Here is a 43,936-nt window from a genome sequence, read left to right as displayed (position 1 = left end):
GGGCCGGCCCGCGCCGTTCCGCGGTGTCAGGAGTGCCCGAGGTCCGGGGCCAGGGGGTCCGTGGTGAGGACCGAGCCGGAGTCGGGGGAGGGACGCAGGTGGAACTCGTCCGAGGCCATCGAGTCCAGGACGGGCGGCGCCGGCCTGGGCGGCTTCGGCATGACCGCGGCCTCCGAGTGGCCTCCGCAGCCGTAGGACAGGGAGACCAGCCGGCCGTCGGCCGGTCCGAACTCGTTCGCGCAGATGCCGAAGGCCTGGCCCAGCGAGCCGCCGATGGCGACGAGGAAGCCGCAGGAGACGCACGAGGCCGGGGCCGCCTGCGCCATCGGGGTCTTCGCGCCGAAGGACTCGTCCCAGCGGTCGGCCGCACTGTGCAGCCCGTAGCGCGAGAGCACCCGCGCCCGGCGCATGCCCAGCTCCTCCGCCACCGAGGTGATGGAGCCGCGTACGGGCACCACCGCGCGGTCGGTGACGTCGGCGTCCTCCGCCTCGACCAGTTCGGCCATCTCGGTGGACACCACCGAGTTCGGCGGCGGGGCGTCCTCGCCCGACCAGCCGGCCTCCAGCCGCAGGTCCTCAGCGTCCGTGGGGAGCAGGTCGCCCGGACCCATGTCGCCCGGCCGCAGCCGCTCGCTCCACGGCACCCACTCGGGGGCCAGCAGGGCGTCGTCGCCCGGGAGCAGCACCGTTTCGTCGAGGGTGACGTTCTTCGCGCGGGACGCACGGGTCACCGTCACGGCCCAGCGCCAGCCGCGGTACCCGGGGTCCTTGCACTCGAAGAAGTGCGTGACGACCCTGTCGCCTTCCGAGATGGCAGCGGTGTGCTCGCCCACCACTCCGGGGTAGGCGGCTTCTTCGGCCGCCGCCCTGGCGAGGGCTACCGCCTCGACGCACTGGCGGTCGGGGGTACGGCTTCGCGTCGTCGCAGCACTCACAGGTCTCGTTCTCTCCTACGCCGTCTCACGAGTGCGCCGTCCGTACTTGTCGTCCACAACGACCCGTCGGCTGTCCCTACGTAGCGCGGGCGGAGCGGACCAGGGGGCCGCGTCGACGTCCGCGCCCGATCGGGTTCCAGGGCGCACCTACCTGCGATCCATTCTGCGGGATCGCGAAGAGGCGCGCGGCCAGGAGCAACCGCCGGTGGCGCGCTACGCACGCTACCTCCTCCGGCGCCTTCGGCCCACATGCAAGGTCCGATTCGCGGACACCCACAGCCAACCCACGGCCAACCCGGGGCGCGGGCCGGGTCCCCGCGACGCGCCGGGAAGGGTCCCGGGGGGCCGAGTGGGGCACTATGGCCACGTGGCACCCGTACGGTCGTCCGATGACGGCTCGGGACCGGCCAGGCGGGCCGGCCGGGCCGTCGGGCGTGCCCTGCACCTGCCCTTCACCGGTACGGCGCGCGGGATCCGGCGGGCCACGCACGCGCACGGGGCGGGCGAATCGGGCCTCGGCAAACTGATCGAGCTGCACGCGATCAACGGCGCGGGTGATGTGATGATCACAGTCGCGCTCGCCTCCACCGTCTTCTTCTCCGTCCCCACGGACGAGGCACGCGGCCGAGTGGCCCTGTACCTCGCGATCACGATGGCCCCCTTCACCCTGCTGGCCCCGGTGATCGGCCCCCTGCTGGACCGGCTGCCGCACGGGCGGCGGGCCGCGATGGCCGGCGCGATGCTCACCCGGGCCCTGCTGGCGGTGATGATGTCGGGCGCGGTGGCCACCGGCGGCCTGGAGCTGTACCCGGCCGCCCTCGGGGTCCTCGTCGCCTCCAAGGCCTACGGGGTGGTGCGCAGCGCGGTCGTCCCCCGACTCCTCCCACCGGGGTTCTCCCTGGTCAAGGCGAACTCCCGGGTGACCCTGGCCGGCCTGCTGGCCACCGGCGCCGCCGCACCCGTGGGCGCCGCCCTGCACACGATCGGCCCGCCGTGGCCGCTCTACGGGGCGTGCGCGATCTTCATCTGGGGCACCTTCGCGGCGTTCACGCTGCCGCACAAGGTCGACGAGGCCAAGGGCGAACGCCGGGCCCGGCTCTCCACCCACGAGGCGCACTCGAAGCGGCCGGGGCTGCGGACGGTCAGCCGGCCGGTGCTGTGCGGGCTGCTCGCGAACGCGTCGATGCGCGGGCTGTCGGGGTTCCTGATCTTCTTCCTGGCGTTCCTGCTGCGCGAGCACCCGCTCGCCGGGCAGAGCGCAGCGGTGTCGCTGGGCATCGTCGGCGTCTCGGCGGGCGTCGGCAACGCCTGCGGGACCGCCGTCGGGGCCTGGCTCCGGGCCCGCGCACCCGAGGCGATCATCGCCGCCGTCCTGTCCCTGACCCTCGCGGTGGCCGTCCTCGCGGCGGTCTTCTTCAGCGGGGTGTTCATGGCCGTCCTGGGCGCGACGGCCGGTTTCTGCCAGGCCCTCGCGAAGCTGTCGCTGGACGCGATGATCCAGCGCGACGTGCCCGAGGCAGTGCGTACCTCGGCCTTCGCCCGCTCGGAGACCCTGCTCCAGGTGGCCTGGGTCCTGGGCGGCTCGATCGGCATCGCCCTCCCCCTCAACGGCGTCCTCGGCATGTCGGTGGCCGCCACGGTGGTGGCCCTGGGCACGACGATGGCCCTGCGCGGCTTCCTCACGTCCCCGCGGCACCAGCACCCGACGTCATCCCGACCGCGGGTGGCGTAGCCCTTCACCACCGGGGCCGGGCGTCGGCCGAAGCCAGCCCCGCCTGCGTTCGAGGAACGGGGTCCGGGGCGGAGCCCCGGAAGGCCCGGCGCAGCCGGGGGCGCTTGCGCCACGGCGCCGCACCCGGTCCCGCCTGCGCAGCACGCCGCACCGGAGGACCCCGTGCAGCAGCGCAGCGTACGGGCCCGATAGCCTTCGGCTCATGACCGCACCGCTTTTCTCGGGTAGGGCCCGCCGCAGCGTCGCGGCCCTCGGAGCCGTTTCCGCCGGCCTCCTCCTCCTCTCCGCCTGTGACAAGCCGACGCCGCTGGCGACCGTGACGGTCGGCACCTCGTCGGTGTCCGCCGAAGCCGCCTGCAGCGACGCCAAGGAACTCACGGGCGAAAAGGTCCAGGAGTGCTTCACCGACCTGAAGCACGCCAAGACCATCGACTACGGCCGCGGCGACACGCTGCGCCTCGGTGTCGAGCCGGACGTCGTCGAGGACGGCAAGAAGTGGCAGCTGGTCCTGGACGGACAGCAGATCACCGAGCCGACCTCCAACACCTACGACAGCTTCCCGGGCGCCGACATCTTCGCCACCGGCGGCCAGGGCGGCGAGCCCCCGGCCTCCAAGAAGCTCAACATCGTCCAGGTCTCCGAGGACGGCAAGCCCCTCGCCGTCTGGGCCTTCACCCTCAAGCTCAAGTAGTCACGCACCCACCATGCGCGCGCTCATCGTGACCGCGGTGACGGCGGAGGCCGACTCCGTCGTCCGAGGCCTGTCCGGTCCGGTCCCTCATCCGGACCACACCCCCGGCCCGGACCACGCCCCCGGCAGCGAACCGCCGCGCACCCTCCCCGGCGGTTACCTCATCCACCGCCGGGGAGCCTTCGACGTGCTGGTCGCCGGAGTCGGCCCGGCGGCCGCGGCCGCCGGTACCGCGACCGCCCTGGCGCTCGCGGCAGCCCCCGGCTACGGCCTCGTCGTCTCCGCCGGCATCGGCGGCGGGTTCGCGCCCGCCGCCCCGATCGGCTCCCTCGTGGTCGCCGACGCGATCGTCGCCGCCGACCTCGGCGCCGAGACCCCGCAGGGGTTCCTCACCGTCACCGAACTCGGCTTCGGCCGCAGCGTGCACCTGCCTCCCGCAGAGCTCGCCGCGCGCGCCGCCGAGGCGACCGGGGCGCTGCTCGCGCCCGTCCTGACCGTCTCCACCGTCACCGGCACGGCCGCCCGTACGGCCGCCCTCGCCGCCCGGCACCCGCTCGCCGGGGCCGAGGCCATGGAGGGCTTCGGGGTCGCCGAGGCCGCCGCCGCCCACGGGCTGCCCGTACTGGAGGTCCGTGCCGTCTCCAACGCCGTGGGCCCCCGGGACCGCGACGCCTGGCGGATCGGCGAGGCGCTGACGGCGCTGGCCGGCGGCTTCCGGGCCCTGCGGCCCGTACTCGCTTCCTGGGGAGGACCTTCATGACCGGAACAGACGCCGATCTCGCACGGCCCGTACGGATCGCGTACTCGCCCTGCCCGAACGACACCTTCGTCTTCGACGCCTGGGCCCACGGCCGGGTCTCCGGCGCGCCCGCCCTCGACGTCACCTTCGCCGACATCGACATCACCAACGGCATGGCCGAGCGCGGCGAGCTGGACGTCCTGAAGGTCTCCTACGCCGTCCTGCCCTGGGTCCTGGAGGAGTACGCGCTCCTCCCCTGCGGCGGCGCGCTGGGCCGCGGCTGCGGACCTCTGGTCCTCACCCGGGAGCCGGGCCTGGACCTGACCGGCAAGACGGTCGCGGTCCCGAGCGAACGCTCCACCGCCTACCTGCTGTTCCGGCTGTGGGCCGCCGACGTACTGCCCGAGGGCGTCGGCAAGGTGGTCGTCCTCCCCTTCCACGAGATCATGCCCGCCGTGCGCGACGGCCGCGTGGACGCCGGACTGGTCATCCACGAGGCCCGGTTCACCTACCGGGACTACGGACTGCACTGCCTGGCCGACATGGGCGAGCACTGGGAGTCCACGACCGGTCTGCCGATCCCGCTCGGCGCGATCATCGCCAAGCGCTCCCTGGGCGCGGACGCGCTGCGCGCGCTCGCCGAGTCGGCCCGTACCTCGGTCCGGATGGCCTGGGCCGACCCGGAGGCGTCCCGGCCCTACGTACGGGCGCACGCGCAGGAGCTGGACCCGGCCGTCGCCGACCAGCACATCGGGCTGTACGTCAACGAGTTCACCGCCGACCTCGGCGAAGCCGGCTACGCGGCCGTGCGCGGGCTGCTGACCCGGGCGGCCGCGGAGGGTCTGGTTCCGGCCATCGCAGCCGACGCACTGGCCTTCCCGTAGACCTTCCCGCAGGCATGAGCGTGCCCCGCGGCCCTGGTGGGCGGCGGGGCACGGTCGTACGGGGGACTCAGACGTCGAGCTGATCGGCCACCGCGCGCAGCATGCCGGCGATCTTCCCGCCCTGCGCCTTGTCGGGGTAACGGCCCCGCTCCAGCGACTGCGTGACGTTCTCCAGCACGGTCGTGAGGTCCTGCACGATGGAGGCGAGCTCGTCGGGCTTGCGCCGCTGCGCGGCCGCGACGGAAGGTGCCGGATCCAGGACGATCACCGAAAGTGCCTGGTCACCGCGCTGCCCCGCGACAACACCGAACTCGACGCGCTGGCCGGGCTTGAGCGCGTCCAGCCCGTCGGGGAGCACCGACGAGTGGACGAACACGTCGCCGCCGTCGTCGCGGGAGAGGAAGCCGAAGCCCTTCTCACTGTTGAACCATTTGACCTTGCCGGTAGGCACGTCCGTCCTCTGTCCTTGCGTTCGTCGGGTGGGAAGCGGACCGCAGGCCCGCACCTCTCAGGCTAGTTGCCCCTCTCCGGGTGACAAGACGTTCCCCGGTCCTTCGCGGGTGACCGCTCCGGCCAGGGAACTACCCTGGTCGAGTGACTGTTACTCCTCAGCCCGAGCCCGACGCGACCCGCCCCGGCGACGCGCTCGTCAAGGCCGGCGGCATCGTCTTCATCGTCGGTGCCGTGGCCACGCTCGCCACGATGGCCCCGCTCTTCCTCGACGTGGACCCGTTCCCCTCGTACGCATGGGCGGTGTGCATGCTCATGGGCGTCGGCTTCGCGATCTCCGCGGCGGGCGTCCTGCGCTCGGCCGCCGCGCAGCGCACGGCGGCCCGCGCCTCGCAGGCGTAGCCGCGGTCACACGGTCCGCGTGCGCTCGTACTCCGCGAGCCAGGCCGGCAGCTCCGTGAGGTCGGTCAGGACCACGTCCGCGCCCGCCGCCCGAAGTTCCGGCTCCGGGCACGGGCCGGTCGGGACCGTCACCGACACCGCGCCGGCCGTACGGGCGCCGCGGACGTCGCCGACGTGGTCGCCGACGTAGACCTGGGCCGCGTACTCGCGCAGGGCGACCGCCTTGGCCTCCGCCCACAGCGAGCCGATGACCGCGTCGGGCTTGATGCCCAGGTGGTCCAGGTGCAGGCGGGCGTTGGGTTCGTGCTTGGCGGTGACGACGATCGCGCGGCCGCCGAGGGCCCGGACCGCTTCGACGGCCTCGCGGGCGCCGGGCATCGCCGGGGTCGGCACGATGGCGTGTGTGGGATAGATCTCCCGGTAGCGGTCGGCCACGGCGGGGATCTCCGCCTCCGGGAACCAGTACGCGAGCTCCTGGTCCAGCGGCGGACCGAGGCGGGAAACGGTCTGCTCGGTGTCGATGAACGTGCCCGTCTCGGCCGAAAGCGCCTCGAAGGCCGCCTTGATGCCCGGCCGGGAGTCGATGAGGGTCATGTCGAGGTCGAATCCGACGGTCAGCTGCGTCTCGGGGCTCATGCCTCCATTGTGCCGAGGTGGACCCCGCCCACAGGAACACAGCCTGAGCCCCGGCTTACCGGACAGTGAAATGTGCGGACATGTCAGGCCCTGCGGGGCGAGGTCCCCTACCCGCCCTTCCACCGTTCCCAGGGCCGGCCCTGACCCGGTCCTCAAACGCCGGACGGGCTGAAGAACAGGGCCCCGGGCTGCGCCCGGACCCCTGGGGCTCCGCCCCAGACCCCGGTCCTCAAACGCCGGACGGCTGGAATGGCGCGGGCGGTCTGAAAGCCCCACCCCCGGACGGGAGCGGGAGGGGCGGCCCGGGTCGGGGACGGGGGCGGGGTGGGGTGTCGGCCTGGACGTAAAGCGTGATTTGTGGCGCTGGAAGAGGCCGCGCCCTGTCGGAGTAGAGCAGAGGGCGCCTAAATCATGCAGTCCAGGCCGACACCCCACCCCGCCCCCGGCACCGGCCCCCACCCGCAGCCACACCCACCCACGAACAGGAGTTCCACCATGACCCCCATCCCGGAGGACGAAGTCCTCCACCGCTTCGAGAGCGGCGTCTCCTGGATCACACTGAACCGCCCCGAGGCCATGAACGCCGTCACCTGGGACCAGCGCGAGCGCGTCATCGCACTGCTCGCCGAAGCCTCCGCCGACCCAGACGTCCGCGCCGTCGTCATCACCGCCACCGGCAAGGGCTTCTGCGCGGGCGCCGACCTGCGCGGAGCCCCGGCCGCCCCCGCGGAGCGGGTCGTCGGGGACGTGGCCCGCATGATCCGGCTCGGCGCGCAGCGCCTGATCACGGCCGTGCTCGACTGCGAGAAGCCGGTCATCGCCGCCGTGAACGGCACCGCGGCCGGCATCGGCGCTCACCTCGCGCTCGCCTGCGACCTGGTCATCGCCGCCGAACCGGCCCGTTTCATCGAGGTGTTCGTCCGCCGCGGCCTGGTCCCCGACGGCGGCGGCGCGTACCTGCTCCCCCGCCTCCTCGGCCCGCAGAAGGCGAAGGAGCTGATGTTCTTCGGCGACGCCGTCCCGGCCGCCGAGGCGGAGCGGCTCGGCCTGGTGAACAAGGTGGTGCCCGCCGAGGCGCTGGAGGAGACCGCCCGGGAGTGGGCGGAGCGCCTCGCGCAGGGCCCCACCCGCGCCCTGGCCCTGACGAAGCAGCTGGTCAACGCCTCCCTGGACGGTGACCGGGCAACATCGCTCGCCGCCGAGGCCACCGCCCAGGAGCTCAACATGACCACGGCCGACGCGAACGAGGGGGTCGCCAGCTTCGTGGAGCGCCGCACCCCGAAGTACCTCGGCCGGTAGGCGAAAGAGGCCGTTAGGCGAAAGAGACCGATCGGCGCTACATCTGCGGGTCCGGCGTGAGCAGCGCGAACACCGCTCCCGCCGGGTCCGCGGTCCACGCCATCCGGCCGACCTCCGGGACATCGGCGGCGGGCATCAGGACCGAGCCCCCGCTGCCCCGGACGGCGGCTACGGTCGCGTCCACGTCTGCGACGTTGAAGTACGGAACCCAGCGCGGGACTTCGTTCGCACCGGCGCCCTGGCCCGCGCCGTCGCCCTGAGGTGCGACCCCGCCGAAGGAGCCGTCCTCCTGGTCCCCGTCGGCGATGCTCAGCACCCGGTACGTCATCCCGGGTGCCTCCATCTCGGCGGAGCGCCACCCGAAGAGCCCGGCGTAGAACTCGACGGCCGCGACCGGGTCGGGGGCGTGCAGTTCCGCCCAGACCAGGCTTCTCACCTCGGAGGTCCGCCCCAGTCCCGCGGTCTTCCCCGGCTGCCAGCAGGCGAACTCCGCGCCCTGCGGGTCGGTGAACTGCGCCAGCCAGCCCTCGCCCATGACGTCCCCGGGCTCCATGCGCACCACTCCGCCGCCCGCCCTGACGGCAGCCGTCGTCTCCTGGATGTCGGGGGTGTTGAAGTGCAGCATCCACGCCGAGGTGGCACCCTCCTCGGTGAGCGGCCCCAGCGCGGCGACGGTCTTCCCGTCGACCTGGAAGAAGCCGTAGCCGCCCGCCTCCGGGCCGAGGGAGAGGAACTCCCAGCCGAAGACTCCGGTGTAGAACGAGACGGCCGCGTCGGTGTCGGGGCTCCCGAGGTCGAGCCAGTTGGGCGATCCCTTGCGGAAGTCGGTGCCGAGCATGAGGTTCCTCCTGTGCGTGCGCCGCTGCTGCGGCAGGGTCCTGTCTCCGGGTCTCCGGTCCCCCGCCACGATGCCGAGCCCGTCCGTGGCCCGCGCCCCGGGGGACTCCGCACGGCGATGGATTCACCCGTACGGCCGTGCCGATCTCGCCCCCGTGTCCGTATCTGTGGGATGTGTGGCCCGATGGCCATGGCGGGAGGCCGCACGGGCCCCGAAGACTGGAGTCGACCCGCGGGGAGCCCGAAGAAGGAGCAGAACATGACAGTGGTGCCGGACTCACGACTGGCGAAGGAAGCGACCGAGCTCGTCCGGGACAGCGTGGGCGAGCTACTCTACGACCACTCCCGCCGCGTGTTCCTCTTCGGCAGCCTCCAGGGCCGGCGCCTCGGCATCGCGGCCGATCCCGAACTGCTCTACGTGGCCGCGATGTTCCACGACCTCGGCCTCACCGAGCCCTTCCGTTCCAGCGGCCGCCGCTTCGAGGTGGACGGCGCCGACGAGGCCGCCCGGTTCCTGCGGAGCCACCAGGTTCCCGAGGATTCGGTGCGCCGGGTGTGGACGGCGATCGCCCTGCACACCACCCCGGGCATCCCGGAGCACATGGAGCCCGAGGTGGCGCTGGTGACGGCGGGCGTGGAGTACGACGTGCTGGGCATCGGCTACCACGACCTCGCCGAGGCGGACCGCGCGGCGGTCGTGGCCCTGCACCCGCGGCCCCGGTTCAAGGAGCGCATCCTGCGCGCCTTCGCGGACGGCGTCGCGCCCAAGCCCGGTACCGCCTTCGGCAACGTCAAGGCCGACGTCCTCGCGCACCACGTCCCCGGTTTCGCGCGTACGGACTTCGTACGCCTGGTCCTGGACTCCCCGTGGGCCGAGTAGCCGCGCACCCCGGGGCGCGGGCGGCCCCGCACCCCGTCGTCATCGTCGCCTTCGACGGCGTGCAGCTGCTCGATGTCACCGGCCCCGCCGAGGTGTTCGGTACGGCCAACCTCCACGGCGCCCGCTACGAGGTCCGGATCGTCTCCCCGGACGGGGCCGACGTCCGCACCTCCTCGGGCGTACGCATCGGCGCGGACGGCGGCCCCGGCGGCCTGCCGGCCCGGCCCGGGACGCTCGTCGTCCCCGGCCGGAGCGACTGGCGGCGGGCCGTCGCCGATCCCGCGCTGACGGGCCTGGTCGCCGAGCTCGTGCGCCGTTCGCGCCGGGTCACCTCGGTGTGCGCCGGGGCCTTCGTACTGGCGGAGACCGGGGTGCTCGACGGGCGGCGGGCGGTCACGCACTGGCGGCTCGCGGCGCAGCTCGCGGCGGCGTACCCGCTGGTGCGCGTGGAGGCGGATCCGCTGTTCGTCCAGGACGGGCACGTGGTCACCTCGGCCGGGGTGACCTCGGGCATCGACCTGGCGCTGTCGCTGGTCGAGGAGGACCACGGGCCGGCCGTGGCCCGGGAGGTCGCGCGGGAGCTGGTGGTCTTCATGGCCAGGCCCGGCGGCCAGTCCCAGTACAGCGCCCGCCTGACCCCGCGCGAGGCCGGGCATCCGGTCCTGCGCATGGTCATGGACGCCATCGGGGCCGACCCCCGGCTCACGCCGGCCGAGGTCACCCGGGGCGCCGGGGTCAGCGGCCGCCACCTCGCCCGGCTGTTCCGTGCGGAGACCGGGATGACGCCCGGCCGGTACGTGGAGTCCGTGCGGCTCGAGGCGGCGCAGGCCCTCCTCGAAGCGGGCGACGATCCGGTGGACGCGGTGGCCGAGCAGTCAGGCTTCGGTTCCGCCGAGACCATGCGCCGGGTGTTCCAGCAGGCCCTGGGCCTCGCTCCGAGCGCCTACCGCGCCCGCTTCCGCAGTACGCGCACGTCCCCGCCGTCCGGGTCGCCGATCAGCACGAACAGCTGAGGCGCCTGCACCGTGCCCGCCAGCTCCCACGTCAGCGAGGCCTCCTTGCACTCCGGCACGGTGAGGACCACGCCCGCCCGGTTGAGGCGGTCCGCCTCGCGGGGCTTCCATGTGCCGAGTCCCGAGCAGCGGTCGACCACCTCGAACCCGTCGTCGACCAGAAGCTTCTCCGCCATCGCTACGCCCTGTGCGTCGAGTTCCAGCCGGACACCGTCGCCGGTCCACACGCCGATGTAATCGGTGTGCGCCAGGACCGGCGGTTCGTACGGCGGCCAGGCGAACGCGGCGACGACCGCGGCGAACATCGCGATCACCGCCGGTCCCAGCGTCCAGCGCCGTACCGAGGCCTTCGTCTTCTGCCGCATCCGCGCGTACACCGACACGACCGTGGGGAGCACCCCGGCGGCCGCCGTCCAGCCCCAGGTGCCGACATACGAGCTGCCGGTCAGCAGGGCGATCGGCGCGGCGTACACGGCTGCGAGCAGCCCTGCCGCCGGCAGGGCCCACCAGGGTGCGGGGATCCGGGTGCGCACGCCCACGGAGTTCGAGAGTTCCATCACCGGCGTGGTGAACAGGGCACTGTGGACCACGCCGACCCCGAGCATCAGCGCCGGCTGGAGGGTGCACATCACAGCCAGGCTGAAGAGCACCCCGATGCCGCCCCCGTAGCCCCGGCCGTAGGGCTCCTCCGTGAACTGGACCAACTGCCAGAACACCGCCGCGGCCTGGAACTGCCCCGCCGCGACGGTCTCCGCACCCGGTGCGATACCGCCCCAGTCGCGGCCCTTCGCCTGCGCCACGGCCACGCCGTTCCACGTGCCAGTCCCCACGGCGATCCCCCCGAGATCACTAATTGAACACGTTCAATCCATGGTGGACCCTACACTCCCCTTCCCATCTGACGAACCGTCAGCTTCAATCGGTGATGTGATGGGACACGCAGGGATGGCGGCCACCGTCGTCCGATACCTCAGATCAGTCGGCTCCCTCCCCTCCGCCGTCGCGGAGCCCGGGGCCGAGCCCGTCGAAGCACTGCCCCGCCCCGATCTGCGGGCCGTCGGCGAGGACGAGCGCGCGCCCGTCAGCCCGGCCGAGTTCCGTGCCGTACTGGGGAACTTCGCCAGCGGGGTCACGATCATCACCTCCCCGCCCGGCGAGGACGAGGACAGCCCGGCCGGCTTCGCCTGCCAGTCCTTCGCCTCGCTCTCCCTCGACCCGCCGCTGGTCACCTTCATGGTGGCCCGTACGTCGACCACCTGGCCCCGCATCGCGCGCACCGGGGTGTTCTGCGTGAACATCCTCGGCGCCGAACAGGGCGCGCTGTGCCGGGCCTTCGCCGTCAGCGGCGCCGACAAGTTCGCCGGAGTCGCCCACACCCCGGCCCCCGCCACGGGCTCGCCGCAGCTCGACGCGGTGCCCGCCTGGATCGACTGCCGGATCCACGCCGTGCACACCGGCGGGGACCACCTCATCGTGGTGGGCAAGGTCGAGGCCATGGGAGCGGCCGGCGAGGGCGAGCCCCTCCTCTTCCACAAGGGCCGCTTCGGCCGCTTCACCGGTTGACCCGGGCCGGTGGTCTCACACCACGAGAGGGGCCCCGGCCGCAACGGCCGGGGCCCCTCTCGCGTCCGCGCCCCCGATGTCAGAACGTGAGGACCCCCCGGGCCACCCGCCCGTGGTGGGCGTCGTCCGCGGCCTTGTCGAAGTCCTCGACCGGGTAGACCTCCGTCACCAGCTCGTCGAGCAGCAGCTTGCCCTGCCGGTAGAGCTCCGCGTAGAGCGCGATGTCCCGCTGCGGGCGCGAGGACCCGTACCGGCAACCCATGATCGTCTTGTCCAGGTACATCGACGAGACCTGGAAGGCCGCCTCCTCCTGGAAGCCGGGCACGCCGAGCAGGACCGCCTGTCCGTGCCGGTCCAGCAGGTCGATCGCCTGCCGGATCAGCTTGACGTTGCCCACGCATTCGAAGGCGTGGTCCGCGCCCGTCGGCAGGATCTCCTTCGCGGCCGCCGAGGAATCCGCCACCGCCGAGGCGTCGATGAAGTGCGTGGCGCCGAACTGCCGGGCCACCGCCTCCTTCGCCGGGTTCGCGTCGATCGCCACGATGGTGGTGGCGCCCGCGATCCGCGCGCCCTGGAGCACGTTGAGCCCGATGCCGCCGGTGCCGATGACGACCACCGTCTCGCCCCGGTCCACCTTGGCCCGGTTCAGCACGGCGCCCACGCCCGTCAGGACCCCGCAGCCGATCAGCGCGGCCGAGGTCAGCGGGATGTCCTTGGGGATCTTCACCGCCTGCACGGCCTTGACGATCGTCCGCTCCGCGAAGGCCGAGTTGGACGCGAACTGGTAGATCGGCTTGCCGCCCCGCGAGAACGGCTGCCCCGGCATCCCGATCGCCTTGCGGCACATCGTCGGCCGGCCGCGGTCGCAGTCCGCGCACGCCCCGCAGTTGGCCAGCGTGGACAGCGAGACGTGGTCGCCGGGCACCACGTGCGTGACCCCGGACCCGACCGCCTCCACCACGCCCGCGCCCTCGTGCCCGAGCACCACCGGCGGCGGGAACGGGATCGTCCCGTCGATCACCGACAGATCGCTGTGACACAGCCCGGCCGCCGCTATCGCGACCAGCACCTCCCCCGGCCCCGGGTCCCGGATCTCCAGATCGTCGACCACCTGGGCCTGCTTGCCGTCGAATACGACGCCTCTCACCTGGACTCCTTAGGCAGGCCGAGCACGCGCTCGGCGATGATGTTGCGCTGGATCTCGTCCGAGCCGCCGTAGATGGTGTCGGCACGGGTGAACAGGAACAGCCGCTGCTCCTCGTCGAGTCCGAGTTCGTACGGGGTCCCCTGCGACCAGTGCCCCGGCCCGGCCGTGGCCACCGCGCCCCGGACCTCCACCGCCAGCTCCCCGAGCCGCCGGTGCCAGCCGCCCCACAGCAGCTTGGCCACGCTGGGCGCGCCGGGGTCCCCGCCCGAGCCGCCCGCGGCGCCCAGCGTCCGCAGCGCGTTCCACCGCATCGTGCGCAGCTCGGCCCACTGCCGTACGAGGCGTTCGCGCAGGACCGGGTCGCCGGAGCCTGCGTCCACGTACGCCCGGACCACCCGCTCCAGTTCGGCCGCGAAGCCGATCTGCTGGACGAGCGTGGAGACCCCGCGCTCCAGCGCGAGCAGTCCCATGGCCACGGACCAGCCGTTGCCCTCCCCGCCCACCACCTCGGCGGCGACGGCCCCGTCGAAGAACACCTCGTTGAACTCGGAGGTCCCCGACATCTGCCGGATCGGCCGGACCTCGACCTTCCCCGGCTGGTCCATGCGGACCAGGAGGAAGGACAGCCCGCGGTGCCGCTCGGAACCGGCCCCGGTGCGCGCCAGGACGAAGCACCAGTCGGCGTCCTGGGCGAGCGAGGTCCAGATCTTCTGCCCGGTGACCCGGTACAGGCCGTCGGCCGCGTCCCGTACCGCCGTCGTACGGATTCCCGCGAGGTCGGAGCCGGCGCCCGGTTCGGAGTACCCCTGGCACCACAGCTCCTCGCCGCGGGCGATGCCGGGGAGGAAGCGGGCCCGCTGCTCCGGGGAGCCGTAGGCGATCAGCGTCGGCGCGAGGAGGTTCTCGCCGATGTGGCCGACCCGGGCCGGGGCGCGCGCGGCCGCGTACTCCTCGGCCCACACCACCTGCCCGGTGAGGGACAGGCGCCGGTTGCCGTAGGCGCCTGCTTCAGCGTCGCCCTCCCCCGTCTCCCAGCCCTGGCCGATCCAGCCGCCGCGCCCCAACTCGCGCTCCCAGGCCCTGCGGACCTCGACCCCCTCGTGCTCACTGCCCGGCCCGCCGAGGCCGATGGCCTCCTCGTACGGGCCCACGAGGTGCTCCGCCAGCCACGCCCGGGCGTGACCGCGCAGCTCCTCGTCCTCCTCGTCGAAGCGGAAGTCCATGGTCGGTGCCCCCCTTGGGTCCTGTCCGGCCGCTGGGCCGGTCTCTCGTGCCTTGGCACGCGTACGCGCCGGTCCGACGGCCGGGCCATCGGGGCCACCCCGAACGCCCGGCGACGGCCTAGGCGTTGGGGCGGTCCTTGGCGGCCGCCGCCTTCGCCATGGCTTCGAGCTGGGCGAGCATCGGCATCGGGTCGGTGCCGACGGTCCCGGGCAGGAAGTCGGCGATCTTCTCGGGGGTCCAGGAGCCCTCGGCGTAGCCGGCGCGCAGTTCGCGGGGCTGCGCCCAGACGGCGATCTTCGGGCCGGCGATCGTGTAGACCTGCCCGGTGATCTTCTCGCCGCCGACGGCCACGGCCTTGTCGGAGAGCAGGTAGGTGACGAGCGCCGCCACGTCCTCGGGCTCGCCGATCTCCTTGAGCTCCATCGGAACGTTGGCCGACATCCGGGTGCGCGCCACGGGTGCGACGGCGTTGGAGGTGACCCCGTACTTGGCCAGGCCCAGCGCGGCGGAGCGGACGAGCGAGATGATCCCGCCCTTGGCGGCGCTGTAGTTGGCCTGGGCCACCGAGCCCTGGTGGTTGCCGCTGGTGAAGCCGATCAGCGTGCCGGTGCCCTGGCGCCGCATGACGGCGGAGGCGGCGCGGAAGACGGTGAAAGTGCCCTTGAGGTGGGTGGCGACCACGGGGTCCCACTCCTCCTCGGACATGTTGAACAGCATCCGCTCGCGCAGGATGCCGGCGACGCAGACGACTCCGTCGATGCGTCCGTACTGGGCGAGCGCGGTGTCGACTATGCGCTGGCCGCCCGCCATGGTCGAGATGTCGTCGGCGACGGCCACGGCCTCGCCGCCCGCGGCGAGGATCTCCTTCACCACCGCTTCGGCGATCTCGCTGGTGGGCTCGTTGCCCTCCATGCCCACGCCGTAGTCGTTGACGACGACCTTGGCACCTTCGGCGGCCGCGGCGAGTGCCACGGCCCGCCCGATGCCCCGGCCGGCGCCTGTGACGGCGACGACTTTGCCTGCCAAGAAGTTCCCCACGTCCGGCCCCTTCCCGCGTTTTCTGACGGTCCGTTAGATTCTATGGGCAGTCGGATGCGCCAGCACAAGCCCCAGTTCGCCACCGCCGTTCATTTCGCTACGAGGAGCTGATGAGATCCATGGCCATGCCCGCCGAGTTCCACGACATCGCCAAGCGCGTCAACAACTGGGGCCGGTGGGGCGCCGAAGACGAGATCGGCACCCTCAACCTCATCACCGACGAGGTGGTCCGCGCGGCAGCGGCCGAGATCCGCACGGGGCGCCGCATCCCCCTGGCCCTCCCACTCAAGGAGGACGGGGTGCAGTCCGGCATGATCCCCGGCCGCATCAACCCGCTGCACACGATGGTGCAGATCAACCAGGAGCTCTTCGGGCCGGGCACGGTGGCGTGCAGCGACGACGCGGTGACCTTCGGGCTCCAGGCGGGCACGCACTGGGACGCGCTCACGCACGTCTCGCACTCGGGGAAGATCTACAACGACCGCCCCGCCGACACCATCACGGCGCACGGCCGGGCCGAGTTCAGCGGCATCGACAAGGCCGGGCACATCGTCTCGCGCGGGGTCCTGCTGGACGTCGCCCGCGCCAAAGGCCTGGACCGGCTCCCCGGCGGCCACCCGGTCACCCCGGAGGACCTGGAGCAGGCCGAGGAGTTCGGCGGGGTCACCGTCCGCGCGGGCGACATCGTCCTGGTCCGCACCGGCCAGGTGCAGGTCTACCTGGCGGGCGACAAGCACGGCTACGGCTACCCGTCGCCCGGCCTGTCCGTCCGTACGCCCGAGTGGTTCCACGCGCGGGACGTGGCGGCCGTCGCGAACGACACCCTGACCTTCGAGATCTTCCCGCCGGAGATAGAGAACCTGTGGCTGCCGGTGCACGCCCTGGACCTGGTCGAGATGGGCATGCACCAGGGCCAGAACTGGAACCTCGAAAAGTTGTCCACAGCCTGTGCGGAAGAGTCCCGCTACTCGTTCCTCCTCTCCGCCATGCCGGAACCCTTCGTCGGCGCGGTCGGCACCCCGGTGGCCCCGGTCGCCATCCTCTGAACGCCTACGCGGGCGTCTACGCGGGCGCCTGCGCGGGCGCCTGCGGTCGACCGCCCACGGCTCAGCCCTTGGCGCAGATCACGTCGTACGGACGGCCCACCGCCATGGTCAGCCGCATCGGCTCGGTGGTCCCGGACGGGCACTCGGCCTTCGTCTTGACCAGGGCGAGCACCTTGTACGCGCCCGAACCGCCCGAGGCGCACGGCACTTCCTGCGCCTGGTCGGTCACGCAGTCGCCCTGCACCAGCTGGCCGCCGCCGGCGCCCGCGTCACCGGGGTGCTCGCCGGTCAGGTTGCGGCCGCAGACGGTGTTGGTGGGGATGCCGCCCGACTTCGCGGAGCCGTAGGAAATGCTCACCTGGATCATCAGGTCGGTGCCGGGCGGGCACTGGATCGCGCCCGGCAGGATGCTGGCGTCCTTGATGTCGATCGCCTTGAAGGTGGCGCCGGACGCGGAGCACTTCTGCGGCCGGTAGCCGTCGGGCCGGTTGTCCGGGTCGGGGCCGCCACAGTCGCCCACCGCCCACGTGCTCGACGTGTCGGAGGAGGACTCCGGGTTCCCGGGGTCCTTGGACGGCTTGGCGGAGGCCGACGCGGAAGCGGACGCGGATGCCTTGGAGTCGCTCGCGCCGCCGTCGTCGCCGAGCCACTGGGAGGCTCCGTAGACGCCGGCGGCGACCAGGACGAGAGCGAGGAAGCCGGGGAGTTTGCTCCCGCGGCGCCTCGGGGCGGGCGGAGGCGTCGCCTCGTACGGGTTTGCCATGCTGTGCTCCTGCTGCGGTGAGGGTGGACCTTCGGGGCGGGACGACGCACCACGGACAGCGATGCGGATACGTCATGTACACCTCATGATTCCACGCGGACCACGAGCACCCGGCCCCGGGCCGGAACGCACGTGGAGACGCTCAGCGGCAGGGCGGCGGTTCGACCACCAAGGGGCGGAAGACGAACGCGGGGCCCGCGCCGTCACGGAGGAAGTGCGCCTCGACCGCCGAGACGAGCACCATCGTGCCCGCCGTGTACGGGTCGCCCCAGAGAGCCGTGTCCAGGGCCTCCTCGGGCACTTCCGGCTCGGCGCGCCACCAGCGGCCGGCGAACTTCGTGTACCGGATCCCGCAGTGCACGTACAGCTCGTGCGGGTACGGGACCCCGAGCGCCGGGCCGGTGGGATCGGCCGGCGCGCTCGGCGGTCCCTCCGACGCGGCGGGCGGGGCCGCCGTCCGGGACCCGCCGTCCGGCGACCACGGCGGGGCGAGCACGGCCAGCGCCGCGACGGCCGCCACCACCCCGGCGCCGACCGCCCTGCGGCGCCGGCGGATACGGGCGGCCTCCCGGACGACACCCTCTGGCGCGGGCACCGCCACGGGCACCGCCGGCCGGTCCGCCAGCGCGTGCAGGGCGCGGCGCAGCTCTTCTTCGGGGTACCCGTTCATCGCGCCTCCGCCTCGCTCTCGCTCGTACCCGCACTCGCACTCGCACTCGCACCGTCGCCCGGCCAGAGCTCGGGGTGGGACCGCAGACGGGTCAGCGCCCGTGCGGCCAGACTGGTCACCGTGCCGTTCGGGCAGCCCAGGATCTGCGCCGTCTGCTCGACGGTGAGGTCCTGGTAGTAGCGCAGCACCAGGACGGCCCGCTGGCGCCGCGGCAGGCTAAGCAGGGCCCGTTCGAGCAGGTCCGAGGCGGCGACCGCCTCGGCGGCGGGCTCGACGGAGCCGCCGGCGGCATCGGGCAGGGCCGCGTGGGGAAGCTCGTGGTGCCAGCGCCTGCGGCGCCACGTGCAGTACGTGGTGACCATGACCTTGTGCGCGTAGCCGATCGGCGCGTCGTACCGGCCCGCGCGGCCCCAGCGGTCGTACACCTTGGCCAGGGTCACCTGCACCAGGTCCTGCCCCAGATGCCAGTCGCCCGTCAGCAGCCGCGCGGTGCGGAGCAACGGGAGTCCTGCTGCCGCGACGAACTCCGCAAACGTTTCTTCGGATGGCTCCACCCGGCCACACCCCCTCACCCTCAAGACGACCCGGGGGCGCCATCGCATTGCAGGGCGGCGGCACCAACTTCAGGGCGGCGCCGCGGCATCGACGGACGGAGTCCGGCGCAGCGGCGCGAGGCCGGTAGGGCCCGCCAGGGCCGCACCGCGCGAGCGGCGCGTCAGGAAGGGAAGGTTCTGCGGGTGGCGGCGGCGCGCATGCACGCCCCGAGCGCGGCACGGCGGCCGCCACCCCACGACCCGCACTCGTCAAGGCAGGACTGACCCTTGGCGTCCCCTCGCGACGAATCGTTCAACACAAGAGTGATCACCAGTTGACGAACCGTCAACACCTCGTTAGAGGTACACGTGCGGTTCCCGGATCGCGCCCTGGATTTCCGGCCCGCCCGAAGCGCCGTCCGCGGCCTTCCCGACAGCCTTCTCCGCGACCCCGACCGCGATCCCCTCCGCGATCTTCTCGGCCCGGTCGATCTCGCACCAGATCCGCTTCCCGGCGCCCTCGCGCTGCCAGCCCCAGCGGTCCGCCAGACCGTCCACCAGCTCCAGACCGCGGCCGCCCGTGTCGTCCCCTGCGGCCTGCCGCGGGGACGGCGCCCGGTCGCTCGCGTCCGCGACCTCCACCCGCACCCCCGGCTCCCCGAAGAGCATGCGCAGCACGGCCGGACAGCCGGTGTGCACCACGGCGTTGGTGACCAGCTCGGAGATCAGCAGGATCAGCGTCTCGGCGAGCGGCTCGTCATCCCCTATGCCGCAGCCCGCGAGCCGGGAGCGGGCCCATCGGCGGGCCCGGCCGACCTCGGCGGGGTCCGGTCCTACCTCCAGCTGAACCTGAAGCACCTGCACCGCTCACACCATCCGAACCGGCGGACACTTCGCCTCGCGACAGGACGGGGTCACCCAGTGTGACCCCCTTGCGGAGCAGCATGGTTGACCTACAGTCACCACAACAAGCGCTTCGGGCATATTCCAGCGTGAAGGAGTAGGCGTGGTGCATACTGTGCGGCGCTCGCGCCGCTCAACCGCTCGCATTCCCGGGAGCGTACCGGAGCGGCCCCCCGCCTCCGGGCCGCAATGGGGCGGGCGAAGGACACAAACCGATATCAACTCTCCGTAATCGGACATGCGTCCCGCGCCGTCCCTCCCGCACCCCTCGCGCCCCCGTCCGTCACAGCGAGCGAGCGAGCAGCCGCGCCCGGCCGACCTGCCGGGCGACCTGCCGGGCGACCTACTCCACCGCCGCCAGCAGCTCCGCCGCCAGCGCCTCCTCCGCCTGCGCCGCGGTCCGCCACTGCTCCGCCCGCACCCACGCCCGCTTCAAGTGCAGGTGCACGTCCGCCTCCCAGGTGAAGCCCATCCCGCCGTGCACCTGCAGACAGTCCCGGGCATTGCGCACGGCCGCCTCGTCGGCCAGCAGCTTGGCCCCGGCCACCTCTGCCGGATCGGCCGTCACGGCGGCCGCGTAGACCGCCGTACGGGCCACCTCCGCCCGCACCAGCATCTGCGCGCACAGGTGCTTGACCGCCTGGAACGCACCGATCGGCTGCCCGAACTGCTCGCGCTCCTTGGCGTACCGCACCGCCAGCTCCACCGTGCGCAGCGCGCTGCCGAGTTGCAGCGCCGCCGTCAGCAGCGCCCCCGCGTCCCGGTACGCGCCGGCCGCCACCGGCCGCCCCGGTACGGACACCCGCGCCAGCGGGGTCAGCGGGTCCGCCGAGCGCACCGGGTCCCCGGCGCCGGCCGGGGCCGGCTTCCCGTCCGCGCCGAGCACGGCGTCCGCCTCGCCGAGGTGGGCCACCAGCGGGCCCTCCAGGTCGAAGGCCGTCACCACCGCCTCCCCCTCCGCGGCCCCCGCGACCAGCCCGGCGGCCAAGTGGGTGGCGACCAGCGGTCCCGGCAGCAGCGCCCGCCCGGCCTCCTCGAAGACGAGCACGGCCTCCGGCAGCCCGAGCCCGACCCCGCCCTCGTCCTCCGGGAGCCGCAGCGAGAAGAACCCGGCCTCGCCGAGCTCCCGCCACAGTTCGCGGTCCACGGACCGGCCGGTGGCGGCCGCCCGGTCGACCGAGGCCCGCAGCTCCTCGCGCCCGTACCGGCCCGCCAGGAGGTCCCGTACGCCTGCCCGCAGGTCCCGCTGGTCCTGCGTCGGCTGGAAGTCCACGGAACGCTCACCTGCCCTTCGGAAGGCCGAGGATCCGCTCGGCCACGATGTTCTGCTGGATCTGCGAGGTGCCCGCCGCGATCGTGTACGAGAGCGAGGAGAGCCGGTCCAGGGTCCACTCCTCCTCCAGCGAGAGGGAGCCGGCCCCCAGCACCTCGGCGGCCGTGTCGTACAGCTCCTGGCGCGCGTGCGAGTACGCCAGTTTGAAGACGCTGCCGCCGATGCCGGGGACCCCGCCCGAGCGTGTCGACTCGCTGACGTTCCACTGGGTGAGCCGCCACAGGGCGCCGAACTCCCCGTACAGCCGGCCCAGCCGGCGCCGCAGCACCGGGTCGTCCCAGCGGCCGTTGGCCTTCGCGGTGCGCGCCAGCTCGCCCAGGGTGCGCCGGCAGGCGACGACCTCGCCGACGAAGGCGGTGCCGCGCTCGAAGGACAGGGTCACCATCGTGACCCGCCAGCCGTCGTTCTCCGCGCCGACCCGGTTGGCGACCGGGACCCGTACCTCGTCGAGGAACATCTCGGCGAACTCCGTGGACCCGGCCAGCGTGCGCAGCGGCCGGATCGTCACCCCGGGCGCGTCCATCGGCATGGCCAGCCAGGAGATCCCCCGGTGCTTGGGGGCGTCCCCGTCGGTCCGGACCAGCAATTCGCACCAGTCGGCGACCTCCGCGTGCGAGGTCCATATCTTCGAGCCGGTGATCACGTACTCGTCGCCGTCGCGGACGGCGCGGGTGCGCAGCGAGGCCAGGTCGGAGCCGGCGTCCGGCTCGCTGAAGCCCTGGCACCACACCTCGTCGCCGCGCAGGACGGGCGGCAGCCAGCGCGCGCGCTGCTCCGCGGTGCCCTCGGCGGCGATGGTCGGGCCGGCGTGCAGCAGCCCGACGAAGTTCGCGCCGACGTACGGGGCTCCCGCGCGCTCGGTCTCCTCCAGGAAGATCAGGTGCTGCGTGGGGGTGGCCCCGCGGCCGCCGGCGTCCACCGGCCAGTGCAGTCCGGCGTACCCGGCGTCGTACAGCCTGCGCTGCCAGCCGGCGTCGTAGGCGCGGCGGCCCGGCCAGTCGTCGGGCGAGGGCTTGGGAGGCAGCCCGGGGAGCTCCTTGGCGAGCCAGGCGCGCAGCCGTCCGCGGAACTCCTGTTCCTCCTCGGTGTAGGTGAGGTCCACTGCGCCTACCGTCCCGTCCGCCGGTCCTTGTCGAAGTCGAGACCGAGCATGCGGATGGCGTTTCCGCGCATGAGCTTGTAGACGGTCTCCTCGTCGAGGCCCTTGACGTGGTCGAGGGCGACCTCCTTGGTGTGCGGGAAGGTCGAGTCCACGTGCGGGTAGTCGGTTTCGAAGGTGGCGTTGTCGCGGCCGACGACGTCGAGCGAGGCGATCCCGTGCTTGTCGCGGAAGAAGCAGCAGAAGATCTGCCGGTAGTAGTACGTGGACGGCGGCTCGGGGATCAGGTCCTTGACCCCGCCCCAGGCACGGTGCTCCTGCCAGACGTCGTCGGCGCGCTCCAGGGCGTACGGGATCCAGCCCATCTGGCCCTCGCTGTACGCCAGTTTCAGCGTCGGGAACTTGACCAGCACCCCGCTGAACAGGAAGTCCATCATCGAGGCCATGGCGTTGTTGAAGCTGAGCGCGGCCTGCACGGCGGGCGGGGCGTCGGGAGAGGCGGCGGGCATCTGGGAGCTGGACCCGATGTGCATGTTGACGACGGTGCCGGTCTCCTGGCAGACGGCGAAGAAGGGGTCCCAGTAGCCGGAGTGGATGGACGGCAGGCCGAGGTGGGTGGGGATCTCGGAGAAGGTCACGGCCCGCACCCCGCGGGCGGCGTTGCGGCGGATCTCGGCGACGGCCAGGTCGATGTCCCAGAGCGGGATGATGCAGAGCGGGATGAGCCGGCCGCCGCTGTCCCCGCACCACTCCTCGACCATCCAGTCGTTGTAGGCGCGCACGCAGGCCAGGGCGACCTCCTTGTCGTGCGCCTCGGCGAAGGTCTGCCCGCAGAAGCGCGGGAAGGTCGGGAAGCAGAGCGAGGCCTCGACGTGGTTGAGGTCCATGTCGAGCAGCCGCGCCTTGGGGTCCCAGCAGCCGCGCCGCATCTCCTCGCGGGTGATGCCCTCCAGGGTCATCTCGTCCCGGTCGAAGCCGACGGCGGCGATGTTGCGCTTGTACGGGAACTTCAGGTCCTCGTAGATCCACCAGTCGGTGGGCGGGCCGTCGGGGTCCATGGTGATTACGTACTTGCCGCCGGTGTAGGCGAGCTCCCCGATGCCGGCCGTGAGCGCTTTGGGCCCGCGGTCGCGGTACTTGGCGGGCAGCCAGACGTCGAAGAGGTGGGCCGGTTCGATGACGTGGTCGTCGACGCTGATGATCCGAGGCAGTTCCATGGTGTCCCCTCGCCGCATGCCGAATGGATCCGTCGCTCCGATCCGCCGCCCGGGCAAATCTGATGGAGCGTCAGAAATCTGGAACCAAGCTAGCTCCCCGCCTCTGGACCGACAAGCGTCCGCGCCCTACGCTCTGCGCTTGATCTGACTATCCGTCAGGTCATGTCGGCCAGGGGAGGTCGGTCCGGGATGACGGACAGCACCGCAGTCGAACTCAGCCGGTCCCGGACGCTCTGGGACCTGATCACCCGCCGGGCCGCCATGACCCCCGACGCACCCGTCCTCATCGAGGCCGCCGAGGATCCCGCCGACGACCGCCGGCTGACCTTCGCGGAACTGCGCGACCGCTCCGAGCAGGTCGCGGCAGGCCTCCACGACATGGGCGTGCGCCCCGGCACGGTGGTCGCCTGGCAGCTCCCCACCCGCATCGAGACCGTGCTGCTCTCGGTGGCCCTCGCCCGGATCGGCGCCGTCCAGACGCCCGTCATCCCCTTCTACCGGGACCGCGAGGTCGGCTTCGCCCTGCGCGAGTCGAAGGCCGAGTTCTTCGCAGTCCCCGGCGTCTGGCGGGGCTTCGACCACACGGCGATGGCGCACCGCCTCGGCGCGCACGGCGTCTTCGAGGCCTACGAGTCCCTCCCCACCGGCGACCCGGCGGTGCTCCCCCCGCCCCCCGAGGAGGGCGTCTCGGTCCGGTGGATCTACTGGACCTCGGGCACCACCTCCGACCCCAAGGGCGTCCTGCACACGGACCGCTCCCTCATCGCGGGCGGCTCCTGCCTGGCCCACGCCCTGCACCTGTCACCGGACGACGTCGGCTCGATGGCCTTCCCGTTCGCCCACATCGCCGGCCCCGACTACACGGTGATGCTGCTGCTCTACGGGTTCCCGGCGGTCCTGTTCGAGAAGTTCGCGATGCCCGGCGCCCTGGACGGCTACCGGCGCCACGGGGTCACCGTCGCCGGCGGCTCCACGGCCTTCTACTCGATGTTCCTCACCGAGCAGCGCAAGGACCCGTCCGCCCAACTCATCCCCACCCTCCGCCTCCTCGCGGGTGGCGGCGCCCCCAAGCCCCCGGAGATCTACCACGCGGTCGTCCGCGAGCTGGGCTGCCAGCTCACGCACGGCTACGGAATGACGGAGGTCCCCATGATCACGATGGGCGCCCCGGACGACACCGCGGAGAACCTCGCCACCACCGAGGGCCGGCCCCCGCGGGGCATGTCCATCCGCATCACGACCCCCGAGGGCGCGCTCCTCCCGCCGGACACCGACGGCGAGGTCCGGCTCCGCGGCGAGGCGGTCTGCCAGGGATACCTCAACCGCGACCAGAACACCGGGGTCTTCGACGCCGACGGCTACCTGATCACCGGCGACCTCGGCCACCTCACCGAGGACGGCTACCTGGTCCTGACGGGCCGCAGCAAGGACGTCATCATCCGCAAGGGCGAGAACATCTCGGCGAAGGAGATCGAGGACCTGCTCCACCAGCTCCCCGCCGTCGCCGACGTCGCCGTCATAGGCCTGCCGGACCCGGAGCGCGGCGAACGCGTCTGCGCGGTCGTCGAACAGCCCCCGGGCGCGGCCCCCCTGACCCTGGCCGACGTGACCTCGCACCTCCGCACGGAGGGCCTCTCCACCCACAAGCTCCCGGAACAACTGGAACTGGTCGAGGCGCTCCCCCGCAACGACGCCCTGCGCAAGGTCCTCAAGTACAAACTCCGCGAACGCTTCGCGTAGACCCTGGCCCCTGTCGGGCAGGCGCGGCTCACGGGCGCGGCGGGGCTGCGGGACTCCGGCCCCGCCTCCCCGCTCCCGCCCTGCCAGGGCCTACGCGTCCGGCGCCGCCACCCCGCAGTAGCCGGCGAAGGCCGCCAGGATCTCGTCCTCCGAGATGCGGCCGTCGCCGTCCGCGTCCAGGGCCGCCGCGACCGGGCCCGCCAGTTCCTCCGGGGTGCCCAGCACGCGCAGGACGCGCGCCGTCGCCGCCGGGGTCGCGCCGCGGGCGGCGTCCTCGGCGGGGCTCGCCACCGCGATCACCGCCCGCAGGAAGGGCCGCGCGATCTCCGCAAACCGGTGCGGGTTGTCCCGCAGCCGCTTCGCCGCGCCCGTGACGAACTCCTCGCGGGACACCCGCTGGTCCCCGTCCACGTCCGCGATGCCGGCCATGCCCTGCCAGAAGGCCTCCGCGCCCGCGAACACCGCCTGCCCCCTGTCGGACCGGGCCGCCACGGCGAATTCGGCCAGGACCGCCTTGGCCGCCGTACTGAAGTCCTCCCGGTCGATATAGCCCGACCCGTCCTGGTCGAAGGTGGCGAATCGGGCGGCGATCTTGCGCTCGTATTCTGCGCTGTCCATGTTCGGCGTTCCGCCTTCACGTATGCGGTGGGGTCAGTTCAAGACAGGACAGGAGCGTAAGGCCTACGTGGCCTGCGCGTTAAGCGAAGCGGGCAAGGAGGTGGCCGCATCGAACCAGCGCACGAGGAGCGCGGCGGGGCGCGTACGCCTGTACCCATGTGCCCGGCCGCACTACCCCGTTCACACCGAGCTACGCCCCTATCACGCAGGGCGCGCTTCCGGAACGAGGTTCTGGCAAAACGGGCGCGGACCGCTGCATGCCCACTACATTCGAGTGGTCGACACACGGCTGCGAAACCGGGAACGCCGGCTGGGGGCACGATGCCGAAGGACGCACCACCGCGCTGGGACCGCCGCATGCAGCAACGCCTGGCCCGCGGCGAGGCCGCCGCGCTCGGAGAGCTGTACGACCGCTTCGCCTCGCTCGTGCACAGCCTCGCCCACCGGGTCCTCAATGACGAGAAGGCCGCCGACCGGGTCACCCGCGAGGTCTTCGGCTACATCTGGGAGAACCCGGACGCCTACGACCCCAAACAGGGCTCCATGCGCTCCTGGGTCGCCCGCATCACCCAGGGGCAGGCCGTGGCCCGCCTGCGCCAGGCCGAACTGGGCAACGGCTCCCGCGAGGAACTGGAACAGAAGGTGCGCAGAGCCAACGCGGCGGCCCGCGCCGACTTCATCGTCACCTCCATGCCCGCACCCCTGCGGGCCGCGCTCGAACTCGCCTACTTCAAGCGCCGCGACTACCGGCAGGCCGCCGCCGACCTGCAGATCAGCGAGGACGAGGCCCGGCGCCGGCTGCGCCTGGGCCTGCAACTCCTGTCCACGGCCAACGCCGTTCCGCGCGAGGACACCGTCCCGCCCGGCTACGGCCCCTCCGGATTTGGAACGCCCCGATGACGATGCCGCCGCCGAGCCCCTTCGGCGAAGATGACGGCGAAGAGTACGAACGGCCCCCGAACCCCGGCGGCCCGGCGCGCATACCGGGCCCGCGCGGGGCCGCCGACGACCTCGACAACCTCGACGACCTGACCGTCCTCGACGACGCGGAGTACCCGGAGTACACCGACATCTCCGACTTCCCCGCCGTCCCGGTGCCCGCCGAACCCGAACCCGAGCCCGTCCCGGTCGCGCCGCCGCCCACGCACGGCGTACTGAAGTCCCTGCTCGGCGCCTGGGCCCTGGCGGCCTGCTCCGCGGAGGAGACCCAGGCCGTCGAGGACCACCTCACCGAGTGCGCGCCGTGCGCCGAGGAGGCGCTGCGGCTGCGCGACGCCGTGGGGCTGCTGCACCCGGAGGACAGCCTCGACCTCAAGCCGCTGCTGCGCTCGCGCGTGCTGGAGGACTGCCTCGGCAAGCGCCCGGCCCGCATCCCGGTCCCGGTGTGGGCGAACCCGTACGACACCGAGACGGCCCGGCTGGACGCGCTGCTGCGGGACTTCGGGGACTCGGAGTGGCACACCCCGGTCCGGCTGAAGTGGTTCGAGGAGGAGCGCCGCCAGACGCGCCGGACCACGGTGGCCGGGGTCATCGGGCACCTGCTGGCGGTGGACGGCCTCGTGGCGGCCGCGCTGGGCCTGGACGACCCGCTGGGCCGGGACGCGCCCGCGGGCACCCCGACCGAGCGCACGGAGCGGTTCTGGGAGGACTCCCCGTACCCGACCACCCGCCGGGTCCGCGAGCCGTGGCGCGAGCAGGGCCACACCCTGGTCCGCACGGTGTCCTTCGCCGGCCGCGGCGTCGCCGAACTGGACGTGGAGTACGGCGCCTTCGCCCTGCCCCTCGGGGACGCCTTCCTGGAACGGGCCTTCGAGTGCTGGGTCCACGCCGTGGACATCGCGGAGGCGGTGGACTACCCGTACGACCCGCCGTCCGCGCCGCACCTGAACCGGATGATCGACCTGGCGGCCCGGCTCCTGCCGGCGGCCCTGGCCGGGCGCCGGCGGGCGGGGCTGGCGGCGCCGCCGCGCGGGCTGGTCGCGGCGGGGGCGCCGGGCCGGACCCTGCACCTGGAGATCGAGGGTGCGGGAGGCGGCGGCTGGGACATCGCCCTGGACTCCCCCGCGGCGAAACCCTCACCGGACCACACCGTGGCCCGGATCGCCCTGGACGGCGCCGAATTCTGCCAGCTCGCCGCGGGCCACATCTCCCCGGAGGAGGCCGCGGTCGGCCAGAACGGCGACCGCGAGGCCATCCGCGACGTCCTCTTCGCGGCGGCCTCGCTCAGCCGGATGTAGGCCCCACCGGGCCGCCACGCGACCTGCACGGGCCTGGGCGGCTCGCGCGGCCTGCGCAGCCTGCGTCCGGGCCTAGTGCTGTGACCGGGAAGGTTCACCGGGTCGCGACGCCCGGCACGGCACCTCGCCGCGTTGTCGGACCACGGAAGTACGTCCAGTACGAGCCGCGGTCCTCCGCCTTGCGATGCACCGCACCGGACGCCGCGACCCGGCAAACCTTCCCGGCCACAGCACTAGGTGAAGACGACCGTGCGGGTCCCGTTCAGCAGGACCCGGTGCTCGCTGTGCCACTTCACGGCCCGCGCCAGCGCCTGGCACTCCACGTCCCGCCCGATCGCCACGAGCTGGTCCGGGGTGACCTCGTGCCCCACCCGCTCGACCTCCTGCTCGATGATCGGGCCCTCGTCCAGGTCCGCCGTCACGTAGTGCGCGGTCGCGCCGATCAGCTTCACGCCCCGCGCGTGGGCCTGGTGGTACGGCTTCGCGCCCTTGAAGCTCGGCAGGAACGAGTGGTGGATGTTGATGATCCGCCCGCTCAGCTCCTTGCACAGGGTGTCCGACAGCACCTGCATGTACCGCGCGAGCACGACGAGGTCGACGTTCTCCTCCCGCACCAGCTCCAGCAGCCGGGCCTCCGCCGCCGCCTTCGTGTCCTTCGTCACCGGGATGTGCACGAACGGCACCCCGTACGAGCCGACCAGCTCCTCGAAGTCGGTGTGGTTCGAGACCACCGCCGCGATCTCCACGGGCAGCGCGCCGATCCGGTGGCGGAAGAGCAGGTCGTTGAGGCAGTGCCCGAACTTCGACACCATCAGCACGATCCGCATGCGCTCGTCGGAGCGGTGGATCTGCCAGTCCATCCGGAAGGAGTCGCCGATCGCGGCGAAGCTGGCCCGCAGCTTCTCCACGGTCACCGGAGCGTCGGCCGCGAAGTGGACCCGCATGAAGAAGAGGCCGGTGTCGCGGTCGCCGAACTGCTGACTGTCCTCGATGTTGCACCCGGTCATGAACAGGTAGCTGGACACGGCGTGCACGATGCCCTGCTTGTCCGGGCATGAGAGGGTCAGTACGTACTGCTGCGGGGCCTGGGGCTGCGGGTCGTCGCTCATGACCCCACAGCCTTCCACATCACACCGCGCGCGTGAGGATCCTCAGGACGTCCAGCGAGCACGGCCGCGCGTCCGGGTCGTCCCCGTCCGCCGTCGCGAGCCGTACGTGGGCTTCGCGCGCGGCCCGTACCGCCTCCGGCCAGGCGTGATGCTCCAGGTAACCGGAGACCGGGGCGTCGGCGCCTATCTGGTGCATGATCCGCAGCACGCGCAGCACGGCGAGGTCCACCAGGGCCGCCTCCTGCGAGTCGCGGAAGATCGTGCCGACGTACTTCTCGGCGGACCAGCTGTCGAGCCAGGTGTCCTCGACGAGCCGGTACACGGCGTCGGTGACGTCCCCGTACCCCTCGGCGCCGGCCAGCCAGGTGTCCTCCTGGAACGCGGGGTCGGAAAGCATGTGCAGCGCCGAGCGCACGTTGCTGCGCCAGCGCCACCACGGCATGTCGTTGAGGGGCATGCCGCCCATGGTGGAGGAGCGGCCGCCGCGGCGGGAAGAGTTCTTCGAACCTTGGGCGAATGTCACGCTTTCGATCGTACGTTCCCGTCCGGCGTGATCTTCAGGCGCCCGGACCCGGGGGCCCGGATCCGCCCGGCGCTCACTCAGCGTGTGGGTGACACCCGTAATTCACCTCGACGTCACCCGATGTTGCACGCACCTCACACCTCAGTTACCCCTGACGCGGAATGGTGCATGCACATGACCACCCGGCGATGCGCAGCAGCACTCTCCCGCACCTTTCTGGCCCGGACCACGGCCATGGCGATGGGCGCGTTTCTCGTCGCCGGCTGCGGGGTGCTCCCCGGGGGCTCGGGGGGCCCCGGGGGCACCGACACCCTCACCGTCATGACCTTCGCCCCGGAGGACTCCAAGGCGACCAACATGCCGGGCATGCCGGGCATGGCCAAGGCCTACGAGCGCTGGGTCAACTCCAAGGGTGGCATCAACGGGCGCAAGCTCCGCGTCCTGACCTGCAACGAGCGCAACACGCCCACCGGCGCCGCCGACTGCTCCCGCAAGGCGGTCGCCGAGAAGGCCGTCGCCGTCATCGGCTCCTACAGCCAGCACGGACGCGCCTTCCTGGCCCCGCTGGAAGCCGAGGGCATCCCCTTCATCGGCGGGTACGGAGTCTCCTCCGAGGAGTTCCAGTCCCCGCTCTCCTACCCCGTCAACGGCGGCCAGCCCGTCCTCATGGCCGGAGCCGGCCACCAGCTGGGGCGCACCTGCGCCAAGGTCGCCCTGGTCCGCCCCGACACCCTCGCCGGCGATTCCCTGCCCATGCAGCTCAACGCCGGCCTCAAGGCCAATCAGATGCCCGAGGCCAGCGACATCCGGGCCGCCGAGGACTCCGCCGACCTCTCCGTCCAGGCCGGCGAGGCACTGGCGGCCTCCTCCCCCGGGAAGGGCGGCGCCTCCTCGGCGAGGGACGGCAAGGACGGCAAGGAGAAGGGCTGCGTGGCCGCCGTCCTCGGCGCCCGCACCGAGACCTTCTTCGACGCCTTCCGCCGCGCCGACTCCCAGAACCGCAAACCGCAGGTCTCCTCGGTGCTGGGCTCGGTCAGCCAGGCCCTGGTCGACCGCACCGGCGGCAAGGAGAGCCCCTTCGAGGGCGCGTACGTCACGAGCTGGTACCCGGTCGCCGCCGATCCCCTGTGGACGCAGATGCGCAACGTGATCTCCGACCACGCCTTCGGCGACAACGCCGTGGACCCCGACGACAGCGGCGCCCAGACCACCTGGATCGCGTACACGGTGTTCAGCGAGACGGTGAAGCGGTTCAAGGAGGACGAGAAGCTCACCGGCCGCGCCCTCACGCGCAAGCTCAACCAGTCCGACCCCGTCACGACCGGCGGCCTGACCCCCGACCTCAGCTGGCGCTACCAGGACATGCGCGCAGTCTCCGGCTTCCCCCGCATGGTCAACGGCCGGGTCACCTTCCAAGTCGTCCAGCAGGGACGCCTGGTGGCCCAGCCGGGCGGCGAGCCGTCCATGGACATGACCAAGACCCTGGAACAGGCCCCCCGTTCGAGCTAGGGCCTGTCCCAGGGCCTGGCCTAGTACAGGTCCCAGGGCCCGTCCTAGAGCTGACTCTTGTCACGCTTGGTGAGGCCGTACTTGCCGGCGATGGAGTTCCACAGGCCCGCCGCGGTCTCCTTCGCCCGGGTCGCGTCGCCGCTCGCCTTGTTGCCTTCGGAGGCGTTGCGGGTCGTCCTGGCCTTGCCGTCCTTGCACTTGTCGTCGGACTTCACGTCGTCCGCCCAGTCCGCGTAGCTGTTGTCGGCCTCGGCGGAGGCCTTCCACGCCTTGGTGAGGGCCGCGGTCAGCTTCGCGTCGTTCGGGAGCTGGTCCACCTTGAGCTCCTGGAGCCGGGTCACCAACTCCTCGCGCTGCCGGGCCGCGTCACGCAGGTCGTTGGCCGCCCCGCCCAGGTTGCTGCAGCTCTTGATGTCCTCGACGGCCTTGATCACCGAGGCCCGGCTGTCGTTGCTGTCCGCGAGGAGCTTGTCGAGCTGGACCGCCTGCGGCTGCGCGGGATCCAGCGGGGCCTCCCCCTTGTCCGCGGCGGAACTGCCGGGGGTGGGGGTGGGCGCCGTGGCGGCCGGATCGTTGTTCTGCGCCTTGCCGTCACCGAGCATCGCACCGACCCCGAGCCCGACGACGGCCAGGCCGATGACGACGGCGCCGATGATCGCGGGCGAGACCCTGCGCGGGGCGGGGGCGAGCGGCTGCTCCTGATAGTGCGGAGGCTGCTGCTGGTACTGCTGCGGCGGCGGCGCGTACTGCTGGTGCTGGGGCTGGCGCTGCTGCGCGTACTGCGGGTGCTGCTGCGGCTGGGGCTGGGGCTGGGGCCGGCGTGGCTGCTGGGGGAGCACCGGCTCCTCGATGGGGGGCAGCAGCTGCGTGTCCCCCCGGAACATCTCGTCGAACCCGGCGGCGGGATCGGCGGGCGCGGCCGGAACCGGCGCGATGTACTGCGTCGCGGCCTCGTCATGGGAGGGGGCCGCCGGAACGGGCGCGATGTACTGGGTCGCGGCCTCGCCGTACGCGGGGGCCGCCGGGACCGGCGCGATGTACTGGGTCGCGGCCTCGCCGTGCGCGGGGGCCGCCGGGACCGGCGCGATGTACTGGGTCGCCGCCTCGCCGTGCGCGGGGGCCGCGGGGACCGGCGCGATGTACTGGGTCGCCGCCTCGCCGTACGCGGGGACCGGCGGTATGTACTGCCCCGCCGCCTCGCCGTGCGCGGGAGCCGCGGGGACCGGCGGAATGTACTGGGTGGCGGCCTCCGGCAGCGGCGGATAACCGTAGCCGTGCGGGTCTCCGGGGCCCTCGTAGCCGGGGCCGACCACATGACCCTGCGGGTAGCCGTAGGAGGGTCCGCCGGGTGCGGGGTAGCCGTAGGAGGGCGGGCCCTGCACGTACTCCGGCTCCCCGCCGGGCTGCGCGGGCGGCTCCGCCGGCGGCTGTGCGGGCCGGCCCCACGGCGCGCCTGCCTGCGGGCTGCCGCCCTGTCCGCTCTCCGTCACCGGAACTCCCTCTCCGACCTGTCCGCGTCCGCGGAACCGTCGGCTCACGCTACCCGGTCACCCCCCTCCCCCGGCAGGCCCGCCCCCGCCGAAGATCATCCCCGGCCCGGTCCGCGGCAGCGGCGCCGGGGACGGTCAGCCCACCGGCTCCAGGCGGGCCGTGAACTCCCGAGCGGCCGGTTCCTCCCGGTACGGGTCCAGCCGGCTGCGGAAGTCCTCCAGGTACACCGCACCGCGGTGGGAGCGGATGCCCGACAGCAGCTCCGCCGCCTGCGTCGCCGTCTGACAGGCCGCCTCCACCTCACGCTGCTGCACCCGCGCCGCCGCCAAGAGCAGCAGTCCGATCGCCCGGCGCCGCGCCTTCCCCGCCGGAAGGTCCCGCAGAGCCTCCTCCGCACGCTTCGCCGCCGCGTCGGCCTGCCCCAGGTCCCGGTGGCAGTGCGCCAGTTCGTCCGCGAGGTACGCCCCGTCGAAGTGCCGGATCCACTCCGGGTCGTCCCCCGACTCCGGTTCCGCCCGCTCCAGCGCGGTGACCGCCCGCGAGGACAGCACCGCCGTCGACCGCGCGTCACCGAGCAGCGCGTGCCCCCGCGCCTCCGCCGCGTAGAACATGGCCTCCACCCGGGGGGTGACCTGGCCCCGCGTGCCCTCCTGTGCCGCTCTCGCGAGCTGCGCGATCTCCCTCGGGTTGCCCAGCTCCGCCGCCAGGTGACTCATCGCCGCCGCCAGGACGTAGCCCCCGTACGCCCGGTCTCCGGCCGCCTGCGCGAGCCGCAGGGCCTGGATGTAGTACCGCTGCGCCAGGCCCGGCTGGCCCGTGTCCACCGCCATGTAGCCCGCCAGCTCGGTCAGTCGGGCGACCGCCGCGAACAGGGCCCGGCCGACCGGCTCCCGGTACGAGCCGCCGATCAGACCCGAGACGACCGAGTTGAGGTAGTGCACGACCACCGGGCGCACGTGCCCGCTGCCGAAGCGGTGGTCGAGGTCCTTCAGTGCCTGCGTGGTGGCCCGTACCGCCTCCACGTCCGACATCCCGACCCGGGAGCCGCCGCTGCGCGCGACCTGCGCGTCGGCCCCGGTGATCAGCCAGTCGCGGCTCGGTTCGACCAGCGCCGAGGAGGCCACGCTCGATCCGGACAGGAAGTCGCGCCGGCCCACATCGCTCCGCCACAACTCGCTGACCTGCTCGATCGCCCCGATGACGGTCGGGGAGAACTGCAGGCCCACCCCCGAGGCGAGGTTCTTGCCGTTGGCCATGCCGATCTCGTCGATGGTGACGGTCCGGCCGAGCTTGCGGCCCAGCGCCTCGGCGATGATCCCGGGAGCCCGGCCGCGCGGCTGCTGCCCGCGCAGCCAGCGGGCCACGGAGGTCTTGTCGTAGCGAAGGTCGAGGCCGTGCTCGGCCCCGCACATGTTGACGCGCCGGGCGAGCCCGGCATTGGAGCACCCGGCTTCCTGGATGAGCGCCTGCAGCCGTTCGTTCGGCTGGCGGGCGACGAGAGGCCTGGCTGCCATGAAAACCCCCAGAGACGCGGGTGATCGTTCGAATGATCACTTCCCGCCTGATGTGCGGGGAATCTTCCCCATTGCGTCCTGTCGCTACCCACCTCCGGCGCCCCGGCCTCCTACGCGCCCCCCGTGATGCACCGATGCGCCCCGCATGCAGGATCGATGCTCCGCAGCCCGGCCGGTTTACGCCCGTAACCCCCGGTGACCGCAAGAGTTGTGTTGCACGTGGAAGAGACCATCGGAGTCACGGAGACCGCGCCCATCCCCCTGCAGCGCAGTGAGTCGCTGCTGGACCATGCCGTGCGGTACACGGAAGAACGGCACTGGGATGTCTTCGCCGGCACCTGGCTGGAGTCCGTCGACGGGCGGGAGCAGTGCTCGTGCGGGGGCGCCCAGTGCCCGGCGCCCGGCGCGCACGCGGCGGGGAAGGACTGGGCCTCGCAGGCATCGGGCAGCGCCGTGCAGGTCAGGCGGCTCTGGGGCAAGAACCCGAAGGCCGCCATCCTGCTGCCCACCGGCCGGACCTTCGACGCCCTCGACGTCCCGGACGCGGCCGGTTTCCTCGCGCTGGCCCGGCTCCAGCGCATGCAGCGCACCCTCGGACCGGTGATCGCCAACCCGGCGGGGCGGATGCTGTTCTTCGTCCTGCCCGGCGCCGGGGCGAAGGTGCCCGACCTGCTGCGCAAGATCGGCTGGCAGCCGGCCCAGCTCGACCTGGTCGCGCGCGGCGAGGGCGAGTACGTGGCCGCGCCGCCGACCCGGATCGGCGGACGCGGCTGCGTGCAGTGGGCGCAGCCGCCCACGGCCGCGAACCGGTGGCTGCCGGACGTGGAGGAGCTGATCGACGCCCTGGCCTACGCGTGCGGCCGCGAGGCGGCGGCGGAACGGGCCCGACGCACGGCGTGATCCCCGCACCACCCGCCCCACCTGCTCTACCCGACCCGCCCGCTCCGCCCGCTCCACCCGCCCCTGACCAGGGGCGGTCTCCGCGCGGAAACTCATGACATACGTAACTGCTCGGCCTCTCCCCCTCCTCCTATGGTGAGAAAAGCAGGACACGGGGCACAGGAACGAGAGGCAGGCGCATGCCGGACCAGGGCGTTGCCATCGGCGGAGCGGACGGAACGGGCGGCGGCGCACGACCGGCACCGGCCGCCGCACCCGCCGTACGGGTCGAGGGTTTGTGGAAGCGGTTCGGCGAGCAGGTGGCCGTGTCCGGGATCGATCTGGAGCTGCCGGCCGGCCAGTTCGTCGGCCTGGTCGGGCCGAACGGCGCGGGCAAGACGACGACCCTCTCGATGGTGACCGGGCTGCTGCGCCCGGACATGGGCCGGGTCATCGTCGCCGGGCACGACGTGTGGGCGGACCCGGTGGCGGTGAAGTCCCGGATCGGCGTACTGCCGGAGGGACTGCGGCTCTTCGAGCGGCTCTCCGGCCGGGAACTGCTCGGCTACATGGGCCGGATGCGCGGGCTCCCGGGCCCGGAGACGGACAGCCGGGCCACCCAGCTGCTGGACATCCTGGACCTGGCCGGTTCGCAGAACAAGCTGATCGTCGACTACTCGACGGGCATGCGGAAGAAGATCGGTCTGGCGGCCGCGCTGCTCCACAACCCCGAAGTGCTGTTCCTGGACGAGCCGTTCGAAGGCGTCGACCCGGTGTCCGCGCAGACCATCCGCGGAGTGCTGGAACGTTACACCTCCTCCGGAGCCACGGTCGTCTTCTCCTCCCACGTCATGGAGCTCGTCGAGTCGCTGTGCGACTGGGTGGCCGTCATGGCCTCCGGCCGGATCCGGGCCGCGGGCCCGCTGGCCGACGTACGGGGCGACGCGCCCTCGCTGCAGGCAGCGTTCCTGGAGCTGGTCGGAGCACAGGGCCGGGCCACGGGCGAGTCCCTGGACTGGCTCGGCGGCGGAGCCGCGGCCAACGGCGGGAGCAACGGGGCGGGCGTCCGATGAGCACGCCCACGCCCACGCCCGCCACCATGCCCACGGCTACGCAGGCGCAGGCGCAACCCGCATCCGGGACCGCCGGCACCTCCGCTTCTGCGGCCGCGTCCGTCAACATCACCCCGCTCTTCGTCCGCCTCAAGCTGACCCTGCTGCGCAACGGGCTCAAGGGCTCCCCGATGCGCAAGGCCGCCTACTTCTGCGCCCTCGCCTTCGCGCTCGTCATCGCCTTCCTCGCCACGCTCGGCCTCACCGTGCTGCGCGGCAACGCGCACGCCGGCGCGGTCGTCGTCCTGCTCGCGGCGATCACGGCCCTGTGCTGGACGTTCGTCCCGCTGTTCTTCGCCACCGGAGACGAGACGCTCGACCCGACCCGGCTGGTCATGCTGCCGCTGCGCCCGCGTCCGCTCGTACGGGCCATGCTGGCCGCCTCGCTCATCGGCATCGGGCCGCTGTTCACGCTGTGCCTGGCCGTCGGCTCGGCGATCGCCGTCGCCCGGGGCGCGGCCGGCGCGGTTGCCGCCGTCCTGGCCGTACCGCTGCTGCTGGTCGGCTGCGTGGCGCTGGCCCGGACGGTGGCCACCGCCAACGTCCGGCTGCTGACCAGCCGCAAGGGGCGCGACCTCGCGCTGCTCAGCGGCCTGCTGATCGCGGTCGGCGCGCAGGTGGCCAACTTCGCCGCCGAGCGGCTGTTCCAGACCGGCGGCCTGGACAAGCTGGAGCCGGCCGGGGCGGTCCTGCGCTGGCTGCCGCCCGCGACGGCCCTCGGGATGGTGGACTCCGCGAGCGAGGGCTCGTACGGGATCGCGGCCGCCCAGCTCCTCATCACGGTCGCGGCCCTCGGCCTGCTGCTCTGGTTCTGGGAGCGCAGCCTGACCAAGCTGATGGTCACCCCGGACGGTTCGACGATCGCGGCCGTCAAGGAGAAGAAGACGAAGAAGGCGGCGAACGGCGCGGCCGGCGGCGGCTGGTCGCTCCTGCCGGACGACCGTACGGGCGCGGCCGCCCAGCGCGTGCTGCGCTACATGGTGCGCGATCCGAAGACCAAGGCGGCCTGGGTGTCGGCCCTGGCGCTCGGCTTGATCATCCCGGTCGCCAACGCCGTCCAAGGCGGCGGCTCGGTGTACCTGGCCTGCTTCGCCTCCGGCATGCTCGGCCTGCAGATGTACAACCAGTTCGGGCAGGACACCTCGGCGTTCTGGATGGTCGCGCAGACCATTTCGAGCACCCGGGACGCGTACGTGGAACTGCGCGCCCGCGCCCTGGCCCTCGCGCTGGTCACCGTACCCTTCACGGTGCTGGTCGCGGTGGTCACGGCGGGCCTGCTCGGCGACTGGGCGGGCCTGCCCGGCGCCCTGGGCCTGGCCCTGGCCCTGCTCGGCTCGATGCTGTCCACGGGAGCCCTGGCCTCCGCCCACCTCGCGTACTCGATCCCGACCGACGGCGCCTTCAAGAGCGTCGCCCCGGGCCAGGGCGCCCTGGCGTGGGCGGCCCTCCTCGGCGGCCTGCTCGCCTCGGCCCTGGTCAGCTCCCCGCTGATCGCCCTGGCCATCTACTTCAGCTCCACGGACCAGAAGTCCCTGGCCTGGATCCTGCTCCCCCTGGGCGTGGCCTGGGGCGCACTGGCCACCTGGGCCGGACTGCGCCTCGCGGCCCCGGCGGTGGTGCGCAAGCTCCCGGAGATCCTGCTGGCGGTCAGCAAGGGCTGACGCACCGTCGACCGGGCTGCTGCTCACCGGTTCCGGACGGCGACGGGCCCCGTGGCACTGGTCGACGGGTCGGCGGAGAGTTCACCGGCCTCGACGGGCTGCACGCGTGCGGGGTGAGGGACGTCCGGTACCGCTGACGGGCGGCTGTCAGGTGCCGGCCGCGTCACGGGACGGCTCCGCAGAACGGCACCTGCCGGTCACCGGGGCGGCGCCAGGGCACTGTCCGCCTCCGCCAGGGCCGACTCGCCCGCGCTCAGGGAATCGTAGACGAAGTGGACGGTGGCCTCCTCGATGCCGCAGTACTGCGAGATGCCGACGCGCAGCAGGCGGTCCACCGGCCCGTCCCAGCCGAGCTCCTTGAACTTCGCCTCCGGGTAGCTCACCAGCGGGATCCAGACCATCCGCTTGCCCTTCAGGAGCGGGTGGCTGCGGCCGTAGGCGAAGCCGTTGTTCCAGACCCGGTCGATCCAGCCCTTCAGGATGGCCGGGAGGCCGAACCACCAGAGCGGGAAGACCACCACGAGGATCTCGGCGGCGGCGATCCGCTCCATGTGGGCCCGGGTCTCGGCGGAGTACTCCTTGTCCGGGTCCGACCAGTCCGGCTCGTCCTCGGTGCCCATCCGGGGGTCGAAGCCCTCGGCGTGCAGATCGAGCACGTCGACCGTGTGGCCGTCGGCCTCCAGCCGGGCCACGGCGCGGCGGGCGAGCTGGGCGGTCAGGGAATCTCCGCGGGGGTGGGCCATGACCACCAGGGCGGCGCTCATCGGGCATCGGCGGCGGTGAGGTCGCAGACGCTCGCGGTGGCGGCCTCCGGGGAGAGGCGGACCAGCATCTTGCCGGTGTTCGCGCCGCGCATCATGCCGAGGAAGGCCTCCGGGGCGTGCTCGATGCCCTCGGCGACGGTCTCCTCCGTGCGCAGGCTGCCGCCCGCCAGCCATCCCGCCGCCCGGCCGATCCACTCCGGGAACAGGTCGAAGTGGCTGGAGACGAGCATCCCGCGCAGGGTCACCTCGCGGGCCGCGGCCTGGAAGAGGTTGTCCGGACCCACCGCCGGAGCGGTGGCGTTGTAGCCGCTGATCGCGCCGACCATGGCGATCCGCCCGCCCTGGCGCATCGCGCCGATGGCCGCCTGCAGGTGGTCGCCGCCGACCGCGTCGAGGTAGACGTCGATGCCCTCGGGGGCCGCCTCGGCGAGCTGGCCGGCCAGGTCGCCCTGGCGGTAGTCCACGGCCGCGTCGTAGCCGAAGCGGTCCAGCAGCTTCTTCGTCTTCAGCGGGCCGCCCGCCGAGCCGATCACCCGGGAGGCGCCCAGGCTCCGCGCCAGCTGCCCGGCGACGCTGCCAACCGCGCCGGCGGCCGCGGAGACGAAGACGACGTCGCCCTCCTTGACCGGGGCGGTACGGGTCAGCGCCGCGTACGCCGTCAGGCCCGTGGTGCCGAGCGGACCGAGGTACGAGGACTGCGAGGCGACCGCGGGGTCCACGACAGTGGCGACCGCCGCGTCGAGGACCGCGTACTCCCGCCAGCCGAGGAAGTGCGAGACGGTCGCCCCGACCGGCACCGACGCGGAGCGGGAGGCCACGACCTCGCCGATCGCACTGCCTTCGAGGGCCGTATCGAGGGCGAAGGGCGGGATGTAGGAGGGGGCGTCGTCCATCCGGCCCCGCATGTACGGGTCCACGGACATCCAGGTGTTGCGGACCAGGATCTGCCCTTCGGCGGGCTCCGGGACCTCGGTGGCCACCAGGTCGAAGTGGTGCGGGCCCGGCTCGCCCACGGGGCGGGAGGCGAGGCGGATCTCGCGGGAGAGGGTGGTCTTGGTCATGTGGCTCTTCCTTCCGGTGCTTCCGGTGTTTCCGGTGTTTCCGTGACCGCTCCGTCGCGGTCACAGGAGCACCTTGTCCGGGGCCGCGCACGGGCCGCGCACGCTTCACGCACGGGACCGCGCACGGGACCGCGCACGGCCGCACGCAACCGGTCTGAGGGGCAAGAAGTAACGTTGCGGCATGCGTTTCGAGGTGCTGGGGCCACTGACCGTCCGCACGGATGACGGGACCCCCGTGCCCGTTCCCGAGGCGAAGGTACGGGCCCTGCTCGCGGCCCTCCTCGTACGCGACGGCCGGCCCGTGCCGGTGGACCGGCTGATCGAGGACCTGTGGGGCGAGGCGGGCGACACCGCCCCCGGCAACCCGGGGAACACCCTCCAGACCAAGGTCTCCCAGCTCCGCCGGACCCTCGCCCAGGCCGAGGACGGCGCGCGCGCTCTCGTCGCGTACGGTCCCGCGGGCTACGCCCTGCGCGCTCCGGCGCGGGCCGTGGACGCGGACCGCTTCGCGGAGCTGACGGCGGCCGCGCGCAAGGAGGCGGAGCCGCGGGCCAGGGCGGAACTGCTGGCGCGGGCCCTCGGGCTGTGGCAGGGGGAGGCGTACGCCGACTTCCGGGACGCCGCCTTCACGCGGGCGGCGATCGCCCGGCTGGAGGAGCAGCGGATCACGGCGTACGAGGACCTGGCCGAGGCCCGCCTCGAGCTCGGCGAACACCGCGACCTCGCCGACGAGTTGGCCGGTCCTGCCGCCGCCCACCCGCTGCGCCAGCGGCTGCGCGGCAGCCAGATGCGGGCGCTGTACCGCGCCGGCCGCCAGAACGAGGCCCTCGCCGTCTACGCGCACCTGCGCGGGCTCTTCGCCGAGGAACTCGGCATCGACCCCGGTGCGGAGCTCTCGGCCCTGTACGAAGCCATCCTCCGTCAGGACCCCGCGCTGGGCCCGGCCGCGGAGCCGGGCCCGCCCCGTCCGCCGGAGCGGGCCGAGCAGGCGCCCCGGGGCAGCCGGGCGTTCGGGGGCGGCGGCAACCTGCCCACGCCCGTCAGCTCCCTCGTGGGCCGCGAGGAGGCCGTCGCCCGGGTGTGCGCGGCGCTCGGGGCGGGCCGGCTCGTGACGCTGTGCGGGCCCGGCGGCGTCGGCAAGACCCGGCTCGCGCTGGCCGCGGCGTCCCGGCTGGAGGACGCGTACCCCGACGGGGTGTGGTTCGTGGAACTCGCGGGCGCACAAGGCACGTCGGTCGCCGAAGCGGTGGCCGCCGCGATCGGGATGCGCGAGGACGACGCGGGCGGCGGCTCCGTCGAAGACCGGCTCGCCGAGGCGTTGCGGCGGCGCGCGGCACTCCTCGTACTCGACAACTGCGAACACCTCCTCCCCGCCGCCGCGGCCCTCGCCGAACGGCTCCTGCGCCGCGCCCCCGGCCTGCGCGTCCTCGCCACCAGCCAGGAGCCGCTCGCGCTCTCGGGCGAGGTGATCGAGGCCGTCGCCCCGCTCGCGGAGGCCCAGGCCGTGGAACTGTTCGCGGCCCGCGCGGCCGCCGCCGCCCCCGGCTTCGCCCTCGACCCCGGCACCGCGGAGGCCGTGGCCCTGATCTGCCGCCGGCTGGACGGGATCCCGCTCGCGCTGGAACTCGCCGCGACGCGGGTACGGGTCCTGGGGGTGCAGGCACTGGCGGAACGCCTGCACGACCGCTTCCGCCTGCTCAACCAGGTCCGCCGCGACGCCCCGGCCCGCCAGCGCACGCTGCGCGCGACGATCGACTGGAGCTGGGAGCTGCTCTCCCCGGCGGAGGCGACGGTCCTGCGCCGCCTGTCGGTGTTCGCGGGCGGATTCACGGTGGAGGCGGCCGAGGCGGTGTGCGCGGACGAGGACCCGCGGGGCGGAGTCGAGGGCGGGGGCAGGGGCGGGGGCGGAGGCGGCGCAGGTGACCGGGTTGCCCGTGAGGACGTGCTCGATCTGCTCACCCGGCTCGTCGACTGCTCGCTCGTGACCTCGGCGTACGGCGACGCCGCGTACTCCGCCTCGGCGTACGGCGGCTCGCGCCTGCGGCTGCTGGAGTCGGTGGCCGCGTACGGGCTGGAGCGGCTCAGCACCGCCGGGGAGACGGCCGCGACCCGGCAGCGGCACGCGGAGTACTACACCGGGTTCGCCGAGAGCGCGGCCGAGCGGCTGCACGGGCCCGGGCAGGGCGAGTGGCTGCGGCGGCTCGACCGGGAGGGACCCAACGCCCGGGCCGCCCTGGAGCACACGGGCGCAGGGGAGTTGGGGCTGCGGCTGGTCGGCGCGCAGTCCTGGTACTGGTTCCTGCGCGGCCGGATCCGGGAAGCCACCGAGGCCACCGGAGCGGCCGGGGCCACGGCCCTGCACGCCGCCTTCGCGCTGCTCGGCGGGGACGACAGCCACCTCGGCCGCGACTTCTCGGGCGCCGACCTCCGGACACAGTGGCTGCTGACCTACGCCCGGTGCGGCTTCGGCTCCGGCGTACTGGAGGAAGAACTCACCCCCTTCCCCGCCCGGTTCCGCGAGAGCGGCGACCGATGGGGCGAGGCGGTGGCGCTGCTCACCCTCTCGACGCGGGCGATGTACGACGGCGACCTCGCGGAACTGCGCCGCAACGCGGAGGCAGCCGCCGCCGTGTTCTGCGAACTGGGTGATCGCTGGGGCCAGTTGCAGACCTCCGAGCAGCTCGGCATCCTCGCCGAGGTGACCGGGGACTACCCGGCCGCGGCGCGGCTGCACGAGGACGGTGTACGGGACGCGCAGGAGCTGGAGTTGTGGACGCACGCCTCCTTCCGGCTGGCCCGGCAGGGCCGCATCGCGCTGCTGACCGGGGACCTGGCGCGCGCGGCCGCGCTGCACGAGCAGGCCCTGCGGCTGGCGGAGGAGCAAGGCCACCGCCCGGCCGAGCAGTTCGCGGCGATCGGACTCGCCCTAGGCGCGCGGCGCGGCGGCGACCTGGACGGCGCCGAGGCCCGGCTGCGGCCGTGGCTCGACTGGAACCGGCGGCTCGGCGTGGACTCCGGGGCGGCGCTGGTCCTGGCGGAGCTGGGGTACGTCGCGGAGTTGCGGGGCGACCCGGCCGCGGCGGAGTCCCTGCACCGGGAAGGCCTCGCGGCGGCCCGCCGCTCCGGGGACCCCCGCGCGCTCGCGCTGGCCCTCGAAGGCCTGGCGGGGGTGCTCCCGCCCGCCCGGGCGGCCTCCCTGCTGGGCACGGCGACGGCCCTGCGCGCCTCGGCGGGCACCCCGCGCCCCCGGGCGGAACGCACCGACACCGACCGGGCGGCGGCCCGGGCCCGCGCGGCCCTGGGCCCGGAGGCCTTCGCGACCGCCTTCACCACGGGCGAAGCCCTCCCGCTGCCGGAACAACTCGCCCTGCTGGGCGGCCTCTGAACGCCCGCCTGTGCTGCAGCCGGCGCCCATCAAGGCATCGGCGCCTCACGCCGATGCCTTGATGCCCTCCAGGAACGGCTCCACCACCGCGCGCCAAGCCGTCGGCTGGTCGTAGTGGAGGTAGTGGCCGGCATCCGGGATCTCGGCGTACTGCCCGGCCGGCAGGACGCGGACCATTTCCTGGGCCTCGGCCCGGCCCAGCTCGCCGTCCAGGCCGCGGACGACCAGCGTCGGGCAGCGCACCTGGGCGAGTTCCTCCCAGTGCGCGTCGTGCACCCACGTCTCCCGCGCGGTCAGCATCTGGCGGCGCGAGAACAGCGGGCGCCAGCCGTCGTCGGCCTCGTGCATCACCTCCGCGAAGAACTCGCCCCGGCCGGGGTCCGGGCGCTCCACCCGCGGATCGTCCTCGCCGAACCAGCGCCGCGCGGCGTCCTGGGTGGGGAACGGCAGCGGCCAGTGCCGGAACCATTCCTCCCATTCCTGCTGCGAGGCCTCCCCCAGCGCGGACGCCCGCATGTCGCAGATGACCAGGGCCGCTACGAGATCGGGGCGGCGGGCCGCGAGCTGCCAGGCGGTGAGGGCGCCCATGGAATGGCCGATCAGCGTCACCGGCGCGAGGCCGAGCTGCTCGACGGCCGCTTCGGCGTCGGCCACGAAGGCCTCGCGCCCGTAGGCGACGGAACTGGCGGGGCCGCCGGGGCCGGCGGTCGGCGGGCGTTCGCTCTGGCCGTGGCCGCGCTGATCGAGGGCCACGACGCGGTGGCTCGCGCCGAGCCAGCGGGCAGTGCCCGTCCAGTGGAAGGCGCGGCCCATCAGACCGTGCAGTAAGAGGGCCGCGGGCTCACCCGACGGCGACGGATCCTGTGACGGAGACGGCGACGGAAACTGCGAATGCGACTGCGACGCCGACGGCTCAGGCTCCGCGGTCGCTTCGTGGAACTCCCAGGCCGCCAGGCGTACGCCGTCGGCCCCCGTCACATCGAGGCGTCGTACCACCGCAGATGCACCCCCTTCGCTCCCGGCCACAGTATCGAACCCGTATTCGAAAACGGGGTTCTCGCTGACAACACCGCTCTTTCGAGTGACCTTGCTCAAGGATTGACCGGCGCTGCCGATGGAGATCCTTTCAACAGGGAGGCGGGCCGCTCGGGGAAGACGGTCCGAAGGGATGACCTTGAGAGCTCGGGGCTCCAGGTCAAGCAGGGGAGGACCGGTCCCAGGGGGGGGAGGGGGCGGGGGACCCCCCCCCCACCCCCCCCCCCCCCCCCCCCCCCCCCCCCCCCCCCCCCCCCCCCCCAC

The 43,936-nt window shown here is 73.2% G+C and carries 41 protein-coding genes; 18 read left to right on the top strand and 23 right to left on the bottom strand.

From position 1 onward, the window contains the following. Positions 1-26: 26 nt before the first annotated feature. On the bottom strand, positions 27-935 hold the full coding sequence (locus ACFWBW_RS21850; protein ID WP_385374872.1) for a DUF3027 domain-containing protein: 909 nt from the start codon (positions 933-935) through the stop codon (positions 27-29). 349 nt (positions 936-1,284) lie between these two features. On the opposite strand from ACFWBW_RS21850, the gene ACFWBW_RS21845 reads away from it, so the two are divergent. From ACFWBW_RS21845 to ACFWBW_RS21830, 4 genes are all read left to right on the top strand, one after another. Then, positions 1,285-2,667 (top strand): MFS transporter, encoded by a 1,383-nt coding sequence (locus tag ACFWBW_RS21845; RefSeq protein WP_385374871.1) that lies wholly within the window; start codon positions 1,285-1,287, stop codon positions 2,665-2,667. A 202-nt stretch (positions 2,668-2,869) separates the two neighbouring features. Continuing rightward, on the top strand, positions 2,870-3,358 hold the full coding sequence (locus ACFWBW_RS21840; RefSeq protein ID WP_385374869.1) for a DUF2771 domain-containing protein: 489 nt from the start codon (positions 2,870-2,872) through the stop codon (positions 3,356-3,358). 13 nt (positions 3,359-3,371) lie between these two features. Beyond that, entirely contained in the window at positions 3,372-4,118 is a 747-nt protein-coding gene (locus ACFWBW_RS21835) for a futalosine hydrolase (protein WP_385374867.1), read from the top strand. After that, complete coding sequence (locus tag ACFWBW_RS21830) at positions 4,115-4,981, top strand: 1,4-dihydroxy-6-naphthoate synthase (RefSeq protein ID WP_385374865.1); 867 nt, start codon at positions 4,115-4,117, stop codon at positions 4,979-4,981. Before ACFWBW_RS21835 ends, ACFWBW_RS21830 begins: the two co-directional genes overlap by 4 nt. A 67-nt stretch (positions 4,982-5,048) precedes the next feature. On the opposite strand, the gene ACFWBW_RS21825 is transcribed toward ACFWBW_RS21830, so the two are convergent. Continuing rightward, positions 5,049-5,432 (bottom strand): cold-shock protein, encoded by a 384-nt coding sequence (locus ACFWBW_RS21825; RefSeq protein ID WP_327253456.1) that lies wholly within the window; start codon positions 5,430-5,432, stop codon positions 5,049-5,051. A gap of 143 nt (positions 5,433-5,575) precedes the next feature. On the opposite strand from ACFWBW_RS21825, the gene ACFWBW_RS21820 reads away from it, so the two are divergent. Further along, entirely contained in the window at positions 5,576-5,833 is a 258-nt protein-coding gene (locus ACFWBW_RS21820; protein ID WP_385374862.1) for a hypothetical protein, read from the top strand. 6 nt (positions 5,834-5,839) lie between these two features. On the opposite strand, the gene ACFWBW_RS21815 is transcribed toward ACFWBW_RS21820, so the two are convergent. Beyond that, complete coding sequence (locus ACFWBW_RS21815) at positions 5,840-6,469, bottom strand: HAD family hydrolase (RefSeq protein WP_385374861.1); 630 nt, start codon at positions 6,467-6,469, stop codon at positions 5,840-5,842. A gap of 495 nt (positions 6,470-6,964) precedes the next feature. On the opposite strand from ACFWBW_RS21815, the gene ACFWBW_RS21810 reads away from it, so the two are divergent. Then, positions 6,965-7,768, top strand: a complete 804-nt coding sequence (locus tag ACFWBW_RS21810; RefSeq protein WP_385374859.1) for an enoyl-CoA hydratase/isomerase family protein — start codon at positions 6,965-6,967, stop codon at positions 7,766-7,768. A gap of 37 nt (positions 7,769-7,805) precedes the next feature. Here the strand turns inward: ACFWBW_RS21810 and ACFWBW_RS21805 are convergent, their stop codons facing one another. Beyond that, positions 7,806-8,606 carry a VOC family protein gene (locus tag ACFWBW_RS21805; protein WP_385374857.1) on the bottom strand — a complete coding sequence of 267 codons (801 nt, stop codon included), beginning with the start codon at positions 8,604-8,606 and terminating at the stop codon, positions 7,806-7,808. A gap of 258 nt (positions 8,607-8,864) precedes the next feature. Here ACFWBW_RS21805 and ACFWBW_RS21800 point away from each other — a divergent pair, with 258 nt between their 5' ends. Then, positions 8,865-9,485, top strand: a complete 621-nt coding sequence (locus ACFWBW_RS21800; RefSeq protein ID WP_385374855.1) for an HD domain-containing protein — start codon at positions 8,865-8,867, stop codon at positions 9,483-9,485. Continuing rightward, positions 9,473-10,498, top strand: coding sequence for a GlxA family transcriptional regulator (locus tag ACFWBW_RS21795; protein WP_385374853.1), 1,026 nt, complete (start codon positions 9,473-9,475; stop codon positions 10,496-10,498). The genes ACFWBW_RS21800 and ACFWBW_RS21795 overlap by 13 nt, the downstream gene beginning before the upstream one ends. On the opposite strand, the gene ACFWBW_RS21790 is transcribed toward ACFWBW_RS21795, so the two are convergent. Then, positions 10,429-11,328, bottom strand: a complete 900-nt coding sequence (locus tag ACFWBW_RS21790; protein ID WP_385374851.1) for a hypothetical protein — start codon at positions 11,326-11,328, stop codon at positions 10,429-10,431. The genes ACFWBW_RS21795 and ACFWBW_RS21790 overlap by 70 nt on opposite strands. Before the next feature lie 115 nt (positions 11,329-11,443). Between ACFWBW_RS21790 and ACFWBW_RS21785 the strand changes: the two genes are divergently transcribed. Further along, on the top strand, positions 11,444-12,061 hold the full coding sequence (locus ACFWBW_RS21785) for a flavin reductase family protein (RefSeq protein WP_385374883.1): 618 nt from the start codon (positions 11,444-11,446) through the stop codon (positions 12,059-12,061). Positions 12,062-12,140: 79 nt separating this feature from the next. Here the strand turns inward: ACFWBW_RS21785 and ACFWBW_RS21780 are convergent, their stop codons facing one another. From ACFWBW_RS21780 to ACFWBW_RS21770, 3 genes are all read right to left on the bottom strand, one after another. Further along, a complete protein-coding gene (locus tag ACFWBW_RS21780; protein WP_385374849.1) occupies positions 12,141-13,208 on the bottom strand; it encodes a Zn-dependent alcohol dehydrogenase in 1,068 nt (355 codons plus the stop codon). Next, the gene (locus ACFWBW_RS21775; protein WP_385374847.1) at positions 13,205-14,431 is read right to left on the bottom strand and encodes an acyl-CoA dehydrogenase family protein; all 1,227 of its coding nucleotides are present in this window, start codon (positions 14,429-14,431) and stop codon (positions 13,205-13,207) included. Before ACFWBW_RS21775 ends, ACFWBW_RS21780 begins: the two co-directional genes overlap by 4 nt. Before the next feature lie 118 nt (positions 14,432-14,549). Further along, positions 14,550-15,470, bottom strand: a complete 921-nt coding sequence (locus ACFWBW_RS21770) for an SDR family NAD(P)-dependent oxidoreductase (protein ID WP_385374845.1) — start codon at positions 15,468-15,470, stop codon at positions 14,550-14,552. A 119-nt stretch (positions 15,471-15,589) separates the two neighbouring features. On the opposite strand from ACFWBW_RS21770, the gene ACFWBW_RS21765 reads away from it, so the two are divergent. Further along, complete coding sequence (locus tag ACFWBW_RS21765; RefSeq protein WP_385374881.1) at positions 15,590-16,516, top strand: cyclase family protein; 927 nt, start codon at positions 15,590-15,592, stop codon at positions 16,514-16,516. A gap of 61 nt (positions 16,517-16,577) precedes the next feature. On the opposite strand, the gene ACFWBW_RS21760 is transcribed toward ACFWBW_RS21765, so the two are convergent. The 7 genes from ACFWBW_RS21760 to ACFWBW_RS21730 all read right to left on the bottom strand — a co-directional run bounded on the left by ACFWBW_RS21760 (position 16,578) and on the right by ACFWBW_RS21730 (position 23,034). After that, positions 16,578-17,279: a hypothetical protein gene (locus ACFWBW_RS21760; protein ID WP_385374843.1), complete on the bottom strand. Its 702-nt coding sequence runs from the start codon at positions 17,277-17,279 to the stop codon at positions 16,578-16,580. A gap of 142 nt (positions 17,280-17,421) precedes the next feature. After that, positions 17,422-17,949 (bottom strand): hypothetical protein, encoded by a 528-nt coding sequence (locus tag ACFWBW_RS21755; protein WP_385374841.1) that lies wholly within the window; start codon positions 17,947-17,949, stop codon positions 17,422-17,424. Next, a complete protein-coding gene (locus ACFWBW_RS21750) occupies positions 17,946-18,551 on the bottom strand; it encodes a SigE family RNA polymerase sigma factor (RefSeq protein WP_385374839.1) in 606 nt (201 codons plus the stop codon). Before ACFWBW_RS21750 ends, ACFWBW_RS21755 begins: the two co-directional genes overlap by 4 nt. A gap of 288 nt (positions 18,552-18,839) precedes the next feature. Continuing rightward, positions 18,840-19,346 (bottom strand): ATP-binding protein, encoded by a 507-nt coding sequence (locus ACFWBW_RS21745; protein WP_385374837.1) that lies wholly within the window; start codon positions 19,344-19,346, stop codon positions 18,840-18,842. A 382-nt stretch (positions 19,347-19,728) separates the two neighbouring features. Then, positions 19,729-20,658 (bottom strand): acyl-CoA dehydrogenase family protein, encoded by a 930-nt coding sequence (locus ACFWBW_RS21740; protein ID WP_385374835.1) that lies wholly within the window; start codon positions 20,656-20,658, stop codon positions 19,729-19,731. Positions 20,659-20,665: 7 nt separating this feature from the next. Next, positions 20,666-21,820, bottom strand: coding sequence for an acyl-CoA dehydrogenase (locus tag ACFWBW_RS21735; RefSeq protein WP_385374833.1), 1,155 nt, complete (start codon positions 21,818-21,820; stop codon positions 20,666-20,668). 5 nt (positions 21,821-21,825) lie between these two features. Continuing rightward, complete coding sequence (locus ACFWBW_RS21730; RefSeq protein ID WP_385374831.1) at positions 21,826-23,034, bottom strand: amidohydrolase family protein; 1,209 nt, start codon at positions 23,032-23,034, stop codon at positions 21,826-21,828. 189 nt (positions 23,035-23,223) lie between these two features. Between ACFWBW_RS21730 and ACFWBW_RS21725 the strand changes: the two genes are divergently transcribed. Further along, a complete protein-coding gene (locus tag ACFWBW_RS21725; RefSeq protein WP_385374829.1) occupies positions 23,224-24,774 on the top strand; it encodes a class I adenylate-forming enzyme family protein in 1,551 nt (516 codons plus the stop codon). 90 nt (positions 24,775-24,864) lie between these two features. On the opposite strand, the gene ACFWBW_RS21720 is transcribed toward ACFWBW_RS21725, so the two are convergent. Further along, entirely contained in the window at positions 24,865-25,392 is a 528-nt protein-coding gene (locus tag ACFWBW_RS21720; protein WP_385374827.1) for an EF-hand domain-containing protein, read from the bottom strand. A 321-nt stretch (positions 25,393-25,713) separates the two neighbouring features. On the opposite strand from ACFWBW_RS21720, the gene ACFWBW_RS21715 reads away from it, so the two are divergent. After that, positions 25,714-26,292 (top strand): sigma-70 family RNA polymerase sigma factor, encoded by a 579-nt coding sequence (locus ACFWBW_RS21715; protein WP_385374825.1) that lies wholly within the window; start codon positions 25,714-25,716, stop codon positions 26,290-26,292. Then, positions 26,289-27,629, top strand: a complete 1,341-nt coding sequence (locus tag ACFWBW_RS21710) for a maleylpyruvate isomerase N-terminal domain-containing protein (RefSeq protein ID WP_385374824.1) — start codon at positions 26,289-26,291, stop codon at positions 27,627-27,629. The genes ACFWBW_RS21715 and ACFWBW_RS21710 overlap by 4 nt, the downstream gene beginning before the upstream one ends. 233 nt (positions 27,630-27,862) lie before the next feature. On the opposite strand, the gene purU is transcribed toward ACFWBW_RS21710, so the two are convergent. Both purU and ACFWBW_RS21700 read right to left on the bottom strand, forming a co-directional pair. After that, positions 27,863-28,738, bottom strand: coding sequence for a formyltetrahydrofolate deformylase (gene purU, locus ACFWBW_RS21705; protein ID WP_385374822.1), 876 nt, complete (start codon positions 28,736-28,738; stop codon positions 27,863-27,865). Between the two features lie 19 nt (positions 28,739-28,757). Further along, positions 28,758-29,204, bottom strand: a complete 447-nt coding sequence (locus ACFWBW_RS21700; protein ID WP_385374879.1) for a hypothetical protein — start codon at positions 29,202-29,204, stop codon at positions 28,758-28,760. A gap of 231 nt (positions 29,205-29,435) precedes the next feature. Here ACFWBW_RS21700 and ACFWBW_RS21695 point away from each other — a divergent pair, with 231 nt between their 5' ends. Further along, positions 29,436-30,770: an ABC transporter substrate-binding protein gene (locus tag ACFWBW_RS21695; RefSeq protein WP_385374820.1), complete on the top strand. Its 1,335-nt coding sequence runs from the start codon at positions 29,436-29,438 to the stop codon at positions 30,768-30,770. A 44-nt stretch (positions 30,771-30,814) separates the two neighbouring features. On the opposite strand, the gene ACFWBW_RS21690 is transcribed toward ACFWBW_RS21695, so the two are convergent. Continuing rightward, on the bottom strand, positions 30,815-32,260 hold the full coding sequence (locus ACFWBW_RS21690) for a hypothetical protein (RefSeq protein ID WP_385374818.1): 1,446 nt from the start codon (positions 32,258-32,260) through the stop codon (positions 30,815-30,817). Between the two features lie 135 nt (positions 32,261-32,395). Further along, positions 32,396-33,775 carry a transcriptional regulator gene (locus ACFWBW_RS21685; protein WP_385374817.1) on the bottom strand — a complete coding sequence of 460 codons (1,380 nt, stop codon included), beginning with the start codon at positions 33,773-33,775 and terminating at the stop codon, positions 32,396-32,398. Positions 33,776-33,994: 219 nt separating this feature from the next. Here ACFWBW_RS21685 and ACFWBW_RS21680 point away from each other — a divergent pair, with 219 nt between their 5' ends. The 3 genes from ACFWBW_RS21680 to ACFWBW_RS21670 all read left to right on the top strand — a co-directional run bounded on the left by ACFWBW_RS21680 (position 33,995) and on the right by ACFWBW_RS21670 (position 37,427). Further along, complete coding sequence (locus ACFWBW_RS21680) at positions 33,995-34,675, top strand: bifunctional DNA primase/polymerase (RefSeq protein WP_385374815.1); 681 nt, start codon at positions 33,995-33,997, stop codon at positions 34,673-34,675. Between the two features lie 179 nt (positions 34,676-34,854). Further along, positions 34,855-35,727: an ABC transporter ATP-binding protein gene (locus ACFWBW_RS21675; RefSeq protein ID WP_385374813.1), complete on the top strand. Its 873-nt coding sequence runs from the start codon at positions 34,855-34,857 to the stop codon at positions 35,725-35,727. Between the two features lie 26 nt (positions 35,728-35,753). Continuing rightward, positions 35,754-37,427 carry a transporter gene (locus tag ACFWBW_RS21670; protein WP_385374877.1) on the top strand — a complete coding sequence of 558 codons (1,674 nt, stop codon included), beginning with the start codon at positions 35,754-35,756 and terminating at the stop codon, positions 37,425-37,427. A 197-nt stretch (positions 37,428-37,624) separates the two neighbouring features. Here ACFWBW_RS21670 and ACFWBW_RS21665 read toward each other — a convergent pair whose 3' ends face one another. Both ACFWBW_RS21665 and ACFWBW_RS21660 read right to left on the bottom strand, forming a co-directional pair. Continuing rightward, positions 37,625-38,191, bottom strand: a complete 567-nt coding sequence (locus ACFWBW_RS21665) for an NAD(P)H oxidoreductase (protein ID WP_385374811.1) — start codon at positions 38,189-38,191, stop codon at positions 37,625-37,627. Further along, positions 38,188-39,252, bottom strand: a complete 1,065-nt coding sequence (locus tag ACFWBW_RS21660) for an NADP-dependent oxidoreductase (RefSeq protein ID WP_385374809.1) — start codon at positions 39,250-39,252, stop codon at positions 38,188-38,190. Before ACFWBW_RS21660 ends, ACFWBW_RS21665 begins: the two co-directional genes overlap by 4 nt. Positions 39,253-39,433: 181 nt before the next feature. Here ACFWBW_RS21660 and ACFWBW_RS21655 point away from each other — a divergent pair, with 181 nt between their 5' ends. Then, positions 39,434-42,637, top strand: a complete 3,204-nt coding sequence (locus ACFWBW_RS21655; protein WP_385374807.1) for a BTAD domain-containing putative transcriptional regulator — start codon at positions 39,434-39,436, stop codon at positions 42,635-42,637. A 45-nt stretch (positions 42,638-42,682) separates the two neighbouring features. Here the strand turns inward: ACFWBW_RS21655 and ACFWBW_RS21650 are convergent, their stop codons facing one another. After that, positions 42,683-43,663, bottom strand: coding sequence for an alpha/beta fold hydrolase (locus tag ACFWBW_RS21650; RefSeq protein ID WP_385374805.1), 981 nt, complete (start codon positions 43,661-43,663; stop codon positions 42,683-42,685). Positions 43,664-43,936 lie beyond the last annotated feature (273 nt).

The organism is Streptomyces sp. NPDC059957 (assembly GCF_042730015.1).
Taxonomy (GTDB): Bacteria; Actinomycetota; Actinomycetes; order Streptomycetales; family Streptomycetaceae; genus Streptomyces.
Note: the sequence above shows the minus strand (reverse complement) of the source record. Positions and strands in the feature narration are given on the sequence as shown.

Excerpts from the sequence above, each read along its gene's own strand:
- ACFWBW_RS21700 (WP_385374879.1), bottom strand. The coding sequence starts at position 29,204 with ATGGGCGGCATGCCCCTCAACGACATGCCGTGGTGGCGCTGGCGCAGC.
- ACFWBW_RS21730 (WP_385374831.1), bottom strand. The coding sequence starts at position 23,034 with ATGGAACTGCCTCGGATCATCAGCGTCGACGACCACGTCATCGAACCG.
- ACFWBW_RS21830 (WP_385374865.1), top strand. The coding sequence starts at position 4,115 with ATGACCGGAACAGACGCCGATCTCGCACGGCCCGTACGGATCGCGTAC.
- ACFWBW_RS21760 (WP_385374843.1), bottom strand. The coding sequence starts at position 17,279 with ATGGCAAACCCGTACGAGGCGACGCCTCCGCCCGCCCCGAGGCGCCGC.
- ACFWBW_RS21725 (WP_385374829.1), top strand. The coding sequence starts at position 23,224 with ATGACGGACAGCACCGCAGTCGAACTCAGCCGGTCCCGGACGCTCTGG.
- ACFWBW_RS21675 (WP_385374813.1), top strand. The coding sequence starts at position 34,855 with ATGCCGGACCAGGGCGTTGCCATCGGCGGAGCGGACGGAACGGGCGGC.
- ACFWBW_RS21775 (WP_385374847.1), bottom strand. The coding sequence starts at position 14,431 with ATGGACTTCCGCTTCGACGAGGAGGACGAGGAGCTGCGCGGTCACGCC.
- ACFWBW_RS21695 (WP_385374820.1), top strand. The coding sequence starts at position 29,436 with ATGACCACCCGGCGATGCGCAGCAGCACTCTCCCGCACCTTTCTGGCC.
- purU (WP_385374822.1), bottom strand. The coding sequence starts at position 28,738 with ATGAGCGACGACCCGCAGCCCCAGGCCCCGCAGCAGTACGTACTGACC.
- ACFWBW_RS21715 (WP_385374825.1), top strand. The coding sequence starts at position 25,714 with ATGCCGAAGGACGCACCACCGCGCTGGGACCGCCGCATGCAGCAACGC.
- ACFWBW_RS21840 (WP_385374869.1), top strand. The coding sequence starts at position 2,870 with ATGACCGCACCGCTTTTCTCGGGTAGGGCCCGCCGCAGCGTCGCGGCC.
- ACFWBW_RS21670 (WP_385374877.1), top strand. The coding sequence starts at position 35,754 with ATGCCCACGGCTACGCAGGCGCAGGCGCAACCCGCATCCGGGACCGCC.
- ACFWBW_RS21665 (WP_385374811.1), bottom strand. The coding sequence starts at position 38,191 with ATGAGCGCCGCCCTGGTGGTCATGGCCCACCCCCGCGGAGATTCCCTG.
- ACFWBW_RS21655 (WP_385374807.1), top strand. The coding sequence starts at position 39,434 with ATGCGTTTCGAGGTGCTGGGGCCACTGACCGTCCGCACGGATGACGGG.
- ACFWBW_RS21805 (WP_385374857.1), bottom strand. The coding sequence starts at position 8,606 with ATGCTCGGCACCGACTTCCGCAAGGGATCGCCCAACTGGCTCGACCTC.
- ACFWBW_RS21685 (WP_385374817.1), bottom strand. The coding sequence starts at position 33,775 with ATGGCAGCCAGGCCTCTCGTCGCCCGCCAGCCGAACGAACGGCTGCAG.
- ACFWBW_RS21660 (WP_385374809.1), bottom strand. The coding sequence starts at position 39,252 with ATGACCAAGACCACCCTCTCCCGCGAGATCCGCCTCGCCTCCCGCCCC.
- ACFWBW_RS21785 (WP_385374883.1), top strand. The coding sequence starts at position 11,444 with ATGGCGGCCACCGTCGTCCGATACCTCAGATCAGTCGGCTCCCTCCCC.
- ACFWBW_RS21835 (WP_385374867.1), top strand. The coding sequence starts at position 3,372 with ATGCGCGCGCTCATCGTGACCGCGGTGACGGCGGAGGCCGACTCCGTC.
- ACFWBW_RS21755 (WP_385374841.1), bottom strand. The coding sequence starts at position 17,949 with ATGAACGGGTACCCCGAAGAAGAGCTGCGCCGCGCCCTGCACGCGCTG.
- ACFWBW_RS21800 (WP_385374855.1), top strand. The coding sequence starts at position 8,865 with ATGACAGTGGTGCCGGACTCACGACTGGCGAAGGAAGCGACCGAGCTC.
- ACFWBW_RS21720 (WP_385374827.1), bottom strand. The coding sequence starts at position 25,392 with ATGGACAGCGCAGAATACGAGCGCAAGATCGCCGCCCGATTCGCCACC.
- ACFWBW_RS21710 (WP_385374824.1), top strand. The coding sequence starts at position 26,289 with ATGACGATGCCGCCGCCGAGCCCCTTCGGCGAAGATGACGGCGAAGAG.
- ACFWBW_RS21750 (WP_385374839.1), bottom strand. The coding sequence starts at position 18,551 with ATGCGATGGCGCCCCCGGGTCGTCTTGAGGGTGAGGGGGTGTGGCCGG.
- ACFWBW_RS21815 (WP_385374861.1), bottom strand. The coding sequence starts at position 6,469 with ATGAGCCCCGAGACGCAGCTGACCGTCGGATTCGACCTCGACATGACC.
- ACFWBW_RS21810 (WP_385374859.1), top strand. The coding sequence starts at position 6,965 with ATGACCCCCATCCCGGAGGACGAAGTCCTCCACCGCTTCGAGAGCGGC.
- ACFWBW_RS21765 (WP_385374881.1), top strand. The coding sequence starts at position 15,590 with ATGGCCATGCCCGCCGAGTTCCACGACATCGCCAAGCGCGTCAACAAC.